Source organism: Sphingomonas sp. 28-62-20, from assembly GCF_002281505.1.
This window is the reverse complement of the sequence record NZ_NCGH01000010.1, coordinates 55428-108577: the sequence shown is the minus strand read 5'-3', so window position 1 is coordinate 108577 and position 53150 is coordinate 55428. Positions and strand designations below refer to the sequence as shown.

The 53150-nt window shown below is 61.1% G+C and carries 65 protein-coding genes (2 of these 65 cut by a window edge); 34 read left to right on the top strand and 31 right to left on the bottom strand.

Annotated features, from left to right (window positions below; all coding sequences use genetic code 11):
* Positions 1-302 carry the 3' portion of a hypothetical protein gene (locus B7Y43_RS10045; RefSeq protein ID WP_374131507.1) on the top strand. 136 nt of this gene lie to the left of the window's left edge, so 302 of the gene's 438 nt are visible here — the last part of the coding sequence; the start codon falls outside the window, past its left edge; the stop codon is at positions 300-302.
* A gap of 72 nt (positions 303-374) precedes the next feature.
* Here the strand turns inward: B7Y43_RS10045 and B7Y43_RS10040 are convergent, their stop codons facing one another.
* Positions 375-587 (bottom strand): helix-turn-helix transcriptional regulator, encoded by a 213-nt coding sequence (locus B7Y43_RS10040; RefSeq protein ID WP_374131506.1) that lies wholly within the window; start codon positions 585-587, stop codon positions 375-377.
* Positions 588-589: 2 nt separating this feature from the next.
* A complete protein-coding gene (locus tag B7Y43_RS10035; protein ID WP_374131505.1) occupies positions 590-1054 on the bottom strand; it encodes a hypothetical protein in 465 nt (154 codons plus the stop codon).
* 127 nt (positions 1055-1181) lie between these two features.
* Between B7Y43_RS10035 and panB the strand changes: the two genes are divergently transcribed.
* From panB to B7Y43_RS10005, 6 genes are all read left to right on the top strand, one after another.
* Positions 1182-2054: a 3-methyl-2-oxobutanoate hydroxymethyltransferase gene (gene panB, locus B7Y43_RS10030; protein WP_374131504.1), complete on the top strand. Its 873-nt coding sequence runs from the start codon at positions 1182-1184 to the stop codon at positions 2052-2054.
* A gap of 66 nt (positions 2055-2120) precedes the next feature.
* Positions 2121-2822 (top strand): tetratricopeptide repeat protein, encoded by a 702-nt coding sequence (locus B7Y43_RS10025; RefSeq protein WP_374131503.1) that lies wholly within the window; start codon positions 2121-2123, stop codon positions 2820-2822.
* On the top strand, positions 2819-4141 hold the full coding sequence (locus tag B7Y43_RS10020) for a PQQ-like beta-propeller repeat protein (RefSeq protein WP_374131502.1): 1323 nt from the start codon (positions 2819-2821) through the stop codon (positions 4139-4141). Before B7Y43_RS10025 ends, B7Y43_RS10020 begins: the two co-directional genes overlap by 4 nt.
* A 52-nt stretch (positions 4142-4193) precedes the next feature.
* Positions 4194-5561, top strand: a complete 1368-nt coding sequence (gene der / locus B7Y43_RS10015) for a ribosome biogenesis GTPase Der (protein ID WP_374131501.1) — start codon at positions 4194-4196, stop codon at positions 5559-5561.
* Positions 5562-5563: 2 nt separating this feature from the next.
* On the top strand, positions 5564-5803 hold the full coding sequence (locus B7Y43_RS10010; RefSeq protein WP_374131500.1) for a sulfurtransferase TusA family protein: 240 nt from the start codon (positions 5564-5566) through the stop codon (positions 5801-5803).
* Between the two features lie 67 nt (positions 5804-5870).
* Positions 5871-6269, top strand: coding sequence for an Hpt domain-containing protein (locus B7Y43_RS10005; protein ID WP_374131499.1), 399 nt, complete (start codon positions 5871-5873; stop codon positions 6267-6269).
* 18 nt (positions 6270-6287) lie between these two features.
* Here the strand turns inward: B7Y43_RS10005 and bfr are convergent, their stop codons facing one another.
* The 4 genes from bfr to B7Y43_RS09985 all read right to left on the bottom strand — a co-directional run bounded on the left by bfr (position 6288) and on the right by B7Y43_RS09985 (position 8195).
* Positions 6288-6767 carry a bacterioferritin gene (gene bfr / locus B7Y43_RS10000; RefSeq protein WP_374131498.1) on the bottom strand — a complete coding sequence of 160 codons (480 nt, stop codon included), beginning with the start codon at positions 6765-6767 and terminating at the stop codon, positions 6288-6290.
* Positions 6768-6818: 51 nt separating this feature from the next.
* Positions 6819-6992 carry a bacterioferritin-associated ferredoxin gene (locus B7Y43_RS09995; RefSeq protein ID WP_374131497.1) on the bottom strand — a complete coding sequence of 58 codons (174 nt, stop codon included), beginning with the start codon at positions 6990-6992 and terminating at the stop codon, positions 6819-6821.
* 106 nt (positions 6993-7098) lie between these two features.
* Complete coding sequence (locus B7Y43_RS09990) at positions 7099-7524, bottom strand: hypothetical protein (RefSeq protein WP_374131496.1); 426 nt, start codon at positions 7522-7524, stop codon at positions 7099-7101.
* Positions 7521-8195 carry a nitroreductase family protein gene (locus tag B7Y43_RS09985; protein ID WP_374131495.1) on the bottom strand — a complete coding sequence of 225 codons (675 nt, stop codon included), beginning with the start codon at positions 8193-8195 and terminating at the stop codon, positions 7521-7523. Before B7Y43_RS09985 ends, B7Y43_RS09990 begins: the two co-directional genes overlap by 4 nt.
* A gap of 6 nt (positions 8196-8201) precedes the next feature.
* Between B7Y43_RS09985 and B7Y43_RS09980 the strand changes: the two genes are divergently transcribed.
* The gene (locus tag B7Y43_RS09980; protein ID WP_374131494.1) at positions 8202-8348 is read left to right on the top strand and encodes a hypothetical protein; all 147 of its coding nucleotides are present in this window, start codon (positions 8202-8204) and stop codon (positions 8346-8348) included.
* On the opposite strand, the gene B7Y43_RS09975 is transcribed toward B7Y43_RS09980, so the two are convergent.
* The 5 genes from B7Y43_RS09975 to purL form a co-directional block, all read right to left on the bottom strand.
* Entirely contained in the window at positions 8345-9637 is a 1293-nt protein-coding gene (locus B7Y43_RS09975; RefSeq protein ID WP_374131570.1) for an MFS transporter, read from the bottom strand. The genes B7Y43_RS09980 and B7Y43_RS09975 overlap by 4 nt on opposite strands.
* A gap of 5 nt (positions 9638-9642) precedes the next feature.
* On the bottom strand, positions 9643-10095 hold the full coding sequence (locus B7Y43_RS09970) for a hypothetical protein (RefSeq protein ID WP_374131493.1): 453 nt from the start codon (positions 10093-10095) through the stop codon (positions 9643-9645).
* On the bottom strand, positions 10092-11060 hold the full coding sequence (locus tag B7Y43_RS09965) for a shikimate dehydrogenase (RefSeq protein ID WP_374131492.1): 969 nt from the start codon (positions 11058-11060) through the stop codon (positions 10092-10094). The genes B7Y43_RS09970 and B7Y43_RS09965 overlap by 4 nt, the downstream gene beginning before the upstream one ends.
* Before the next feature lie 346 nt (positions 11061-11406).
* Positions 11407-11922 carry a hypothetical protein gene (locus B7Y43_RS09960; protein ID WP_374131491.1) on the bottom strand — a complete coding sequence of 172 codons (516 nt, stop codon included), beginning with the start codon at positions 11920-11922 and terminating at the stop codon, positions 11407-11409.
* 307 nt (positions 11923-12229) lie between these two features.
* Positions 12230-14452 carry a phosphoribosylformylglycinamidine synthase subunit PurL gene (purL, locus tag B7Y43_RS09955; RefSeq protein ID WP_374131569.1) on the bottom strand — a complete coding sequence of 741 codons (2223 nt, stop codon included), beginning with the start codon at positions 14450-14452 and terminating at the stop codon, positions 12230-12232.
* Positions 14453-14708: 256 nt separating this feature from the next.
* On the opposite strand from purL, the gene B7Y43_RS09950 reads away from it, so the two are divergent.
* The gene (locus tag B7Y43_RS09950) at positions 14709-15260 is read left to right on the top strand and encodes a tetratricopeptide repeat protein (protein WP_374131490.1); all 552 of its coding nucleotides are present in this window, start codon (positions 14709-14711) and stop codon (positions 15258-15260) included.
* Between the two features lie 64 nt (positions 15261-15324).
* On the opposite strand, the gene B7Y43_RS09945 is transcribed toward B7Y43_RS09950, so the two are convergent.
* Positions 15325-16167: a sterol desaturase family protein gene (locus B7Y43_RS09945; RefSeq protein ID WP_374131489.1), complete on the bottom strand. Its 843-nt coding sequence runs from the start codon at positions 16165-16167 to the stop codon at positions 15325-15327.
* Positions 16168-16263: 96 nt separating this feature from the next.
* Between B7Y43_RS09945 and B7Y43_RS09940 the strand changes: the two genes are divergently transcribed.
* The gene (locus B7Y43_RS09940; RefSeq protein ID WP_374131488.1) at positions 16264-16956 is read left to right on the top strand and encodes a Crp/Fnr family transcriptional regulator; all 693 of its coding nucleotides are present in this window, start codon (positions 16264-16266) and stop codon (positions 16954-16956) included.
* Positions 16957-16981: 25 nt separating this feature from the next.
* Here the strand turns inward: B7Y43_RS09940 and B7Y43_RS09935 are convergent, their stop codons facing one another.
* From B7Y43_RS09935 to B7Y43_RS09880, 12 genes are all read right to left on the bottom strand, one after another.
* The gene (locus B7Y43_RS09935) at positions 16982-17275 is read right to left on the bottom strand and encodes a hypothetical protein (RefSeq protein ID WP_374131487.1); all 294 of its coding nucleotides are present in this window, start codon (positions 17273-17275) and stop codon (positions 16982-16984) included.
* Positions 17275-17931 (bottom strand): MIP/aquaporin family protein, encoded by a 657-nt coding sequence (locus B7Y43_RS09930; RefSeq protein ID WP_374131486.1) that lies wholly within the window; start codon positions 17929-17931, stop codon positions 17275-17277. Before B7Y43_RS09930 ends, B7Y43_RS09935 begins: the two co-directional genes overlap by 1 nt.
* Positions 17928-18284 carry an arsenate reductase family protein gene (locus tag B7Y43_RS09925; RefSeq protein WP_374131485.1) on the bottom strand — a complete coding sequence of 119 codons (357 nt, stop codon included), beginning with the start codon at positions 18282-18284 and terminating at the stop codon, positions 17928-17930. Before B7Y43_RS09925 ends, B7Y43_RS09930 begins: the two co-directional genes overlap by 4 nt.
* Complete coding sequence (locus tag B7Y43_RS09920; RefSeq protein ID WP_374131484.1) at positions 18284-18709, bottom strand: ArsI/CadI family heavy metal resistance metalloenzyme; 426 nt, start codon at positions 18707-18709, stop codon at positions 18284-18286. The genes B7Y43_RS09925 and B7Y43_RS09920 overlap by 1 nt, the downstream gene beginning before the upstream one ends.
* On the bottom strand, positions 18706-19047 hold the full coding sequence (locus B7Y43_RS09915; protein ID WP_374131483.1) for a helix-turn-helix transcriptional regulator: 342 nt from the start codon (positions 19045-19047) through the stop codon (positions 18706-18708). Before B7Y43_RS09915 ends, B7Y43_RS09920 begins: the two co-directional genes overlap by 4 nt.
* Before the next feature lie 105 nt (positions 19048-19152).
* Positions 19153-20121, bottom strand: a complete 969-nt coding sequence (locus tag B7Y43_RS09910) for an alpha/beta fold hydrolase (RefSeq protein WP_374131482.1) — start codon at positions 20119-20121, stop codon at positions 19153-19155.
* A gap of 48 nt (positions 20122-20169) precedes the next feature.
* Complete coding sequence (locus B7Y43_RS09905; RefSeq protein WP_374131481.1) at positions 20170-22113, bottom strand: S9 family peptidase; 1944 nt, start codon at positions 22111-22113, stop codon at positions 20170-20172.
* A 93-nt stretch (positions 22114-22206) separates the two neighbouring features.
* Positions 22207-23559, bottom strand: coding sequence for an acetyl-CoA carboxylase biotin carboxylase subunit (accC, locus tag B7Y43_RS09900; RefSeq protein ID WP_374131480.1), 1353 nt, complete (start codon positions 23557-23559; stop codon positions 22207-22209).
* A gap of 1 nt (position 23560) precedes the next feature.
* The gene (gene accB, locus B7Y43_RS09895; protein WP_374131479.1) at positions 23561-24049 is read right to left on the bottom strand and encodes an acetyl-CoA carboxylase biotin carboxyl carrier protein subunit; all 489 of its coding nucleotides are present in this window, start codon (positions 24047-24049) and stop codon (positions 23561-23563) included.
* A 38-nt stretch (positions 24050-24087) separates the two neighbouring features.
* The gene (gene aroQ, locus B7Y43_RS09890) at positions 24088-24522 is read right to left on the bottom strand and encodes a type II 3-dehydroquinate dehydratase (RefSeq protein ID WP_374131478.1); all 435 of its coding nucleotides are present in this window, start codon (positions 24520-24522) and stop codon (positions 24088-24090) included.
* Between the two features lie 71 nt (positions 24523-24593).
* Positions 24594-25193 carry a 2-hydroxychromene-2-carboxylate isomerase gene (locus tag B7Y43_RS09885; protein ID WP_374131477.1) on the bottom strand — a complete coding sequence of 200 codons (600 nt, stop codon included), beginning with the start codon at positions 25191-25193 and terminating at the stop codon, positions 24594-24596.
* A 1-nt stretch (position 25194) separates the two neighbouring features.
* A complete protein-coding gene (locus B7Y43_RS09880) occupies positions 25195-25923 on the bottom strand; it encodes an SDR family oxidoreductase (protein WP_374131476.1) in 729 nt (242 codons plus the stop codon).
* Between the two features lie 98 nt (positions 25924-26021).
* Between B7Y43_RS09880 and thiS the strand changes: the two genes are divergently transcribed.
* The 4 genes from thiS to B7Y43_RS09860 all read left to right on the top strand — a co-directional run bounded on the left by thiS (position 26022) and on the right by B7Y43_RS09860 (position 28469).
* On the top strand, positions 26022-27026 hold the full coding sequence (thiS, locus tag B7Y43_RS09875; protein ID WP_374131475.1) for a bifunctional sulfur carrier protein/thiazole synthase protein: 1005 nt from the start codon (positions 26022-26024) through the stop codon (positions 27024-27026).
* Between the two features lie 39 nt (positions 27027-27065).
* Positions 27066-27377: a hypothetical protein gene (locus B7Y43_RS09870; RefSeq protein WP_374131474.1), complete on the top strand. Its 312-nt coding sequence runs from the start codon at positions 27066-27068 to the stop codon at positions 27375-27377.
* 55 nt (positions 27378-27432) lie between these two features.
* Positions 27433-27588, top strand: a complete 156-nt coding sequence (locus B7Y43_RS09865) for a hypothetical protein (RefSeq protein WP_374131473.1) — start codon at positions 27433-27435, stop codon at positions 27586-27588.
* A gap of 92 nt (positions 27589-27680) precedes the next feature.
* Positions 27681-28469, top strand: a complete 789-nt coding sequence (locus tag B7Y43_RS09860; protein WP_374131472.1) for an alpha/beta hydrolase — start codon at positions 27681-27683, stop codon at positions 28467-28469.
* 7 nt (positions 28470-28476) lie between these two features.
* Here B7Y43_RS09860 and B7Y43_RS09855 read toward each other — a convergent pair whose 3' ends face one another.
* The gene (locus B7Y43_RS09855) at positions 28477-29070 is read right to left on the bottom strand and encodes a trans-aconitate 2-methyltransferase (protein ID WP_374131471.1); all 594 of its coding nucleotides are present in this window, start codon (positions 29068-29070) and stop codon (positions 28477-28479) included.
* A gap of 138 nt (positions 29071-29208) precedes the next feature.
* On the opposite strand from B7Y43_RS09855, the gene B7Y43_RS09850 reads away from it, so the two are divergent.
* Entirely contained in the window at positions 29209-29379 is a 171-nt protein-coding gene (locus B7Y43_RS09850) for a CsbD family protein (protein ID WP_374131470.1), read from the top strand.
* A 58-nt stretch (positions 29380-29437) separates the two neighbouring features.
* Here B7Y43_RS09850 and B7Y43_RS09845 read toward each other — a convergent pair whose 3' ends face one another.
* The 3 genes from B7Y43_RS09845 to B7Y43_RS09835 form a co-directional block, all read right to left on the bottom strand.
* Entirely contained in the window at positions 29438-31084 is a 1647-nt protein-coding gene (locus B7Y43_RS09845) for a thiamine pyrophosphate-binding protein (RefSeq protein WP_374131469.1), read from the bottom strand.
* Between the two features lie 22 nt (positions 31085-31106).
* Positions 31107-31988 (bottom strand): alpha/beta fold hydrolase, encoded by an 882-nt coding sequence (locus B7Y43_RS09840; RefSeq protein ID WP_374131468.1) that lies wholly within the window; start codon positions 31986-31988, stop codon positions 31107-31109.
* 205 nt (positions 31989-32193) lie between these two features.
* Positions 32194-33630 carry an NAD-dependent succinate-semialdehyde dehydrogenase gene (locus B7Y43_RS09835; protein ID WP_374131467.1) on the bottom strand — a complete coding sequence of 479 codons (1437 nt, stop codon included), beginning with the start codon at positions 33628-33630 and terminating at the stop codon, positions 32194-32196.
* Positions 33631-33706: 76 nt separating this feature from the next.
* Between B7Y43_RS09835 and B7Y43_RS09830 the strand changes: the two genes are divergently transcribed.
* From B7Y43_RS09830 to B7Y43_RS09755, 16 genes are all read left to right on the top strand, one after another.
* Positions 33707-34624, top strand: a complete 918-nt coding sequence (locus B7Y43_RS09830; RefSeq protein ID WP_374131466.1) for an SMP-30/gluconolactonase/LRE family protein — start codon at positions 33707-33709, stop codon at positions 34622-34624.
* Between the two features lie 10 nt (positions 34625-34634).
* Entirely contained in the window at positions 34635-35330 is a 696-nt protein-coding gene (locus B7Y43_RS09825; protein ID WP_374131465.1) for a VIT family protein, read from the top strand.
* A 70-nt stretch (positions 35331-35400) separates the two neighbouring features.
* Entirely contained in the window at positions 35401-36108 is a 708-nt protein-coding gene (locus B7Y43_RS09820; RefSeq protein WP_374131464.1) for a CoA transferase subunit A, read from the top strand.
* Entirely contained in the window at positions 36108-36554 is a 447-nt protein-coding gene (locus B7Y43_RS09815) for a hypothetical protein (protein WP_374131463.1), read from the top strand. The genes B7Y43_RS09820 and B7Y43_RS09815 overlap by 1 nt, the downstream gene beginning before the upstream one ends.
* Entirely contained in the window at positions 36554-37189 is a 636-nt protein-coding gene (locus tag B7Y43_RS09810; protein WP_374131462.1) for a CoA transferase subunit B, read from the top strand. The genes B7Y43_RS09815 and B7Y43_RS09810 overlap by 1 nt, the downstream gene beginning before the upstream one ends.
* 17 nt (positions 37190-37206) lie before the next feature.
* Positions 37207-38178 carry an NAD(P)-dependent oxidoreductase gene (locus B7Y43_RS09805; protein WP_374131461.1) on the top strand — a complete coding sequence of 324 codons (972 nt, stop codon included), beginning with the start codon at positions 37207-37209 and terminating at the stop codon, positions 38176-38178.
* A gap of 161 nt (positions 38179-38339) precedes the next feature.
* A complete protein-coding gene (locus B7Y43_RS09800) occupies positions 38340-39185 on the top strand; it encodes an N-acyl homoserine lactonase family protein (RefSeq protein ID WP_374131460.1) in 846 nt (281 codons plus the stop codon).
* Positions 39186-39372: 187 nt separating this feature from the next.
* Positions 39373-40317, top strand: a complete 945-nt coding sequence (locus B7Y43_RS09795; RefSeq protein WP_374131568.1) for an NADPH:quinone oxidoreductase family protein — start codon at positions 39373-39375, stop codon at positions 40315-40317.
* A gap of 71 nt (positions 40318-40388) precedes the next feature.
* Positions 40389-40712, top strand: a complete 324-nt coding sequence (locus B7Y43_RS09790; protein ID WP_374131459.1) for a DUF1476 domain-containing protein — start codon at positions 40389-40391, stop codon at positions 40710-40712.
* 2 nt (positions 40713-40714) lie between these two features.
* Positions 40715-40948, top strand: a complete 234-nt coding sequence (locus tag B7Y43_RS09785; RefSeq protein WP_374131458.1) for a BolA/IbaG family iron-sulfur metabolism protein — start codon at positions 40715-40717, stop codon at positions 40946-40948.
* Positions 40949-40962: 14 nt separating this feature from the next.
* Positions 40963-41295, top strand: coding sequence for a glutaredoxin (gene grxD / locus B7Y43_RS09780; RefSeq protein WP_374131457.1), 333 nt, complete (start codon positions 40963-40965; stop codon positions 41293-41295).
* A gap of 20 nt (positions 41296-41315) precedes the next feature.
* Complete coding sequence (locus B7Y43_RS09775) at positions 41316-42596, top strand: glycosyltransferase (protein WP_374131456.1); 1281 nt, start codon at positions 41316-41318, stop codon at positions 42594-42596.
* Between the two features lie 321 nt (positions 42597-42917).
* Positions 42918-43286 carry a BlaI/MecI/CopY family transcriptional regulator gene (locus B7Y43_RS09770; RefSeq protein ID WP_374131455.1) on the top strand — a complete coding sequence of 123 codons (369 nt, stop codon included), beginning with the start codon at positions 42918-42920 and terminating at the stop codon, positions 43284-43286.
* Positions 43283-45100, top strand: coding sequence for a M56 family metallopeptidase (locus B7Y43_RS09765; protein WP_374131454.1), 1818 nt, complete (start codon positions 43283-43285; stop codon positions 45098-45100). The genes B7Y43_RS09770 and B7Y43_RS09765 overlap by 4 nt, the downstream gene beginning before the upstream one ends.
* A 155-nt stretch (positions 45101-45255) precedes the next feature.
* Positions 45256-46110: an MBL fold metallo-hydrolase gene (locus B7Y43_RS09760; RefSeq protein ID WP_374131453.1), complete on the top strand. Its 855-nt coding sequence runs from the start codon at positions 45256-45258 to the stop codon at positions 46108-46110.
* Entirely contained in the window at positions 46095-46808 is a 714-nt protein-coding gene (locus B7Y43_RS09755) for a DUF4230 domain-containing protein (protein WP_374131452.1), read from the top strand. The genes B7Y43_RS09760 and B7Y43_RS09755 overlap by 16 nt, the downstream gene beginning before the upstream one ends.
* A 55-nt stretch (positions 46809-46863) precedes the next feature.
* Here B7Y43_RS09755 and B7Y43_RS09750 read toward each other — a convergent pair whose 3' ends face one another.
* A complete protein-coding gene (locus B7Y43_RS09750; protein WP_374131451.1) occupies positions 46864-47568 on the bottom strand; it encodes a LytTR family DNA-binding domain-containing protein in 705 nt (234 codons plus the stop codon).
* A gap of 22 nt (positions 47569-47590) precedes the next feature.
* Between B7Y43_RS09750 and B7Y43_RS09745 the strand changes: the two genes are divergently transcribed.
* The 3 genes from B7Y43_RS09745 to nadA are packed head-to-tail and all read left to right on the top strand — an operon-like array spanning position 47591 to position 50694.
* Entirely contained in the window at positions 47591-48784 is a 1194-nt protein-coding gene (locus B7Y43_RS09745; protein WP_374131450.1) for an alpha/beta hydrolase family protein, read from the top strand.
* Between the two features lie 57 nt (positions 48785-48841).
* Positions 48842-49624: a hypothetical protein gene (locus B7Y43_RS09740; protein WP_374131449.1), complete on the top strand. Its 783-nt coding sequence runs from the start codon at positions 48842-48844 to the stop codon at positions 49622-49624.
* Positions 49625-49677: 53 nt separating this feature from the next.
* A complete protein-coding gene (gene nadA, locus B7Y43_RS09735) occupies positions 49678-50694 on the top strand; it encodes a quinolinate synthase (RefSeq protein ID WP_374131448.1) in 1017 nt (338 codons plus the stop codon).
* A gap of 248 nt (positions 50695-50942) precedes the next feature.
* Here nadA and B7Y43_RS09730 read toward each other — a convergent pair whose 3' ends face one another.
* Complete coding sequence (locus B7Y43_RS09730) at positions 50943-52538, bottom strand: DHA2 family efflux MFS transporter permease subunit (protein ID WP_374131447.1); 1596 nt, start codon at positions 52536-52538, stop codon at positions 50943-50945.
* On the bottom strand, positions 52525-53150 hold the 3' portion of the coding sequence (locus tag B7Y43_RS09725) for an HlyD family secretion protein (RefSeq protein WP_374131446.1). Its footprint extends 457 nt past the window's final position; only the last 626 of its 1083 coding nucleotides appear in the window; the start codon falls outside the window, past its right edge — the gene reads right to left on this strand; it ends in the stop codon at positions 52525-52527. The genes B7Y43_RS09730 and B7Y43_RS09725 overlap by 14 nt, the downstream gene beginning before the upstream one ends.

Sequence of the window (53150 nt, the reverse complement as noted above, 5' to 3'; positions counted from 1 at the left end):
ACTATGATCGGGCGTCCTATGTGAAGCTGCCGGCATGGTTCAGCTTTGTCTATGCACTTGCAGTGCTGCCCGCCCTGGCAGGATCGGTCGCGCTGCTGCTGCGATCGAAATTCGCCTGGGTGCTTTATGGGCTATCGCTGGCTGGCGTGATCGTTCAGTTCGGTTGGGTGTTCGGCGCGACCGACCTGATCGCGGTGAAGGGCGCAGCGGCGACGGTGCCGTTTCCGCTGTTTATCTTTTTGATGGCGGTGGTGCAGCTTTGGTTTGCCGGTATCGCGATCAAGCGGCGCTGGATTTCCTGAAAGAAGCGATTCTTAGGGCGGGGTCACCGGCCATTGGAATCACGGGACGACCATCGGCGAGGGTGGCATGGATCAGCCCTGCCATTGAAACACATCGTCGAGTGACTTGCCAAAGACCGCAGCGATTCGAAATGCGGCCTCAAGCGACGGCGAATATTTGCCCGCCTCGATCGCGGCGATAGTCTGCCGAGTCATGCCGATCTTTTCGGCCAGCTCGGCCTGCGTCATTTCGCCAGCCATGAAGCGCAGGGTCCGGATGCTGTTGGTGATGGGCGGGACGGCCATGATCAGCCTTCCCGACGATAACGCCAGAGTTGCGCACCGGCATTGACGACATGCGCCGCCACCAAGGCGAGCAGCAGGGCATTGCCTATTACGACCGCAATGATCGTCTTTGGATCGCCGGTTAGCCAACGCTGCGCTGCTGTGACGATGATCGGGGTTGCCACCATGACGGCGATCACCAGCATGCTCAGCAGGGTATAGGCCGGGACCGCCGCCGTTGCCGCAAAGTCGCGGTCGCGCGCATCTTCAGGCGCATTGGCGTCGGCCGGTGCCCAGATGGCAAGGATGATCGCGGCGGCCACTTCGACCGTCACCAGCAGGACCACAGATTGGATAAAGCCACCATAGGCCTGCTCCGCATTGACTGTCCCGCGCGCCAGTAAACTGCCGACGTCAAACAGATAGGAGCCCCAGATCGCTGTCTCTGCGACGATCGAAACCCACAGCATTTTTTCGCGAAACGTCATGATCACCCCAGTTGATGTCAGCATAGATAGTCATGATGTAAAAAATATCTAACATAACGTCAACTGAATTTTACTTCGGCGGCTGTCCGCTCTGGCCTCGCTTGGTTGAATCCGTTAACGGACAGCAATGTCTACGACCTTCACAATCGATACCGCGACCAGCCGCGCGAACCCCATGCCGGCGCCGATGAAACGCCTTACGGTGCCAGCGATCCAGCGGCGCAAATTCGACGGCAAAACGGAGCAGCCGCTGGTCATGCTGACGGCCTATACCGTGCGGATGGCGCAGCTGCTCGATCCGCATTGCGATATGCTATTGGTCGGTGATTCGCTTGGTCAGGTCATTTATGGCCTGCCATCAACCCTGGCGGTGACGCTGGACATGATGTGCGCGCATGGCGCGGCAGTCGTCCGGGGCAGTTATCACAGCGTTGTTATCGTCGATATGCCCTTCGGCAGCTATGAGTCCTCACCCGAGGCCGCCTTTGCCAGCGCCTCCCGCGTGATGGCTGATACCGGCTGCGCGGCGATCAAGCTGGAAGGTGGCCAGGCGATGGCACCGACAATCCGCTTTTTGAGCGAACGCGGCATCCCAGTGATGGCGCATATTGGCCTGACGCCGCAGGCGGTGAACGTGCTGGGCGGCTATGGCGCGCGTGGCCGCAGCCAGCAGGAGCATGAGAAGATCATGGCGGATGCCAAAGCGGTCGCCGATGCCGGGGCGTTTGCGATGGTGCTGGAAGGCGTGGTCGAGCCGATCGGTGCCGCTGTCACCCAAAGTGTCGATGTGCCTGTGATTGGCATCGGCGCATCGGCGCAATGCGATGGGCAGGTGCTGGTAGCAGAAGATATGCTGGGTCTGTTCGAACGGACGCCGCGGTTCGTGAAACGTTTCGGCGATATTGCTGGCCGTATTTCCGCCGCGGTTGAGACCTATGCGAACGATGTCCGGTCCCGGGCATTTCCTGGGCCGGAACAGACCTACGCCCCCAAGGATTGATACCCTTTCGTTTACTCAGGGCTGCCGCTAAGGTCCGCGCCTTCCTGCCATCCGATGGAGCATATCTTGGCCGTTACGCCACCAACCAATGAAGCATTTCTGCGCGAAGTCGATGAAGAGCTGCGTCGCGACCAGGCCAGGGATTTCTGGACCCGCTATGGCCGCTGGCTGATTGGCGCGGTGGTGTTGGGGCTGGCTGCCTTTGCCGGTGTGCTCGTTTGGCAGAACCAACGCCAGCAACAGGCCGGCGAACAAGGTGAGCAGCTCGCCACGGTATTTGAAAAGCTGGGCGCGGGCGACGAAAAGCTGGCGACTAAACCGCTTGCCGCGCTCGCAGACGATGGCATTGGCGGGTATCGCTCGCTGGCCAAGTTTACCCAGGCAGACATTCTGTTGCAGAAAAATGATCTGAAGGGGGCCGCCGCGAAATTTGGCGAGGTGGTGAATGATACCGGCGCGGCCAAACCGTTCCGTGATCTGGCGCTGATCCGCCAAACCTATGCAGAATATGATGGCTTGAAGCCGCAGACCGTGATCGATCGGCTAAAGCCGCTTGCTGTGCCGGGCGAACCCTGGTTCGGCTCTGCTGGCGAATTGGTGGCGATCGCTCACCTGAAATTGAACCAGAAGCGGGCGGCCGGCGATTTGTTCGGCCGGATTGCCAGAGATCAGACCGTGCCTGAAAGCCTGCGCCAGCGCGCGGTGCAGATGGCCGGTGAGCTCGGCGTCGATGCCGTAGACCAGACTGAGGAAAAGAAACCGCAATGATGAAATCACTTCGATCGCCGATCGCCATTGCGGCGCTGATCGCGCTGAGCGGTTGCGGAGCCTTTAAAGGCGGGCCGAAAAAGACACCGACGCTGGGCGATCGCGTGCCGATTCTGGTGTCGGAAAACGGCGCCGAAGCCGACAAGACGATCGCCGATGTGCAAGTGCTGCTGCCGCCGGCTGGACCAATTGCCGATTGGGCGCAGCCGGGCGGCAACGCCGCCAAATCGCTTGGCCATGTCGCACTGGGCACGGAACTCTCGCGGGTATGGTCGGCGAACATCAATGGCGGATCCAATCGCCAGCGGCTTGGTGCCGCGCCGGTGGTTGCCGAAAATAAGCTGTTCGTGGTTGATGTCGATGCGGTCGTCCACGCCTTTGCGGCCGACACCGGCAAGCCATTGTGGAAGGCACCGCTGACCGAGAACAAGGAAAACCGCGATGCTCGTTTTGGCGGCGGCGTCAGCTTTGACGAAGGCCGCTTGTTTGCCAGCGATGGCCTGGGCGACATCGTTGCGTTGGATGCCACCAATGGCAAGATTTTGTGGCGGGTCCGCCCATCGGGGCCACTGCGTGGGGCGCCGACGGTCGCCAATGGCGCGGTCTATGTGCTGAGCCAGAATAACGAGCTTTACGCGCTGTCACAGACTGACGGAACGGTGCAATGGACCGCCAGCGGGTCGCTTGAATCGCAGGGCGTGTTCGGGGTCGCTGCACCGGCAGCCGCGCGCGGCACGATTGTCGCTGGATTTTCGTCCGGCGAACTCAACGCCTATCGTTATGAAAATGGACGCGTCTTGTGGCAGGAAATCCTGTCGCGGACGAGTGCGTCAACCTCGGTTTCCAGTCTTGCCGATATCGATGCGGCACCAGTGATTGATCAAAACCGCGTTTATGCCGTCGGCGAAGGCGGGCGCATGGTTGCGCTTGAGCTGACCACGGGCCAGCGATTGTGGGAACAGAATCTGGCCGGCATTTCCACCCCATGGATTGCTGGCGAATGGGTGTTCGTGGTGACCGATGATGCCAAGCTCTATTGCTTGTCGCGCGCGAACGGAAAGATTCGCTGGATCAGCGACCTTGGCGGCTTCAAAAACATGAAGAAGCGGAAAAACGCGATTAGCTGGATTGGCCCTGTGCTTGCGGGCGGCCGCCTGATCCTGCTCAATTCCGAAGGCAAAATCGTCTCTGTCTCCCCGACAACTGGCGAAAAAGGCGCGGTAATCAAGGGCGGTGCATCGTTCAGTCTCCCGCCGCTGGTGGCAGGTAATCTGCTGTACACGATTGATGCCAAGGGGCGGATCACTGCGTATCGATAATCGGTGCGTCACGGCGGGTGGCGAAAATCAGCGGTGGCGCTAAAAGGCCCCGATGGCACAGCTTCCCGTCGTCGCAATTATTGGCCGCCCCAATGTCGGCAAATCCACCTTGTTCAACCGACTTGTCGGTAAAAAACTGGCACTTGTCGATGATCGCCCTGGTGTCACGCGCGATCGGCGCGAGGGCGATGCGCATCTGATCGGCCTCGATTTTCGAATCATCGATACCGCCGGCTATGAAGACGAGGATGCCGCCTCGCTACCAGGGCGGATGCGCCAACAGACCGAAGCGGCGGTGAAAATGGCCGATGTCGCGCTGTTCCTGATCGATGCGCGCGTCGGGTTAGTCCCGCTCGACGAAGAAATCGCGCGCTGGCTGCGCGGATCGACAACGCCGATCGTGCTTGTCGCCAACAAGGCGGAAGGCCGCGCTGGCGAAGCGGGCGTGCTTGATTCGCTGTCGCTTGGGTTTGGCGATCCGGTGCAGCTCTCCGCTGAACATGGCGAGGGGCTCGGCGACCTGTTTGAGGCACTTTTCCCGCACCTTGAGGGCAAGGCGATCGAGGAAGAGGCTGAAGAGGATGAGGACAATCCCAATGCCGTGCTCAAGCTGGCGATTGTTGGTCGTCCCAATGCCGGCAAATCAACGCTGATTAATCGCATCCTGGGGGAGGATCGGCTGATTACGGGGCCCGAGGCAGGTATTACCCGTGATTCGATCGCGATCGATTGGGAATGGCCCAATCCTGCGGGCGGTACGCGCCCCGTGCGCCTGATCGACACCGCCGGCATGCGCAAGCGCGCGAATGTGCAGGATAAGCTCGAAAAACTGTCAGTCGCTGATGCGCTGCATGCGATCGATTTTGCCGAGGTCGTTGTGCTGTTGCTCGATGCGACGCGGGGGCTAGAGGTCCAGGATCTGAAGATTGCCGATCGGGCCCTGCAGGAAGGGCGTGCGCTGATCATCGCGCTCAACAAATGGGATGTCGCGGAGGATGCGAGCCGATTGTTCAATGGCGTTCGCGCCGCCCTTGACGAGGGCTTGGCCCAGGTACGTGGCGTGCCGCTGCTCACCATTTCGGGCGCAACGGGCAAGGGCATTGATCAACTGATCGCGGCGGCCTTTGAAACGCGTGACGCCTGGTCGCGCCGGGTCGGCACTGGCGAACTCAATCGCTGGTTTGAACGCGCTGTCGAAGCCAATCCGCCACCGGCACCCGGTGGCAAGCGGATCAAGCTGCGTTACCTCACTCAGGCCAAGACACGTCCACCAGGTTTCGTCTTGTTCGGTACCAGGGTCGATCAGTTGCCCGAAAGCTATCAACGCTATTTGATCAACGGGATTCGTCGCGATCTTGGCTTTGGTGCGGTGCCCGTGCGGCTGACCTTGCGCGCGCCGAAAAATCCTTTTGATTCATGATTTTGAAGATTGATGCCCGCGGGCAGCGGTGCCCGTGGCCAGCGATTCGTCTGGCGCGGGCATTGCGTGAAGCGCATCCCCAGATCGAAATCATGGCCGATGATCCTGCGGCCGAGCGTGAACTCACGGCCGTAGCGACCGCCGCCGGGGCGACGATTACGCGACAATCGTCTCAATTCTCACAGATTTTTCACGTTGCCGGGCCCGGTGTCGTCAACATCTCCTTTACTTCAAACGGCTAAACCAAGGGTGGACCTTCGCTTTAGTCGGTTCAGCAATGGAGAGTTCTGGGTGACTTTGCAGGGCAATATGTTGGTTGATTGGGATGCCTATGCGCAGGCGCGTAGCGAACTGGGCACAGCATTTGTGCGTATCCTGGGGTATTTTCAGGAAGACGGGATCAAATCGGTCGCGGCGATCGAGGCGGCAATGCGCGCCGGTAACGCTGCTGCTTTGGTGATCCCAGCCCATACCCTGAAGGGGGAGGCGCGTCAGTTTGGCGCCGAACCGTTAGCGGTTGCGGCAGAACGCATCGAAACGATCGCTCGCGCTTGTGTCGAGAAGCGCGATTCGCCCGACGAAGCACTCGCGCATATCGTCGATCTCCGTCCGCTTTTCGAAGCGACGCTGGAGTTGCTGCAACGCGAGGCCAATCCGCTGGTTGCGCGCAAGCCGGGCTTCGGACGGCGCGCAATGAGCGGCTTTTAACCTCAACGCCGATCGGCGTCAGTCCTGTTCGGCCTTGCTGTTGAGCTGGATGTAGTTTTCCAGCCCCATCCGGGCGATCATGTCGAACTGGCGTTCGAGCATGTCGACATGTTCCTCTTCACTCTCAAGGATTGAGACGAACAGTTCGCGTGACCCATAATCACGGACCGCTTCGCAATGCGCCACGGCATCGCGCAGCACGCCGATTGCTTCCTCTTCAAGCGCCAGATCGGCTTTCAGCACTTCCTCGACATTCTCGCCGATTCGCAACCGGCCCAGCATCTGGAAATTCGGCAGGCCGTCCAGAAACAGGATGCGCTCGGCGAGTTGATCGGCATGCTTCATCTCGTCGATCGATTCATGGCGCTCATGCGCCGCGAGCTTTTTGATGCCCCAATTATCGAGCAGTCGGAAATGCAGCCAATATTGATTGACCGCTGTCAGCTCATTTTTGAGAACTGCATTCAGGTACTCGATGACCTTGGCGTCACCCTTCATTGTCGATCTCCACGCTGGTTGTCCCAAGCAAACCGGTGAAAGCGGCTCAGGTCAAGCGGCGACGCGTTCCTCGGCAATGATTTGACGGGCAAAATCCAGGCACTGGCCACATTTTGGCTGACTACCAAGGGCGCGATAGGCGGCGCAGGCAGTGGCCGCACCACCGCGTGCGGCCTGGCGGAGGTCCTGTTCCTTCAACGCATTGCAAATGCAAACGACCATCATGCCCTCGCTCTCAAACGGACAATGCCGCTAATGAGAGTGATTCGCAAGGCTTATTGCATTTGGTTCGCATTAACTGACCGCGTACCGCGACGATGGGTCATCGGCGCTATTTGGGGGACCGCAATTCGCGGCGGATCATTAGTTTCAGGCCGGACCAGACGGCATCGACCGCGCATACCTTCACATCAACCAGGCCCATCGGCAGAATGATCTCTCGAATGACGTCTTCGGTGATGTCGGTGGGCTGTTTCGATGCCTTTTTGGGCCAGGAAATCCAGATAAAGCCGCCTGGCGCGATCGCTGTCCGCAAGTGCGTCGCAAGCCGGGCAAGCTCGGCACGGGTGGTGACAAACACATGCGCGGCATCAAGCCGGGCTTCCATGGTCGCGCATTCGTCAACACCGATGCCTACCGGGTCTATTTCGGTGCGGACGCTCTCGGGCATCGCGCTGAACCAGACGCGCATGCCGGGCTTGAATCCCAGCTTTTTGGCGAGCGGGGTGCCGGAATAGCCCGCCACCGGGGTCGTCATAACCAGCTCGCGATCTGGGTGAGTGGCTTTTTGCGCAGCGCGTGGAGCGGGACGGTGGCGTCGGGCGCGGCATGGCCAGCGACGATGATCATCACCGGCTTCTCGCTCGCCGGCCGTTTGCACACGCGGTTAAGGAAGCGCATCGGATTGGGGGTATGGGTCAGCGTCGTAATATTGGCAGCGGTTAGCGCGGCGAGCAGAAAGCCGCAGGCGATGCCGACGCTTTCGTTGACGTAATAATTTTGCTTGTCGTCGCTGGGCTCAATCCCGCCGCGCCGCTGCGCGAAAGCGACGATCAGCCAGGGTGCGCTTTCGAGAAAGGGCTTATCTGGATCAGTGCCGAGTGGCCCCAATGCATCGAGCCATTCGGGGCCCGCTTTGCCGTTATAAAAGGCGCGTTCTTCTTCTTCGGCGGCGACGCGGATCTGGGCCTTCAGATCGGGGCTTTCGATCACCGCAAAATGCCATGGTTGGTGATTGGCACCACTTGGTGCGGTGCCCGCCGCCTCAATCGCGGCTTCGATGATTGCGCGCGGTACTGGCGCGTCGCTGAAATAGCGACAGCTGCGCCGGGTAAGGAGGTGATCGCGAAAGGCCTGTGTGCGGGCGAGTCGCTCGTCATCGGCAATCGCGGGCAGGCCGGGCCAGGGCTGGGCAGGGTGATCTAGCATGAAGAAATGTCCGACGAGTCTGGTGGCCGCGACGACCTGTGCGTGCCTGTGGTTACCCTGCCGACTTTTGGCACAGTGCGGCAGCGCTGGGCAGCCCCTTTGCGTGCGGCGTTGTCGTCATTGCTGGCGCTATGCGTCTCGCTGCGGGCCTAGTCGAGCAGACTGTCTTCCTCGACGGGCGCCAACGCTGGCGACAGCAGCTGAATGATGCCCAAAGCGACCAGATAGGCACAGCCGGCAACCGCAAAGATTGGCGTATAGGAGCCCAATGTCGCCAGCATCGCGCCAGCATATTGCGACATCGCCATGCCGCCAATTGCCCCCATTGCCCCGCCCATGCCGATCACCCGGCCGACCGCGCGTTTTGGAAACAGATCGGATGGCAGGGTGAACAAATTGACCGAAAAGCCCTGGTGCGCCGCCCCTGCTAGGCCAATGATCGCAACCGCCAGCCACAGATTAGAGATATTGACCGCGATGATGACCGGCAAGGCGAGCAGCGCGCAGACCAGCATCGTCAGCTTGCGTGCCCGGTTGACCGATACCCCGCGCTTGATCAGCGCCGATGAGGCCCAACCGCCAAGAATGCTGCCCGCGTCCGACATGATATAGATCGCCGCGAGCGGCAGCCCAAAGGTCTTCAACTCCAGCCCGTGCCGTTTGTGGAGAAAATCGGGCAGCCAGAACAAAAACATCCAGAATACCGGATCGATCAGCATTTTCCCGATCGCAAAAGCCCAGGCTTCGCGCATCCGCAAAATGCGGCTCCACGCGATCGGTGCGGACAGTTCAGGCGTCTCCTCCACCGGCATCTTGTCGACGATGCCGCCACCGACATTTGGCCGGCGGTAGAAGATCAGCCAAAAGGCAAGCCAGACCATGCTCGCCAGGCCCGTCGCGACAAAGGCCGCGCGCCAACCATAGGCACCGACAACGACCGGCACGATCAGCGGGGTAACGATCGCGCCGACATTGACGCCGGCATTGAACAGGCCGGTGGCAAAGGCGCGCTCCTGCTTGTCAAACCATGCCGCGATCGCGGCCAATCCGGCGGGATAGCCGCCGCCTTCGCCGATGCCGAGCAGCGCCCGCGCCATCATGAATTCACCGGCGCTGCGGGCGAAGCCATGCGCCATCTGCGCGACCGACCAAATGACGAAAGCGACTGCCAGGCCGATGCGCGCGCCGAGCCGATCAACCACCGCACCGAACATTAGATAGCTGGTTGCGTAAGCGGCCTGGAACCAGAAAACCATATTGGCATAGTCCATCTCGCTCCATTTGAGCTCAGCGGACAGGCTGGGCTTGAGGACGGCGAGCATCTGCCGATCGAAATAATTGAACGCCATCGCACTGAAGAGCAGCGCGGCCACCCACCAGCGCCCGCGGTGGCGCGCCGGTGGATTGATCGTTTCAGCGCTTGGCGTAGCGACCGCCCCCATGACAGTCACTGGTCGTCCACATAGCGGAACCGGATCCGCGAAATGATATCGCCCACAGCCTCCAGCGGTTGGCCATAGATATCGAAGAGATGCGCCCGCAGCGACGCTTCGTCATAAACGTCGGGCGATGAACCAGCGAAATCCTCGGGCCGCAGGTCCATTGGCGCCAGAACATCAATCGCTTCGATCTGGATACGCATCCGCAAGGCGTTGAAGACAGGGGGAATGCCGAGCGCGTCTGAGCCGGATTGCACAATCACGCGGGCGGTAACGGTTTCCCCTGGCCGATATCCCCGCCATTTAGGCCAGCGGCGATCACCGGGACGAAAGACGGTCGTTAGCGATCGATTGAGCAATAGCGGCTCGTACGTCAGCCGAAACGCCATCTCATCGCGTGGCAAATCCAGGGGTTTAACCGGTAATGGTGCCTGCGTGGTTGCGGGCTTGGATGTCGTCATCCCAACGCTTTGCGCATAATGTCGAGCAAGGTCGCATCCGGCTTGTCGAGGCCGGTCAGGATCTTGAACGCTGGCGCTGCCTGGAACAGGTTCATGTGCTGGCCCGAATGCGTGCGATGGCCAGCGTTGCGCGCCAGCTTCAGGGTCAGCGGCAAGTCTTCGAGCAGAATGTCTGCGACGATGGCGGCTTGGGGCAGGCGCGACAGATTGGCCATTGATTGGGCCAGATCCATTTCGACATTGCCCGTCATGGCGGCAAAGGCGCTGAACTTTTCGTTCGGCTGCGCGCCTTTGTTCGATGTGTTGACGACCAGACCAGCATCGGCGATCTCTTCGCCAAGCGCGCTTTCGGCAACGGCGCGCGCGGTTGTCAGCGGCGCAATAAGATCGGCGATCGTCTGCGCCTTGGCGACGGTGCGGTTGACGATCACCACTTCGCGCGGCTTTTCCTTGGCCAGTTCATAGGAGATGGGCAGCGCCGTGCCCCCGGCACCAAGAATGACGATCTTCTGGCCAGCAACGCAGCCGGGATATTCGTTGAGCAACCCGGCCACAAAGCCGATGCCATCGGTATTATGGCCGACAAAGCGATCGCCGTCCCGGGCGATCACATTGACGCTGCCAATGACCTCGGCAGAGGGCGCCAGACCATCAAGCGATGGCGCGATCTTGTCCTTAAAGCCCGATCCCGCACCGCCGCCGCTATAGATTGAGCAAGACCTTAACCCCGCAACAATCTCGCCAACCCGCGCCGGATCGCCGATCATGAAGCAACTGCGATAGGGCAGGCCATAATGGGCGAACACTGCATTATGCATCGCCGCCGATCCGCCCGGATAATCGTGATCGATCAGGAAAACATAAAGGCGTTCCAGCTTTTCGTCGGCGAGATCGAGCGCGTTATTGCGGGGTTGGGCCGCAACACTGACCAGCCCCGACTCAATCATCGCTTTGATAGGTGCCAAGGGCGCAGCTTTGCTACCGCCCCCAAAAAGGGTGCTGAAAATGCCCATGATATCCCCTTGCCCCGAGTTTGACTGCGTGTGGTAAACGGATACGCCCTCCTAACAGGGCGCGCAACTGCTCGGCTATCGGCTTACCGGGGCTGTACGCCGCCAATATCGGGCCTTTTTGCCATCAGCAATCGGCTATCTAGCGACAATGAAGCGACATTTTTTGCGTCAATCAACGCATGAGAATTTTATCGGATCAACGGCAAAAAAGCGTCACCAAAGAGCTCAGGCACCAGTATCTGCCCAAGGACGACAGGGGACCCGGCGTTCTTGCTGGTTGCTGCCGATAAATGAGCGCTTAATCGCGCCGGGCGGCGAGCTTGGCAGTGATGGCGATTGGGGTCGCGACCAGCGCGATATGGCGGACCAACGGCACAATGATGTCCAGCGGCGCCGTCCCTGGAACCTGATCCGGCCACCGCAGCGGCAATACGATCCAGGTCATGATGAAGGCCAGGATCATCCCATAGCCAAAGGCGCTGATTTCCGGCGTGCTATTGACCAGCGGTAAACGGGCAGCCGCGATAAGATAAACCAGCACCATTGCCAGGATAATGCCGAAATGGACGGCGGCGCCAATTGCCAGCACTGTCGTTGCATCGGCGATGGCCGCTGGATCAACGACAGCGCCTGCGATCAGGCGCAAGACGGATTCAGGCGTGCCACCACTGAGCTTCGCGAGGCCAACTTGTCCGAGCAGATCCGCTGCGCCGGCAAACATCGTGCCGCCCAGCAGCGCCAGGATAAAGCCGACGACGCTGTAGGATGTCGGCTTTGCAGCGATATACCATGATCCGCCCGTCACCGTTGTCATGATCGTGTTTCGTGCTGAGCGAAGTCGAAGCACAGGGCGCACCGCTTGGCCTTCGACTTCGCTCAGGCCGAACGGAGGTGGTGCAGATTTAACGCACGTTGCTGTAGTGCAGTCACTCCCGCCGATTCGCATGGCGTGACAATGCGAACAATTTCCAAGCGACGGCGACGACCATCGATAGGTGGACGCCGTTGGCATATCGGTGGCAGGAATCGTCATTGTTATTCCCCCTTTCGCGCGCGATCGCCGTGATCGCGCTATTGGGGAAAGAGGTTCGGCAGGCCGCCTTCTCGACAGCGCTGCGTTTCTATTTTTCGGGGGCAGGGCTGCCCATTAACGTGGCGAAAAATCCCTGATGCGCCGCCCGCAAGTCAGTCAGGCTGACGACGTGGTCGGTGACCGGGCATTCGACGATGATGCGGTTTGCAATGGTGCGGCCAATGCGCTCGACTGAGACCTCGGCATCGATCGAGGCATGCAGAAAGTCGTTGAGATGCTCGTCGCGGATGGTCGCGACATAGAGACCCTGATCCTCGGCAAAATAGGTCCGAGCGAGGCCATAAGGCAGCGGTGCGCTGATCATGGCGCCGATATCGCCTGCCAGGGCCATTTCCGCGATGGCGACGATCAGGCCACCGTCGGACACGTCATGAACCGCGCTGAGCGCCCCTTTTTCGATCTGCGCGCGGACGAATTCGCCATTTCTGCGCTCGGCGGCCAGGTCGACGCGGGGGGGCGGGCCGTCCTCGCGCCCGTGGAGCTCCCGCAGCCACAGCGACTGGCCAAGATCGTGGCGCGGCGTGCCGATCAACATGATGACATCGCCGGTGCCTTTGAAGGCAATCGTGGCTGATTTGGTCCAGTCGGCAAGCAAGCCAACGCCGCCGATTGCGGGGGTGGGCAGGATGGCCGATCCCGTGCCGTCCTCATTCTTGGTTTCGTTATACAGGCTGACATTGCCCGACACGATCGGGAAATCGAGTGCAGCGCACGCCTCAGCCATGCCCTCGATACAGCCAACGAATTGCCCCATAATCTCAGGGCGCTGCGGGTTGCCGAAATTCATGCAATCGGTGGTGGCAAGCGGCTTCGCGCCGACAGCGGACAGGTTGCGATAAGCCTCGGCAATCGCCTGTTTCCCGCCCTCGACCGGATCGGCAAAGCAATAGCGCGGGGTGCAATCGGTCGTGATTGCCAGCGCCTTGCCGGTGCCATGGATGCGGACCACCGCTGCATCGCCGCCGGGCGGCTGAAGCGTGTCGCCGCCAACCTTCTGGTCATATTGCTCCCAGATCCAGCGCCGTGAGGCAAGATCGGGCGACGCCATCAGCTTGAGCAAATCGCCAGCAACGTCCTTGCAGTCGGGGATATCGACCAGCGCCTTGGCGGGCGGGGTGGCGACCCAGGGGCGGTCATAGGCGGGCGCATCGTCGGCGAGCGGGCCGAGCGGGATGTCGGCAACGGTTTCGCCGTGGTGGACGAGCACCATGCGGCCCGTATCGGTCACTTCGCCGATCACCGCGAAATCGAGTTCCCATTTGCGGAAGATGGCCTCGGCGAAATCCTCCTGGCCAGGCTTGAGGACCATCAGCATGCGCTCCTGGCTTTCGCTCAGCATCATCTCATACGCCGTCATGCCAGTTTCGCGCTGCGGCACCTTGTCCATGTCGAGCCGGATACCGACGCCGCCCTTCGATGCCATTTCCACGCTGGAGGACGTCAGACCCGCCGCGCCCATATCCTGGATCGCGACGATCGCATCGCTGGCCATCAGTTCAAGACAGGCTTCGATCAGCAGTTTTTCGGTGAAAGGATCGCCGACTTGGACAGTGGGGCGCTTTTCCTCCGAATCCTCGGAAAAATCGGCCGATGCCATGGTCGCGCCATGGATGCCGTCGCGGCCAGTCTTGGAGCCGACATAGACGATCGAATTGCCAACGCCCGATGCGGCGGAATAGAATATCTTGTCCTGCTCGGCGATGCCCACGGTCATCGCGTTGACCAGGATATTGCCGTCATAGGCGCGGTGGAAATTGACCTCACCGCCGACCGTCGGCACGCCGACGCAATTGCCGTAACCGCCAATGCCATGGACGACGCCCGCGATCAGGTGGCGCATCTTGGGGTGATCGGGGCGCCCGAAACGCAGCGCATTCATATTGGCGACGGGGCGTGCGCCCATCGTGAACACATCGCGCAATATGCCACCAACCCCTGTCGCCGCGCCCTGATAGGGCTCGATATAGCTGGGGTGGTTGTGGCTCTCCATCTTGAAGATCGCGGCCTGACCATCGCCGATATCGATAACGCCGGCATTCTCGCCGGGGCCACAAATGACTTGTGGGCCAGTGGTTGGCAGCTTTTTCAAGTGGATACGGCTGGATTTATAGCTGCAATGTTCAGACCACATGACCGAGAAGATGCCAAGTTCGGTCAGGTTGGGCTCGCGGCCAAGCGCGTTCAGGACGCGGGCATATTCGTCTTCGGACAGCCCATGCTGGGCGACGATTTCAGGCGTGATGGCGCTCATGTCCTCGCGCATAGCGGTGTCGAGGCGACGCGTCACCCCCGGTTCGATCCTCGCTTAGCCGTTGAATACAGATCGAAACGTTAGTTAACATAAAAGCAACCATCACTTGTGGTAATGCGCTTGGCTGATAATATCATCATAACAATCTATAGTTAATTTGCGTTTTAGTAATGCTAAATCATCATAAATGGCACTAAGACAATTTAGTGACATTTATTAGATATCACGCTCTCAATAGATTTTGGGAGGTGGTTACATGAAACAGCACGTCACCATGGAAGATGTTTGGGTTCCAAAGGGCGCGGATGCCGCGCCACGCCGATTCATCAAGCCATTGTCTTTCGTGCCGATGTTTGCGCGGGGCGGCGACACACTCCAGCGTTTGGCAGCAGAAGCGAAGCGTCGCCCCGATGATGCCGGGGCATTTGAGCGGCTCGGCATCGCCTATGCCAATTCCGGCGATCATGCCCAAGCCGCTCAGGCGCTTGGCGAATCGGTTGCGATCGACCCGAACCGGAGCCGTGCCTGGTCAGCATTGGGCGAAGCGCAGACCCGCGCTGCTGGCGCGGATCAGGGCCCGATCCCCCATGCCGCCCGCCGCTCATTTGATCGTGCCCTGGCACTCGATCCGGAGGATGTGCGGGCGCAATTCTATCTCGCGCTCGACAAGGACGCGCAAGGCGCGCCTGAGCTGGCCATCGACGCCTGGCTCGGTCTGCTTCGCGTCGTCTCGCTCGGTTCCGGGCCGGAAGAGAAGATCCGCGCAGCCATCCTCGCGTCGCTCAATCGAAAGATGCATATCGATTGAGCCGGGCGCGGCAATGCCTACCCCATCGCGGCGGCGGCGTATGTATTGCCACGCCTTGGGGTAGTTATCGGCTATTCGCTGGCGCGACCGCGATTGCCGAGGCTTGCGCTGCGGGCAGGCGGATCAACGGCCAGAGCAATTGTTCGCCGGCGCTGGTCGGCGGCAGATTTTCGACGCCGTAAAGCTCAGGATAGCGGCGCGTGATCTTGGCGGTGCCAAACAGCATGTCCCATACGAAAAGCAGATTGCCGAAATTGCCCTTATAGTTGGTCACCCCATCATGCGCGTGGCGGCCATGGTGCGCGAAATGCGTCGCAGGGGTGGAGATGACGCGTTCAACGAGCCACATCACCGGTGCGGTAAAGCGGTTGCGATAAAGCGGTTCGTCCCAGCGAACATCCGAATGGGCGCCGATGATCACCGCCATCTTGACGACCGTATAGCCCGCATAAAGCCAACCCAGACCCAGATAGATGAGTACGCCTGCGAACCACAATGAGGGCATTAGGGCATAGTAAAAGATGTTGTTTCGATAGACGACGCGGACCGACATATATTCGGCATTATGATGCGGCCGGTGGAGCTTGTAGAGCCACGACACCGTGTGGCTCGCCCGGTGCCACCAATATTGCATCATATCTTCGCAGACGAGCAGCAGCGCGAGTTGGGCCAGGACCGGCCAGCCGATCAGCGCGTCACGCGTGCCGGGGGCGATCATCTGGGTGAGGGCAAACCCGCCAGCGACGACCAGCGGCTGGGTCACGGCGATCAACATCACCGTCCCGACAATCTCGACGATTGCATCCTGGCGTGTCGCCCCGGGTTTACGAAAAAAGCCCACGCTGATCGCTTCTAGAAGGGCAAAACCGACATAGACGCCGGCAATCGCGATTAGTTCCATTCTCATCTGCGCTCTCCCTGGCGCGCCCGCGCCGGGGCTACCCGATTGCGATAGGCGAGTTGACGGCGTAAGAATGACAAGAGGTTGGCATTTGGACGTGCGATGACACGACTGCTCGATTTCGACACGCCCAGTCTGGTGTCTTTGCTGCCGAGGGAAGCGGCGACCGCGCTGCGTCAGGCGGCGACAATGGTCGTCCATGGCGATGGGGCGTTAATCTTTTCGCGCGGCGATGCGCGCCCGGGGCTTAGTCTTGTCCGGACTGGCGCGGTGCAAATCGGTAACCCTGGGATCGACGGTTCGTTTGTTGTCACGTCAGTGCTCGGTCCAGGCCAATGTTTCGGCGAAATGACTCTGTTCGGTAACTTGCCACGCACGCATGATTCGGTCGCGGTCGGCCAGACAGTGATCGATCACCTGACCCCGACAGCCTATGCCGCGGCCAGCGCCGCGCATCCGGCGATCAACCAGGCGATATTGGGGATGATGGCGCGACGCATCTACGCGCTGCTTGAGTTCAGCGACGATCTGCGCCGCCTACCATTGATCGTCCAGTTGGCCAAGACTTTGCTGCGGATGGCATCGGCGGGTTCGCGCGGCACCGCCGTACAGGCTAATCAGGAGGCGATTGCCGCGACATTGGGTGTATCCAGGGTCGCCATTGGCACCGCGCTGGCGACGCTTGAAGGCCAGGGGTTGATCAAGCGCGGCTATGGCCGGGTGGCGATTCCCGACCGCGCCGCGCTGCAGCAATGGGTGGCCGACCGGACGATGTTGGCGCCGATTGACGGGTAGGGTTGACGTTGGCGATCTGCGGGCTTCAGTCTTTGGGCAGTTCACGGATTTCAATCGTGCCGCCGGCTTCAAAGACAGGATTGCCGATTACCAGCGCCTTGGCGGCAGCCAGATCGGGCGCGGCGATCCGGATGAACCCGCCCAGCTGCGCGCTGATCGGTGGCGGGGCGCCGGCCTTGTTAATGCAGATGCCGTCGCCAATGCTGCTGCCGCCTTGAAAGGCGCCGGAAGCATGGAGCATGCCGAAATACGCATCCCATCCCGTGTCGTCGACATTGGGATCAGCATCGCGGTGCATCAGCAGGATATAGTCGGTCATCAGGCGTCCTCGCGCGGGCCGTTGAGCCAGCGCCCAATGATAACACCGGCCGCCGCACCCGCAAATTGCGCGAGGATAAATCCCGGCGCGTCGATCGGGCGGATTCCGGCAAAGCTGTTGGTTATGGCGCGTGCGATGGTGATGGCCGGGTTGGCAAAACTGGTCGATGAGGTGAACCAATAGCCAGCGACGATCCAAAGCGCGACCAGGGCGGGCACGGCATCTGGCCGCTGGCGGCTGCCCACCACGATCGTGAACAACAGGCCAAAGGTCGCGACAAACTCGCCGATCCATTGGCCGGTGCCCGTGCGCGACTTGATGCCCAACTGCAGCAAGGGCAGGTCGAACATCGCATGGACGATCAACACGCCGATGATGCCGCCGATCAATTGCGCGGCAATGAAGGGCAGCCAGTCGCGGCGCGCGCCGAGCATCAGCGTTACCGCCGGGTTGAAATGCGCGCCCGAAATCGGCCCGAGCAAGGTGATGAGCACATAAAGCACCGCCCCGGTCGCGCCCGTATTGCCCAGCAAGGCAATGGCGTCATTGCCACCCGACAGCCGCTCGGCCATCACGCCGGATCCCACGACGGTGGCGAACAGGATGAGCGCGCCGATGAACTCAGCGGCGATCGCGCGGACGCCGCTGGTCGTCACAGAATGTCGCGGACGAGATCCTGCGGACGGCAGAGCCGAACGCCCTTGTCGGTCTCGACCAATGGACGGTTGATCAGCACCGGGTGCGCCATCATAGCATCAAGGATCGCATCACCGTCCTTGTCGAGCAGGTCGAGCTCAGCGCAAAGCTCTGCGGCGGGGGTGTTGTGCGTCCGCAACCCGGCGCGCGGCGTGATGCCGGCGCGGGCATAGAGCCCCGCCAGCGTATCGCGGCTGGGCGGAGTCTTGAGATAGTCGATAACCTCGACGTCGATGCCGGGCGTCTCCTGAAGGATCGCCAGCGTCTTGCGCGAGGTACCGCAGGCGGGGTTGTGCCAGATGGTAGCTTTCATCAGTTGCACCCGCACGCTGTCTTCGAGGTCAGCGCGTCAATCGTGGCGGAGGTGCCATAGGTCGTGGCCTCGCCTTCGGTCAGGAAGGTCTCCCAGACGACGCCTTGCGGATCGGTGATCCAGCTTTTTTCCGACTTGGCGTAGCAACAGGTGGTCTTGCCCTCCTCAACCACGGGCGCATCGGCTTTTTTGAGGCGGGCATAGACATCGGCCAGCTCGCCGGCATCTTCGACCTGAATGCCGAGATGCTCGACGCCTGCGGCGGTCCCGCGCATCGAAATCGCAAAATTGACGCGCGGATCATCGAGCATCCATTTGGCGTAATCGGGCTTGGTCACGCTCGGTTCAGAGGCGAATAGTGCCGAATAGAAACCGATGGAGCGATCAAGATCATCGACCGCGACATGGACATGGAGGCGCTTCATGCGACTTTCCTTTGTGTTTCGGAGGCAGCAACAGCGTCGGGCGCACAGGCGGCGCCCCCGCAGCAATTCTCAGTCAGATAATCGACCAGCCCCGTCATCGCGGCAAAGTCTGCCGAATAGATGAGGGAACGGCCCGCGCGACGGCGGATCACCAGCTTTGATCGCTCAAGCTGCGTGAGGTGAAACGACAGCGATGACGCCGGGATGCCAAGCCGCGTCGCCATGTCGCCCGCTGCCAGGCCATCCGGTCCCGCTGCCACCAGCGCCCGGAATGCAGCGAGCCGGTGATGCTGGGCAAGCGCGCTCAATGCGGCGATAATGTCGTCGGGGCTTTTCATTTCGATATTTCCACTAATATCGAAATGAAAAGCTGTCAATACGCCGTGGACGGACTCGATCTTCCGAGCAGGTCTGCCATTGGCTCAAGTTTCAACGGCATCGCCCTATTTGGTAGCGGCTGGCGCGAGTGCCCTGGTTTCGATGAAGCGATAGGCATCGGCGGCGCTTTGATCGGCGCGTTCTTCCATCGGGATATGGCCGGTCTTGGGATAGACGATCAGCTGGCTGCCGGCGATCCGCTGGGCGAGCCATTTGCCCGACGAGGCCGGGATCAGCGCGTCATTCTCACCCCACAGGATCAGGGTCGGGGTCTTGATCCGCGCCAGCTTTGCGTCGGTCGCATAATCGGGGGCGGTGGAAAAGCGATCGATCGTCGCGATGCGATTGCCGGGGTACCGCAGCATTTCCCAGTAGCGATCGATCTGCTGATCGGTGGCGAGGCGCTTGTCATAAAAGGCACCAGGCAGCGATTCCGCGATCAAACTGCGCGGCGTGATCATCGCCGCCAAATTGCGGATAATGGGGGTTCGGGCGATCCGGAAGGCGAGTGGCGGCGACGGGTTACCGGGCTCGGGCTGGCCCGACGCATCCACCAGGATCAGGCCAGTCAGATGCTCAGGATAAGACAGCGCATAATGCCAGGCGACGCCGCCGCCCATCGAATTGCCGGCCAGGATCATGTGATCGACGCCAATTTTGGCACGGACCTTTTCGACCACATCGACAAAGGCGGCTGAACTATAATTGCTGGTGGGGCTCGGGCCCGTCAGACCATGACCGGGCAGGTCAAAGCGGATGACGCGATAGCGCTTGCCGAGCCGCTCGGCCCAGGCATCCCAGGTGTGGAGATCGGCGTTGGAACCGTGGATCAGCATCAGCACGGGCGCGCTCCGCCCGCCGGTATCCCGCAGATGCACGGTCAGTCCGCCGCCGAGATCGACAAATTGTGATGGTGGCGCGCCATATTTTGCGCGCATCGCTGCAGGATCGGTATCGGGGGTGCGGAAATACAGCATCGCGCCGCCAACGGTGATCATCAGGACAATCAGCAGCCAGCCCAGAAACTTACGCATTGATTTTGGTTTCCCCATTCATTGTGACCCATAAAAAGGGTCGACGCGTCACTTTGCCGGTGTTGCTTTCAGATATGTATCGAACCAGGCGACGGTGCGCTGGAGTGAATCGAGCTGGTTCTCACGCTTGCGAAACCCATGCCCTTCGGCTGGGTAGAAGATCGTCTCGACGACATTGCCCTTGGCTTTCAATATGTCATTGACCTCCTGCGCCTGGCCGCGCGGGACACGGATATCGTTTTCGCCCTGAATCGTAAGGAGCGGCGCCTTGGTCGCGCGGATATAGGTCAGCGGTGATGCAGCGTCATAGACCTTGGGATCAGCGTCGGGCGTGCCAATCAAGGTCCGCTGATAGGCCTTTAGCACTTCATCCTGGTCGCGGTACATCGTCCGCCAGTTGATGATGCCGAACCACTGGACAGCGGCAGCGAATTCATCGGGCGCGCGGCCGATCGCCATCAGGGTCATGAACCCCCCATAAGAGCCGCCGAAAATGCCGACGCGCTTTGCATCGACATAGCCGCTGGCGACCAAAAACTGCTTGGCGGCGATCGTATCCTTCAAGTCGCCGCCGCCCAAATCCTTGAAATTGGCGGCCTGAAACGCCTTGCCATAGCCGGTAGAGCCGCGGAAATTTGGTTGAATGGTTATGTAGCCGCGGCTCGCGAAGGCAGCGGCATAGCGGCTAAAGCCATCAATCGCCTGACTGGTCGGTCCGCCATGCGGCAGGACGATGGCGGGGTTGGTGCCGTCACGCTTCAGATTATAGGGCATTGTTACAACGGCACTGATCAACGTGCCGTCAAAGCTCTTATAAACGACTTCGGTCGATCGCGGCAGGCTCGACGGGCTGAGGCTCGCCATGGCCAATTGTGTCGCCGGCCGCACCTGCGCGCTGGCCATGTCGTAAAGATGCAGGTCGTTCGGCGAATCGGCACCGGAATGGCTAACCATCATCAGTTGGCCATTTGGTGCAAGCGGTTCACCACCGACGAGGCCGTTGACGCCGGGTGGCAACCCAAGCGGGGCTTCCGCCATCGTCGTAACATCGACCTTTGACAGCGATGTGCGGGTATCGGCAGCGGTGCGAACGATCATCGCTTTCCCGTCGCGCGTAAAAATGCCGCTGGTCTGTTCCCAAGGCGTGGGCTTTAGCCACCGCCGGCCTTTGGTGGCGACAGTGTAGAGCCCGGCATGCAGCTGACCGGTGGTGTCATTGCTGGTTACGGCGATCGTTGCGCCGTCTGCAGTCGCGTCGCTCGCGGAGAACACGGTATCGGGCTTGCCAAGCAGCCGCGTGGCCTTGCCGTCCGCAAGGTCAATTCGCCAGACTTCGCCGACGACACCATCAACCCGGTCGCGATTGGCGATCAGCGCACGGCTTCCATCGATCCAGGCAACCGGACTCCAGCCGAATTGCGGGTCCTTCTCGGCGGTCAGCGCGCGAATGTTTCCGTCGCTGTCCATGACGGCGAGGTTCGACTGGCCTTCGGATTTCAGCTTAGTGACGAGCGCAATCGTTCCGCCGGACGGCGCGACAAGCATCGTTCCTTCCCGCCGATCGGGCGTGTTGGTCAGGTTGACAACCGTGCCGCCGCTGGTGGGGACGCGGAAAATGTCAGTATATTCGTTGCCGCCCTTGTCCTGTTCGAAATACACCCATTTGCCATCACGCGACGTGACGAGACCGTCTTGTGAGTCTTCTGACTGGGTCAGCTGGATCGGCCAACTGCCCGCCGTGTCGGTGCGCCAGATATTGCTCCGCCCGGTCAGGTTAGTGGCGATGAAGATCGTATTGCCATCCGCGCTCCAGGCAGCGCCGCCCAGCGAACGGGTGGTGCCAATATCCTCGACCGGCACTGATGCGGCGGATGGGTTTTCGCCGGATGACAGCGCTTTCGGATCGGACACGGGCCGGTCGGGAGTCTTGACTTGCGCGGCTAGGGGAGTGGCCGCAGTGGCGGCAAGCAGCAGGGCGGTTGCGATACGCATCAAGTCTCTCCCCAGGTTCTTCTAGGCCGGACTTGTCTCACGCCGGGGCGCGAAGGGCAATGTCGCGAGGTGCGTATCGCTTGGGCCGCTCGATCAATCCTCCTGCCGGGCCAGCCACTCTTCCAACCACTTGATCGTGTACTCGCCCTTTTGGAAATCAGGCTCGTCGAGCAATGCCTGATGGAGCGGGATCGTCGTCTTCATCCCGTCGATCACGAATTCCTTCAGCGCGCGACGCAAGCGGCGCAGGGCACCGTTGCGGGTGGTGCCATAGACAATCAGTTTGGCGATCATCGAATCATAATAAGGTGGCACCCGGTAACCGGCATAAAGACCGCTATCGACCCGAACGTTCATGCCACCAGGTGCATGAAACTGCTTCACTGTACCCGGTGATGGCGCAAAGGTGCGCGGGTCTTCGGCATTGATGCGGCATTCGATCGCATGTCCGCGGAAGTGCACGTCCTCCTGCCGAAGCGTCAGCGGATGCCCCTCGGCAATGCGGATCTGTTCGCGGACAAGATCGAGCCCGGTGATCGCTTCGGTTACCGGATGTTCGACCTGCAGGCGGGTATTCATTTCGATGAAATAGAATTCGCCATCTTCCCACAGGAATTCGATCGTGCCAGCGCCGCGATAGCCCATATCGGCCATCGCCTTCGAGACGATCCCGCCCATCCGCTCACGGTCTTCCGCGCCGAGTACGGGGGAGGGCGCCTCCTCAAGCACTTTCTGGTGGCGGCGCTGGAGCGAGCAATCACGTTCGCCCAAATGAATGGCATTGCCATTGCCGTCGCCGAAAACCTGAAATTCGATATGGCGCGGATTGCCGAGATATTTTTCGAGATAGACGGTCGCGTCGCCAAATGCCGCTTTCGCCTCAGTGCCGGCCTGCTGCATTTGGGTTTCGAGATCGGTCGCGCTGGTGACGACCTTCATGCCGCGCCCACCGCCGCCTGACGCCGCCTTGATGATAACGGGATAGCCGACGCGCTCGGCAATCGCCTTTGCTTCGCCAATGTCACTGATCGCGCCGTCAGAGCCAGGCACAAGCGGCAGACCGAGCGCGCCCGCCGTCCGCTTTGCTTCGACCTTGTCGCCCATCGTGCGGATATGTTCGGGCTTGGGGCCGACAAAGATGATGTTATGGGCTTCGACGATCTCGGCGAACTTGGCGTTTTCGCTTAAGAAACCATAGCCGGGATGGATCGCATCCGCGCCCGAAATTTCAGCGGCCGAGATGATGTTCGGGATGTTCAGATAGCTTTCGGTCGCCGACGGCGGCCCGATGCAAATGGCTTGATCGGCCAGGCGGACATGCATGGCATCGCTGTCCGCTGTCGAATGGACCGCAACCGTTTCAATGCCCATTTCATGGCACGCCCGGTGAATACGCAGCGCAATCTCGCCCCGATTGGCAATCAGCAGCTTCTTGATCTGGGCCATATTACTCGACGACGACGAGAGGTTGATCAAATTCGACCGGCTGACCGTTTTCGACCAGAATCGCGGTAACGGTGCCACCTGATGGCGCGATAATCGGGTTCATGACCTTCATCGCTTCGACGATGACCAACGTCGCGCCAGCCGCGACCTTGTCACCCACCTGAACGAACGACTTCGCGCCAGGCTCTGCCGAGAGATAGACGGTGCCAACCATTGGCGATTTAACGGCGTTGGCGGTTGATGGCGCAGGGGCCGCTTCAATCATTGTCGGCGCTGCGGCAGGAGCGGCAGGGGCTGGCGCTGGCGCATAATGCGGCATCGGCGCTGCGGCAGCAGCAACGGTGACCGTCCGGGCGACGCGCACGCGCCGATTGCCGTCTTCGACCTCGATCTCGGTCAGCTGCGTTTCATCAAGCAGCTCGGCGAGCTGGCGCACTAGCGACACATCAATCCGCATCGGCCCTTCGTCTGCACCCGTCACATCTGCCATACTGGTCCCCTTTTTCCCCGTCTTGACCCGACGTCCTGTCAGAACCGCGCCGCCGCTTCAAGCGCCAGCAGATAGGATAGTGCGCCAAAGCCCGCGATTGTGCCCCGTGCGGCCCGTCCGACCAGGCTGATATGACGAAATTCCTCGCGGGCATGGGGGTTCGATAAATGCACCTCGATCACTGGCGTGGCGACGGCTTTGATCGCATCATGCAGCGCCACCGAAGTGTGGGTAAAGCCAGCCGCATTTAGCAAGATGGCCTTGGCCCCCATCGCTTGCGCTTCGTGCATCCAGTCGATCAAATGGCCTTCATGGTTCGACTGGCGCATATCGATCGTTAGGTCGAGCGCCTGGGCGCGATCTTCGAGCATCCCGGCAATGTCGTCGAGCGTGTCGTGACCATAGATTTCCGGTTCCCGAGCGCCGAGAAGATTGAGGTTTGGCCCGTTGAGGACAAAGATCGTGTCGGCCATGCTGCCCCTTTGGGTGTGGTCTATTGCGACCTGGTATAGGCTTGGGTGGGCTGCTCGCCAAGTTGGTGCATTCAGGCCAATGCCGCTTCGACTTGCGCCAGCCGGTCCTTGCCAAAATACAGCGCGTCGCCAACGAAGAAGCTGGGGATGCCGAACACACCGCGCGCAACGGCGGCTTCGGTGTTTGCCCCAAGAAGGTCCTTGATTGCTTGTTCCTGGGTGCGGGCGATCATTGCTGTGCCATCAAAACCGTGCGTGTCGAGCACACGGACAATCACCGCTGGATCAGCCATATTCTCGCCCGCCTCCCACATCGCCTCTAGGCCGATGTCGATGAAACGGCCCAGCGTTCCCGCTTCGCTGGCGACGATCGCCGCGCGCATCAAGGTCAGCGTGTTGACCGGAAAATGCGGATTCATGGTGAAGCGGGTTAGGCCATGGGCGGCGATGAAGCGCTGCATTTCCAGCCGTTCATACGCCATCCGGGCGGGGACATCAGCAAACTGCACCATCGGCGCGCGGTTGTTGGTCGCGCGAAAAATGCCGCCGAGCAGGCACGGCGTATAGGTGACGTTGGCGCCGGTTCGCGCGAGCACGGGTGGCAGGGCCTTGTGCGCCAGATACGCATTTGGACTGGCGAAATCGAAGATGAATTCAACGGTCTTGCTCATGTCAAAAACGCTCCGTCCAGGGCCTTAGGTCGAGTTCATGCGTCCAGGCGGTCCGCGCTTGATGGTGCAGCATGACATAGTTTTTGGCAATTTCGTCTGGCGACAAGATCGCGTCAGCGTCGCGCGCCGCCTGAATGTCGTCGATGCGCTGGGCAATGAAATCTGTGTCGATCGCACCATCGATAATGGTGTGGGCGACATGGATGTTCTTTGGCCCCAGCTCGCGTGCCATGCTCTGCGCCAGCATGCGCAACGCAGCCTTCGCGCCCGAAAAGGCGGAAAAGCCGCTGCCGCCGCGCAAGGATGCCGTCGCGCCAGTGAAGATGATGGTGCCACGGCCGCGCGGCACCATGTACCGGGCCACCTCGCGACCCATCAGAAATCCGCCAAAGCACGCCATTTCCCAAACCTTGCGATAGACGCGCGACGTCATTTCGGTGATCGGGAAGTTCACATTGGCGCCGATATTGAACACCGCCACCTCAATCGGGCCGATATCGCGCTCGATCGCATCGACCATGGTGACCATCTGCTCTTCGTCGCGCGCATCGGCGGGGAACGCTTGTGCCAACAGTCCATCGTCGCGGATTGATTGGGCGAGTAATTCAAGCTTGTCAGCATTGGCCGGGCGGCGGTTGACGCAAGCGGTGAGCCCCTCGCGGGCAAAGGCTCGGGCGATGGCGCCGCCGGTTGCATCGCCTGCGCCGATGATCAGGGCCGCTCCGTTCATTTGCTCCGCACCTTTCTCGCCCGGGCAATCACTGTTTCGGTTGCCGCTTGGGCCGCCCGCTACCTATATGCGCCCGATAAGCAATGCAAAGGCGCACAATGGCTGTTGATGGCACAATTGGTATCCAGGTGAATGGCGAGCACCGGCGGGTTCATGACGGGCGATCAATCGCTGATCTGGCCAATGAACTTGGTCTGGCGCCTGAGAAAATAGCGGTCGAGCGCAATCTGGAGATCGTGCCGCGATCGACACTGGCGCAAGTGATGCTTGAAGATGGCGATGCGCTGGAGATTGTGCATTTCGTTGGTGGCGGCGATCATGCCCCCGTGGATGCGGATGACAGCTGGACAGTGGCGGGGCGCCGCTTTCGGTCGCGGCTGATTGTCGGCACCGGCAAATATAAGGATTTCGCCCAGAATGCCGCTGCGCTTGAGGCATCAGGTGCAGAGATTGTGACGGTCGCGGTGCGGCGGGTGAACGTGTCCGATCCTAAGGCACCGATGCTGACTGACTATATCGACCCCAAGAAATTCACCTATCTGCCCAACACCGCTGGCTGTTTTACCGGGGACGACGCGGTGCGGACGCTACGGCTGGCGCGTGAGGCGGGCGGCTGGGATCTGGTGAAGCTTGAGGTGCTGGGTGAGGCGAAGACGCTATATCCAGATATGGTCGAAACGCTGCGGGCCACTGAAATCCTGGCCAAAGAGGGTTTCCTGCCGATGGTGTACTGTGTCGATGATCCGATTGCCGCCAAAAGGCTTGAGGATGCCGGCGCGGTGGCGATCATGCCGCTGGGCGCGCCGATTGGCTCCGGGCTCGGTATCCAGAACCGAGTGACGATCCGCTTGATTGTCGAGGGCGCCAGCGTGCCGGTGTTGGTCGATGCGGGGGTGGGCACCGCTTCCGACGCGGCCGTCGCGATGGAATTGGGGTGTGACGGCGTGCTGATGAACACGGCAATCGCCGAAGCCAAAGACCCGATCATGATGGCCGCTGCCATGAAGCTGGCAGTCGAATCGGGTCGCTTGGCGTATCGATCGGGGCGCATGGGGATCAGGCGCTATGCCGACCCCTCAAGTCCGCTTGCTGGATTGATCTAAGCGTGTAACCATCCGGCGCTGGGAGTCGAATAGACCAATATGCATCGCCTTGCCGCCCTGTTCATGATCGCTGCTCTGGTCGCCATGAGCCTGGGCATGGCCCTTGGCGCGCCCGCCTCAGCAGCAGGTCACGCATCATTGATGCATCACTCGTCCAGCCCTGATAAAAACTGTGGTGGCCAGATGGCGATGTCCTGCGATGCCTGTTGCCTGGCGGTGCCGGCGATCCCGGTCGGATCGACCGTTCAGGCGCGCCCGGACATCGATTTTACAACAGCCGCGATCACCCCGCAGATCGGCCTTGCTATTGCACCGGCCTTGCCCCCGCCGCGGCAAACGGCCCTTTCATAGCTACCCCTAATTCAGCGCGGTGCGCTTTATCGCGCCAATATATTGGAGAAATTTCATGGTTCGTTTCATCAAGTTCGCTGTCGTCGGCCTCGCCGTATCCGGTTCCGCCGCTTATGCCGCTGCGCCTGCTGCCGTCGCGGCTGCCTGCAGCGCTGCCTGCATGACGGTTTGCGCGACGTTCGGTGTCGATTGCGGCATGCCCAATTGCTGAAGCCGATGATTGGATGATTTGTCCGATCACCTGAATGATTGAGTGCCGGAGCGGAGCCGTTCCGGCACTCTTTTTTTGATAAGGGAAGCACGATGCGCCTATCCTTGGTCCTAGTCGCTGCCTCGCTGGCGGCCTGTAGCCCAGCCGACCCTGCGGCCGGCGGTGCATCCCCCGCCGGGATTGCCAATGCCGATGGAGCAAAGCCGGCAGCAGGCACGCCGACAGTGATCAAGGCTGCGGATGGTGTAACCGTTTACGGCACGCTCTATGCCGCTGCGGACCCCAAAGCGATCGTCCTGCTGTTCCACCAGGCCGGGTCGGGCAAGGGCGAATATGCGACGATTGCGCCGCGATTGGTGGCGATGGGCTATAGCGCGCTAGCGATCGATCAGCGATCGGGCGGTGACCTGTTCGGGCAGAACCAGACGGCGGACGCTGTCTCCGGCCAGCCAAGCTATCTCGATGCCAAGGCCGATCTTCAAGCTGCGCTTAACTGGGCGAAACCGCAGGGCAAGCCGGTTTTGCTATGGGGGAGCAGCTATTCGTCGGCGCTGGTCTTTCTGGTCGCAGCCGAAAATCCCGGGGCGGTCGCGGGGCTATTGTCCTTCTCTCCGGGCGAATATCTTGGCCAGCCTGATCTGGTCATGCGCAACGCGGCGAAGCTGGCGATTCCTGTTTTTGTAACATCGGCCAAGGACGCAGGGGAAATCGCCGCCGCCAAAGCGATCGTCAACGCTGTCCCCGGCAAAAGCAATGTTCAGGCAGTGCCCGCTATCGCTGGCGTTCATGGATCATCGACGCTGATTGCCGCCCGCAATCCGCGCGGGGCCGACGATAATTGGCGAGCGGTAACTGAATTTCTAAGTCGCGTCGCGCCTTGAACCAGCATCAGGCCTTGCGCAGATACCAGATCGACCGACCGCCACAGGCCGGGTCTTCGGGCCGGTAATCGATTTCGGCCAACTCCGCGCGGACAAAGGCCTCCCGATATTGGTGCGGCTCAAGGCTGGGCCGATAGAGCGGTTCGCCCTGAAAGCTCTCCATTTCCGTGCCCTTGACTGGCGTGGTGTTGAATAGCACACGGCCGCCCGGCGCCAGCCATGCCCCGATCCGCACAATCACTGCCGCCTGCTCGTCGCCGTGCAAATGGAACAGGCTGTCCCATGCGAGCACGCCATCATAAAATCCATCCATCGCAACGCGGCGCATATCGGCATTAATCCAGCGATGGCGCGGAAAACGCGTGCGACATAGGCCGACCATCTTGGGCGAGATATCGACGCCGGAAACCATGAATCCGCGATCAATCAGGTGCCGCGAAACCGGCTCGCCCGCGCCACAGCCGAGGTCAAGGACGCGGCCACCTTTTGGCAATGGCTGCAGAAAACGATCTAGCCAGGCGCGTTCGGAAAAGGATTTGCGCCGACTGGAATCGAACTTCGCGCTGTTGCGTTCATAAAAAGCGGCAATCAGATCAGACACATCGATTCGCCTCCTTTTACTCGTATTGCGGCAAGGTTGAGGGATTTTTCAGGAACCCAAAACCCGATCACCCGTTGTTTCCTACAGTCGTCCCCACGCCGAATGTCTCGGCCGAACGGCGCGTAAAGGAGTTGTAACATGGGCGAGTTGACCGACAAAATCAAAGGCAACATCAATGAGACGATTGGCAAGATCAAGCAGAGCAGCAACGATGCAGAAACCCAGGCCGAAGGCAAGGCGCAGGAACTGAAGGGCAAGGCCCAACAGGCGATGGGCAAAGCCAAAGGCGCACTGGGCGACGATATCTGACTTCAGCCCTGGTTGATTGATGGGGACGCCCTGGGAAAACGGGGCGGCCCTTTTTCAATCACCGGTTGCGGATTGCGCTGATGGTCGTGCCGTTGGTGATCACTTCGATATCGGTTTTCAAATGGAGCAGCTTCACGCCCGGTTGCGCGAGCGCGCGGTCGAGCACGGGGGCGAATTGATCGGTTGTCTCGACGGTTTCGGACCAGGCGCCATAGGCTTTGGCGAGCAGCGCGAAATCGGGGTTGTGGAGCGCAGTGCCGCTGAGGCGCTTAGGGTATTCGCGCTCCTGGTGCATGCGGATCGTGCCGTAACCGCTATTATCGACGACGATGACGAGCATTTGCGCGCCGTGCTGGATGGCGGTGGCGAGTTCCTGCCCGTTCATCAGGAAATCGCCGTCGCCCGCGACTGCGACGACGGTCTTGTCGGGACACCGCAAAGCCCCCGCAACAGCGGCAGGGAGGCCATAGCCCATCGCACCGGCGGTGGGGGCAAGCTGGGTGCCGGGGTTGCCATAATGCCAATAGCGATGCCACCAGCCGGAGAAATTCCCTGCCCCGTTGCAGATGATCGTGGCCTCCGGCGTGAGGCGCTCGCGCATCGCGGCGACGCAGGGCCCCAGATCCAGGGCAATGCCATCGCGCGGGCGCGGCGTCGACCAGTCGAGCCAATCGCTATGGGCTTCGGCGCCGTCCGACCGCGGCCAGGCGGGGGCCTCAGCGCGCGCCAGCATATCGGCGAAAAAGAAGACCGGCGCGCAGATCGCCGTATCGGCGCGGTACACCCGGTTGAGTTCTGCCGGATCGGGATGAATGTGGACCAATCTCTGGCCCGGATGGTCGGGCGTTACCAGCGTATAGCCATCGGTGGTTGCCTCCCCCAGCCGCGCACCGATCACCAGCAGCAGATCCGCCGCTTTGATCCGCGCGACCAGTTTGGGGTTGGGACCATAGCCCAGATTGCCCGCCCAAATCGGCGACGCATTGGCAATTGCATCTTGCCGCCGAAAGGCACCGGCGACCGGGATGCCCCAATGCTGGGCAAAATGATCAAAGGCAGCCGCGGTTCGCGCGTCCCATCCTGCCCCCCCCACGATCGCGACAGGCCGTTTGGCGGCAGCAAGTTGATCGAGCAGATCGCCGAAGTCATATGGATCGAGTGCGCTCGGATGACGTGTGAGAGCAGGCCGATCCACCGCCTCCACGACATCGCACAGCATATCCTCGGGCAGCGCGATCACGACCGGGCCGGGCCGCCCGCTGGTCGCGACGGTGAAGGCGCGGGCGATATATTCGGGGATGCGGCGGGCGTCCTCGATGCGGGTCGCCCATTTGCATAGCGGCGCGAACATTGCGGGGAGATCGACTTCCTGAAACCCCTCGCGGTCGCGCATGCCGCGATCGACGTCGCCGATGAACAGGATCATCGGCTGCGAATCCTGCATCGCGACATGCACGCCGATGCTGGCATTGGTCGCGCCGGGCCCTCGCGTCACGAAGCAGATGCCGGGGCGGTGCGTCAGCGTGCCGTCTGCGCAGGCCATGAACGCAGCGCCACCCTCCTGCCGACAGGTGACGACATCGATTTCCGGCGTGTCATGGAGGGCGTCGAGCACCGCGAGGAAACTCTCGCCCGGCACCTGGAAGATCCGGTCGCAGCCCTGCGCGATGAGGTTATCGACAAGAATCCGACCGCCGGTTCGCATTGTGCCTATCCCATTTTTTAGCTCAGCCGGTCTTGGCCAACGCAACGGTTGCGAAGTTTCGCAACGCCGAATCGACCAACTCCCGATTTTCGATCAAGCCATGGCCGCTATTTGGGATCGTCACAATCGTTCCGCCAAAGAACCTACGGTAGCGCTCAGCGTTGTCGGCTGGCAGGAAGTCGCAAGAACCACGGACGATTAACGTTGGCACCAACGCCGCCGATTTTTCAGGCAGCGAGGCGCGCTTCACATCTTTTGAAACCAGCCTTTGTACATAGAGGTTGCCACCACCGGGCAATGCGGGCGGCTTCACACTGGCCCCTTTGCAGACGATGCCATCGATAAGTTCGCTGGCAACGAGTTCGTCAAACAACGTTGCGGAATCGCTCTGCGACAAGGTCGATTCAGCGCGAGCGCCTTCGCTGTCGATTTTGCTGATCGCCGCGATCAAAGGCTTGCTATAGACGACCTTGTCACGATTGGTGCGGCTATAGTCTCGTTTGCCGTCAAACCCCGGGAACATCCCTGGCGAGGTCAGAATTGAGCCAGCAACCCGTTCGGGAAAGCGCGCGGCATAGGCGGCGGCCAGGCTTGCGCCGAACGAATTTCCCCACAGAATGACCTGGGGTGCGTTGAGCGCGATACGAAGCGCTTCGAGATCGGCCACTGTGCGATCAAGTGAATAGTCAGTCGCCTTTAGCCGCGCCGATTTGCCGCCGCCCGCCTGGTCAAAATAGACGGTCGTAAAGCCCGCCGCCCGCAAGACCCGTCCTTCCTCCAGGCGCCGAGTTTCGGTGTAGAGCCCCGGCCCGCCGTGCAGGAAAATGATCGGGGTTGCGTGGCGCGTGGCCCCTTCACCGGCAAGGGTCCATGTCGCGATTTCTGATCCGGTCGAGAGCTTCATGATCGCGGGAGCGGGTTGCGCAGGCGCGGGAGCCGCCAAACTGAGAACCGTTATATAGCCGACGAGCCCAAGCCATCGGCGCCTAGGCCGGAATTTCGAGATACCAGGCAAAGAGATCCTCCGATTCGCGATTATGCTTAGTGTATTATATATATGCATCACCAGTCGCGAAAGTGAAACGGATTTCTGCAGTCAGATAGTCGTCTCAAGCCTGATGGATCGCCTTGGTCACGCAGTAGCTGTCGAACCCCTCAGTCCCACCCTCGCTGCCGAAGCCCGACAGCTTCACCCCGCCAAACGGCGTATCCGCGCCGCTGATCGCAAAGCTGTTGATGCCGACCATCCCTGCCTCGATCGCGTCGCCAAGCAGGTTGGCGCGGCGGCCATTTTCGGTGAAGGCGAAGGCGGCGAGGCCATAGGGCAAGCGGTTGGCTTGTTCGATCGCATCGTCGAAATCCTTGAACGATCGGCTGACAGCGACCGGGCCAAAGGGTTCGTTCGACATGATGTCAGCCTCATTGGGCACATCGGCGAGCAGGGTGGGGCGGAAGAAAAATCCGCCTCCTCCGAAACGCTCGCCGCCGGCCATGGTGCGGGCGCCCTTGGCCTTGGCGTCATCAACCAGGCGCTCGATCGCGTCGGGGCGCCGGATATTGGCGAGCGGGCCCATGCGGGTAGCGGGATCAAAACCGTCGCCGACGGGCACCTGTGCCGTCCGCGCGGCGAACCCGGCCAGGAAATCCTCATAAATCGCTTCCTCGACATAGAAGCGGGTGGGGGACACGCAGACCTGTCCTGCGTTCCGGAATTTCTGCGGCACGACCATGTCGAGCGTCTTGTCCAGGTCGCAATCGGCGAAGATCAGCACAGGGGCATGGCCGCCCAGTTCCATCGTCGTGCGCTTCACCCCATCGGCGGCGAGGCGCAGGAGGTGCTGGCCGACGGGAACCGACCCGGTGAAGCTGATCTTCGCGACGATTGGGCTGCCGATCAGATGGCGGCTGACGGTGTCAGGCACGCCGAATACCAGCTGGGCTACCCCCTTGGGCAGCCCGGCATCCTCCAGGCAGTGCATGATCGCGCTGGTGCAGCCGGGGGTTTCCTCAGGCGGCTTGCAGATGACGGCGCAACCGGCGGCGAGCGCTGGGGCGAGTTTCTTGGCCATGAGATAAACCGGGAAATTCCAGGGGGAGAGAGCGGCGACGACGCCGACCGGCTGCTGGATCACGATCGATCGCTGCCCGGTCGGGCGCACCAGCACGCGGCCATAATGGCGCAGCGCTTCTTCCGCGAACCAGTCGAACATTTGCGCCGAACTGATCACCTCACCGCGTGCCTCACCGATCGGCTTGCCCTGTTCGCGCGTCATCAGCGCGGCGATGGCGTCGGCGCGCGCGCGGATCAGGTCGGCGGCCTTGTGGAGGATCACGGCGCGGGCATTGACGTCAGTCGCGCGCCAAAGCTTGAAGCCACGCTCGGCAGCGGCCAGCGCGGCATCGAGATCGGCTGTTGAGGCGAGCGGTACCTCGGCAATCGCATCGCCGGTGGCGGGGTTGATGACAGGGCGAGTGTCGCGGCCTTCGCCCGCACTCCAGGCGCCATCGACGAACAGGGCCAGCGCTGCGTCATAGCTGTCGGTCATGAGCGGAATTCTCCTTGGCGATCCTGAAATCGAAGCGCAGATAGGCCCTCAAACAAAGCAAGGCGAGAGGGATGCAATGACCGATTTCACCGTGGTTGCGCAGGGGCTGCGCTTTCCTGAAGGCCCGGTGGCGATGCCCGATGGCAGTGTGATACTGGTCGAAATTGCCGATGGGCGGATCACGCGCTGTTTCCCCGATGGCACCCGGACGACGATGGCGAGCCCCGGCGGCGGGCCGAACGGGCTGGCGATGGGGCCAGATGGCAAGCTCTATTGCTGCAATAATGGCGGCTTCAATTACCACGAACATCCCAGCGGCCTGCTGATCCCCAATGGCCAAGCCGATGATTATTCGGGCGGTCGGATCGAGCGGATCGACGTCGAAACCGGCGCGGTCGAGATACTCTATAAGGACGGCGATTTTGGCTGCGTGCTGCGCGGGCCGAACGACATCGTGTTCGACCAGCATGGCGGCTTTTGGTTCACCGACCATGGCAAAAACCGCCCACGCGAGCGGGATGTTACCGGCATTTTCTATGTCAAGGCCGATGGATCGCACCTGGAGGAAGTCATCTTTCCGAGTGAGAACCCCAATGGAATCGGCCTCTCGCCCGATGGCAACACGCTCTATGCAGCGGAAACCTATACCTGTCGGCTGATGGCGTTTCGGATCACGGCGCCGGGCAAGGTCGATCAGACGGGCGGCCTCGGCGGCGCGGGCATCCCGCTTTACCGACCGGCGGGGTACAAATTCTTCGATTCGCTGGGCGTGGAAGAGTGCGGCAACATCTGCGTCGCCACGATTGGTGAGAGCGGGATTTCGGTGATCTCGCCCGCCGGAGAGCTGGTGGAGTTCGTATCCACCCCCGACCCGTTCACCACCAACATCTGTTGGGGCGGGGCGGATCGGAAAACCGCGTTCGTTACGCTGTCAGGCACCGGTCAGTTGATCGCGATACCTTGGGCCCGACCCGGCCTGAAACTGGCCTATTGAAGGATAGCTTATGCCCCGATCCCATAGAGAATCGCATCTCGTCGCGCGGATCGGTTGGTTGCGGGCGTCGGTGCTGGGGGCAAATGACGGGATCGTCTCAACCGCCAGCCTGATCATCGGCGTGGCGGCGGCGGCGCAGAGTCCGTCGGCGATTGTGGTGACCGGTGTCGCGGCTTTGGTCGCGGGGGCGATGTCGATGGCGGCGGGGGAATATGTCTCGGTCAGTTCGCAGGCCGATACCGAAAAGGCGGACCGCTCAAAGGAAGCGCGCGAACTGGTCGAGGACCCGGAATCGGAACTGGAGGAGCTGACGCGCATCTATATGGCGCGCGGTCTTGACCGCAAATTGGCGTCGGACGTTGCCGCGCAATTCACTGCCAAGGACCCGCTAAAGGCGCATCTCCGCGACGAACTCGGCCTGAGCGCCCATCTGGAGGCGAAACCCATCCAAGCGGCACTGGCGTCGGCGGCGAGTTTTGTCGTCGGCGCGGCGTTTCCGCTGCTGCTGGTGCTGATATTGCCGCGATCGTGGCTGGTCTGGGGAATCGCGGTGGGGTCGATTCTGTTCCTCGCCTTGTTGGGCGTCGTCGGGGCTCGCGCCGGGGGCGCGCCGGTGCTGCGCGCGACCATTCGGGTGACATTCTGGGGCGCATTGGCGATGGCAATCACGGCAGGGGTGGGATTGCTGTTCGGGGCGGTCGGCTAGCCGTTGACCCGCGCGGTAGCAGGGGACTAAGCGACAGCTGTGCCAACCCGAAACCTTGCGGAGTGCTCCCATGAAAAAGCTTTACCCCAATGCTGCCGCCGCGCTTGAAGGGGTGCTGTTCGACGGGATGACGATCTGCGCGGGAGGATTTGGCCTGTGCGGAATCCCGGAACGGCTGATCGACGCGATCCGCGACGCGGGCACCAAGGATCTGACGATCGCCAGCAACAATGCCGGCATCGATGGCGAAGGGCTCGGCAAGCTGCTGCGCACGCGCCAGGTGAAGAAGATGATCTCCAGCTATGTCGGCGAGAATAAGGAGTTCGAGCGGCAATATCTAAGCGGCGAGCTGGAAGTCGAGTTCTGCCCGCAGGGAACGCTGGCCGAACGCTGCCGGGCAGGCGGTGCGGGCATTCCGGGCTTTTACACCAAGACCGGTGTCGGCACGTTGGTCGCCGAGGGCAAGCCGGTAATGGCATTCGACGGGCAGGACTATATTCTTGAACGCGGCATCCGCGCCGATCTCTCGATCATCAAGGGCTGGAAGGCCGACGAGGCGGGTAACCTGATTTTCCGCAAGACCGCGCGCAATTTCAATCAGCCTATGGCGACCGCGGGCAAGGTCTGCGTGGCCGAAGTCGAGGAAATCGTGCCGGTCGGGAGCCTTGATCCCGATCAGGTGCATTTGGCGGGCATCTATGTGAACCGGCTGATCCTGGGCGCGCCCTATGACAAGAAGATCGAATTTGTGACGACGCGCGAGCGGGCGACTGTCTAATGGGTTCGGCGCGCGATTGGATGATGGCAGCGGGCGTGCTGAGCGTCATCGCATCGCTGCTGCACCTTGGCTGCATTGTCGGTGGACCGGATTGGTATCGCGCGCTTGGCGCCGGAGAAAGAATGGCGCGGATGGCCGCGCTCGACCGACCGGGACCAGCGATTATCACTGCGTTGATTGCGGGCGTGATCGCTGTGTGGGCGGTTTATGCCTTCGCCGCTGCGGGCCTGATTCGGCAGTTGCCGCTGATGCGCTTGGCGCTGGTGCTAATCAGCGCTGTGCTGTTGGTGCGCGGCTTGGCGGGGCCGTTGATGCAGCGCTGGCGACCTGATCTTTCGACCAGCTTTATCTATGGATCGTCGGCGATCGTGCTGGCGTATGGAATGACTTTTGCAGTCGGCACCTGGCTCGTTTGGCCAACGCTTTCGATGAAGGATGAATTTTGATGCCGTGGACACGTGACGACATGGCCGCACGCGCGGCAAAGGAATTGCAGGACGGGTTTTACGTGAACCTGGGCATCGGCATCCCGACCCTGGTCGCGAACCACATTCCCGATGGCATGGACGTGACGCTGCAAAGCGAGAACGGCATGCTGGGCATCGGCCCGTTTCCCTATCCGGACCAAGTCGATCCCGACCTGATCAATGCCGGCAAGCAAACGATTAGCGAGTTGCCGTCGTCAGTCTATTTTAGCAGCGCGGACAGTTTCGCGATGATCCGGGGCGGGCATATCGACCTGACGGTGCTGGGTGCGATGGAAGTCAGCGAAGGTGGCGACATCGCCAATTGGATGATCCCGGGCAAGCTCATCAAAGGGATGGGCGGCGCGATGGATTTGGTCGCGGGGGTCAAGCGCATCGTGGTGGTGATGGAGCATACGTCGAAGAACGGCGACCCGAAATTCATCCCCGCCTGCACCTTGCCGCTGACCGGCAAGAATGTGATCGACATGATCATTACCGATCTGGCGGTATTCCACCGGCCCGATCATGCCAGCCCGTTTGAGCTGGTCGAGATTGCGCCTGGCGTGACGGCAGACGAGGTGCGGGCCAAGACGACGGCGCATTATATCGCGTAAACATATCGGGGAAGCGCATGCGGGTTTTGCTGACAGGATCATCGGGCTGGCTGGGCCGGTTTCTGGCGCCCCGGCTGCGATTGGCCGGGCATGAGGTTGTCGGCCTGGACGTAGCCCCTGGGATCGGTACCGATGTGATCGGCAGCGTGGCTGATCGGGCGGTGATCGACCGGGTTTTTGCGGAACGCGAGATCGAGGCGGTTATCCATTCGGGCGCACTGCATAAACCGGATATAGTTCGCTATCCGACGCAAGCCTTTGTCGATGTCAACGTCTCTGGGACGCTCAACCTGCTCGAAGCGGCGGTGGCCGCCGGGCATGACCGGTTCGTCTTCACCTCAACCACCTCGCTGATGATTTCTGACGCGATCCGCCGCGCAGAGGGGGACCGCGCGGTTTGGATCGACGAGGCAATGGCGCCGTTGGAACCGCGCAACATCTATGGCGTCACCAAACTCGCCGCCGAGCATCTCTGTCGCCTGTTTCATCAGGAACGCGGGCTTGCGTGCATGGTCTTGCGGACTGGGCGGTTCTTCCCCGAAGATGATGATACAAATACCGAACCGGCCGGTGAAAATCTCAAGGCGAATGAGCTGCTTAATCGCCGGTTGACAGTGGAGGATGCTGCGGCGGCGCACCTTGCGGCGCTCGATCGGGCACCCGAGATTGGCTTTGGCACGTTCATCTTGTCAGCGCCGACGCCGTTTGTGCCGGCGGATGCGCAGGCGCTGAAGGCTGATGCTGTCGCGGTCATCTCGCGCTATTTCCCCGATGCGCCCGCCTTATATGCGAAGCGGGGCTGGGTGCTGCCCACCAGCATCGATCGCGTCTATGATTCGCGCCTGGCCGAACACCAGCTTGGGTTTCGGTGCGCGCAAGACTTTGGCACGGTGCTCCAGTCGATCCGCGATGGCGCAGCGCCCCCCGTCATCCACGAAGCAAGCTATTTAAGCCCAAAAGAAAGGCGCGGGCAGACCGAATATTGCTGATCCTGCCCGCATGACGAAAAATTGTGCCACGATGATCCCGAATTCGTCAAAGCGGCGTCACGCGGGACTTTCATGACATCGCGGAAATGCCTAAGGCGCCCTAGAGGCCAGCAGATAAAGCGATAGCGGAACACTGGCCGGGTTTCGTCGGGGGACTTTGCATGAAAAGAGCGCTGTATTTATTGATCGCGGGCACCGTGCTCAGTGGCGTTTTTGCTTATGCCGCCAGCGGCCAGACACCCCGGGGGATCAAGCTGTGGCGACTTGACTGCGGATCGACCTATATTCCCGATCTCAACCTTTTTTCCGATACACGCGCCTATCCCGGCCAAGGCAAGGCGCTGACCGCAAGCTGCTATCTGATCAAGCACGGCGATCGCTACATGATCTGGGATACCGGCCTGCCGGCTTCAATGAAGGGCGCGAAGATCGATCCGGTCAAGGGCGGCGCGTCGGTGACCAAGACCATCGTCGAACAGCTTGGCGAGCTGGGCGTGAAGCCCGAACAGATCGAGATGATCGGCATCAGCCATTATCATTACGACCATGTCGGCCAGGCCGAATCCTTTCCGGGCGCGACGCTGATGATTGGTAAGGGCGATCTGGACGCGCTCAATGCCACCCCGCCGGCCTTCGGCGCCAATCCAGCGGCGCTGAAGACCTGGATCGGCGGCACCGGCAAATCAATGCCAATTAGCGGTGACAAGGACGTGTTCGGCGATGGCAGCGTGACGATGATCGACACGCCCGGCCACACCCCCGGCCATCACGCGCTGCTGGTCAAGCTCATCAGCGGCAAGACTTTCCTGCTGACCGGCGATCTCGCGCATTTCCAGGAAAATTACGCAACCGACGGCGTGCCAACCTTCAACACCAACCGCGCCGATACGCTGGCCTCGCTCAGCCGGTTCAAGGCATTGGCGCGCAACACCAAGGCGACCGTCATCATCCAGCACGATCCGCGCGACATCGCCAAGCTGCCTGCGTTCCCGGTAGCTGCCGAATAAAGCGCGCCCAAAGCGGGCGACGGGCAAATAGCCACTGGACGCAGCCGCCCGCTGGCTGGCAAGGCAACCGCATAATCGAACAGGAGTGACGGCGACACAGTGCCGTCGTCCGACCAGCGGGAGAAGATAGATGCGGGCTTTGCTGTCGACGGCACCGGGCGGACCGGAAACGCTAACCCTTGAAACCATGCCGGACCCAGTCGCCGGTAAGGGGCAAGTGATTGTCGCCGTCAAAGCCTGCTCGATCAACTATCCCGACGTGCTGATCATCGAGGACAAATACCAGTTTAAGCCGCAACGCCCGTTCGCCCCCGGCGGGGAGATTGCAGGTGTCGTTGAGAGCGTCGGCGAGGGCGTTGCCGATTGGGGGCCGGGCGACCGGGTTGTCGCCACTGTTGGCAATGGCGGACTCGTCGAAAAGATCGCGGTTGATGCCGCCCGCCTGTTTCGCCTGCCCGAAGGGCGTAGTTTTGAGGAAGGGTCGGCATTGTTGCTGACCTATGCAACGACCATCCACGCCCTGCTTGATCGTGGGCACCTGGCAGAGGGGCAAACGCTGCTGGTGCTGGGGGCAGCGGGTGGTGTCGGCCTGGCGGCTGTTGAGCTCGGCAAGGCATTTGGCGCGCGCGTGATCGCCGCAGTATCCAGCGAGGAAAAGGCCGAGGCGTGCCGAAAGGCTGGCGCAGACGGCACGATTGTTTACGGCCGCGCGCCGTTCGACAAGGACCAGTCAAAAGCGCTGGCGGAAATGTTCAAGGCCGCTTTGGGGCCGAACGGTGCCGATGTGATCTACGATCCGGTCGGCGGCGATTATGCCGAGCCCGCGCTGCGATCGATTGCCTGGGAAGGTCGGTATCTGGTGGTTGGTTTTCCCGCCGGCATTCCCCGGCTGCCGCTTAATCTGACGCTCCTGAAAAGCTGCGACGTGTGCGGCGTATTTTGGGGTGCCTTTGCTGCGCGCGATCCCAAGGCCAATCAGGATCATGTCGAACGGCTGTTTCGATTGTGGAAAGAGGGGGCGATCAATCCGCTTGTCACCGAAGTTTTCGCGTTCGAAGATGGTGGCAAGGCGATTGCAAAAATGGCGGCACGCGGGGCTATCGGCAAGCTGGTCGTGCGCATTGGCGACTAGCCAAACGTTGCGTTAGCTCGGTTGCTTCCCTATTTGGTGGCGACAATGATTTTTACAGGGAAGACCCCCTCATGACGACTTTCAACGATCGGGAGCGCGCGGCCGAAGCCAACTTCGCGCTGGGTGAAGAAATGGCGTTCCGGGTAATCGCCCGCCGCAACAAGCTGGTCGGCCATTGGGCGGCCGAGCTGATGAAGCTCACCCCCGAAGAGGCCGATGCTTATGGCAAGTCGGTCGTACAGGCCGATTTCGAGGAAGCCGGCGATGAGGACGTCGTCCGCAAAATTGTTGGCGATTTGATTGCGGCTGGCGTTGAGACCAGCGAGGATGCCGTGCGCGCACAGCTGAGCCTGCAGAGCTTCGTCGCGCGCCAGCAATTGAGCGACGCAGTATAATCATGGCGATGCCCGCGGCTGAAATTGAGCGCCTGATCCGCAGCGCGATCCCCGATGCGCAGGTGGAGATAACCGATCTGGCCGGTGACGGCGATCATTATGCGGCCAAGGTCACGGCCGAAAGTTTTCGGGGCTTGCCTCGAATTAAACAACATCAGGCGGTTTATGCAGCGCTTGGCGGGCGCATGGGGGGTGTTCTCCATGCCTTGCAGCTGACGACCGCTACCCCAGCGTAACGAAGGATTGATCAATGACCGATGATTCCCAGGCCCGCATTGCCGAGATGGTGACGAGCAACGATGTGCTGTTGTTCATGAAGGGCAGCCCGCTGTTTCCGCAATGCGGCTTTTCCAGCAAGGCGGTTGCGATTCTCAACCATATGAACGTTGAATTCGGCAGCGTCGATGTGCTGCAGGATCAGGGCGTGCGCCAGGGCATTAAGGCATTCTCTGATTGGCCGACCATTCCGCAGCTTTATGTCAAGGGCGAGTTTGTCGGCGGCTCCGACATCATGATGGAAATGTATGAGAGCGGCGAATTGAGCCAGCTGTTCGCCGACAAAGGCCTCGTCAGCGCGAGCTGATCGACCAAGGGGGGCTTTATATGCGACTGGACAAGGGCGATTCCCCCGAAGGGCCAAGTGGGCCTGCCCCGATGTTAATCTGTGATCTGACGCAGAGCTATTCACCAGCAGGTGGCGGCGGCGTAAGCACCTATTTGCGTGAAAAGCGGGATTATATCCTGGCCAAAACACCTCATAGTCTGTTGCAGATCGTCCCTGGGCCAGAGGACAAGATTGTCGTCAATGGGCGGCATATCTGGGCAGAAGTCGGTGCCGATCCGGTGCGGGGTAGCCCCAATTATCGCTTCATTCTGCGGACCAAGATCGTCCGGGAGTTGCTTGCTCGTTTCAAGCCCGATGTGGTTGAATCGCTTTGTCCCTGGGTGCTGCCCTGGACGGCGATCCATCATCGTCGCGCGCATCCGGAAACGGCGCTCGTCGCGGCCTACAGCACCGATTTTCCCAATGCCCATGTCTACCGCGTGGCGAGCGCAAAGTTCGGGTCATTTCTTGGCAAGGGGTTTCGCTGGCTTTCTTATGGCTATGCCGAGATCACCTACCGCGAATTCGACTGGGTCTACACGTTGAGTGACGATGTTTGCGAGGTGCTCGCCGCGCATAATGTGCCGCGCACCAGCGTGCTGCAGCTTGGCGTCGATATCGATATGTTCCACCCGTTGAAGCGCGATCCCGCGTTTCGGCGCGACTTGGGCCTTCCTGGCGATGGGCCATTGCTGGTCTATGCGGGGCGGATCGATAATGAAAAACGCGCTGATCGCTTGATCGATATGTTCCGTCGTTTGCCGCCCGACCTGGGCGCGGCGATGGTGCTCATTGGTGATGGCAAATTGCGGTCAAGGTTGATGGATGAAAGCGCCGGTTTGCCGATTGCTTTTATGGGCTTTGTTCATGATCGGGCGGTGTTGGCTCGGGCACTGGCGTCGTCGGACATCTATGTATCCGGTATGGCGGATGAGACGTTTGGTATTTCGATTGTTGAGGCGCAGGCGGCTGGGCTGCCTGTGGTCGGCGTCGCCAGCGGGGCGATGATCGATCGCGTCCCGCCGGGGCTGGGGCTGCTCGGCCCCGTCGACGATACCCAGCAAATGGCTGATAATGTGGTGGCGCTATGGCACGGCGATCATCAGGCGATCGGCAAGGCGGCTCGGGCTCATGTCGAAGCGCGATTCAGCTGGGATCGCACCTTTGAACGCTTGCTCAGCGATATTTACCCCAAGGCGCTGCAGAGCGCCGCAGCGCGCCGGATAACGGGCGGCCGGCCACAGATGGTAGCGCGCCCAGCAATCGCGCCTGCAATCTGAACCATTTCCTTAGGGGATGCCGGGGCGGGCGGATTGACGCGAAACCGGAAGAAGCTGTCAATCCGCCCTGCTGAAGCGCTACCGCTCGGCATATCCGTTATATAGCAGCCTTTGTGCCAGATTGGCCAAGCGCTGCATTTTCGGCCCGTTACAATGGTTAACGCCGACTCTGGATGGCGTTCGACTGTAAGAATTTCCGACACGCACCGTTCAGCCTGTGGTCATTTACGAACGGCGAATATTGCCTGGTTCCCTAAAGCGCTGGCCTCTTGACTACGGATGTAATCGATGGGATTACATCCGTAGTCGAAGGAGCGAGCGATGGCCGAACGAATCAGCGATGCTGAACATGCCGTGATGGAAGTATTGTGGGATTGTGCCCCGCTTTCGGCGCAAGACGTCGCCGAACGGATCGAACCGGGCCGCGATTGGAGCGTCAATACCGTCAAGACGTTGCTCGGCCGGTTGCTTGCCAAGAATGTGATCGGCCATCAGGAAGATGGCCGCCGCTATTTGTACCGGCCGTTGGTCGCGCGCGAAGATTATGTCGCGGGGGAATCGCGCCGGCTGATGGATCGGCTGTTCGGCGGCAAGCTGACCCCGCTTGTCGCCCACCTCGCTGAACGCGATCAACTGACCGACCAGGACATCGCTGAGATAGAGGCGCTGCTGAAAGGGCTCAAATCATGATCAGCTGGGGGGTGGAAACGCTGCTGGCGACCAGCCTGCTGATGCTTGCCATTTTGCTGTTGCGGAACCCGGTGCGGCGGGCCTTTGGCCCTTCGGTGGCCTATGCACTTTGGGCATTGCCGGTCCTCCGGCTCATTCTGCCACCGCTGCCGGGCGACTGGCGATTGAGCGGATTGGTATCCCCCGCCGTTGAAAAGGCGATGGGCCAAGGGGTAGCGTTCGGGGTGCTCAATCCTGAACGATTGCCCGCTAACGTCGCCGACCAGGCGATTGCGACGGTTGATCTCACCTTAGCCGCTGAACCGATACGGATGATGCTGGTACCGCCCGTTGCCGCGGCAGGCGGGCCAAGCTGGCTGTTGCTTGCGCTGATCCTCTGGGCGATCGGTGCGGCAATCTTTCTTGCCTATCATCTTGTCACCTATCGGCGCTTTTGCCGCCGCCTGGAAAGCCAGACGCGGCGGCGCCATCGCATCGCAGGCGATCGGGTAGAGGTGATCGAAACCGACGCAACGGGTGGTCCGCTAGCGTTTGGCATCTGGCGCAAGGTCGTGGCCTTTCCAAGCGACTTTACCGATCGCTATGATGAGGATGAACGCACGCTCGCGCTGGCCCATGAATTGGCCCATCACGCACGCGGCGATCTGGTTGCGAACTGGGTGGCGCTTGGTGTGCTTGCCCTGCACTGGTTCAACCCGATTGCCTGGCGTGCCTTTCGTGCTTTCCGGGCGGATCAGGAAATGGCGTGCGATGCGCGCGTGCTGGCCGGGCGCACCGCTGCCTTCACCCATGCTTATGGTCGCGCGATCGTCAAATCGGCGCATGGCGGGGCGATATCTGCAGCCTGCCATTTGCACACAATCAATGATTTGAAAGGGAGATTGAGGATGCTTTCATCAACGAAGAAGTCGCGTGGGCGGCTGGTCGCTGGGTCGATGGCAGTGATCGCGGTCGGCATTGCTGGCCTTGGCCTTACGGCATCGGGTACTCAGGCCGCCGAAAATGTGCGGACCAAAGTGAACGAGGCGATCGGGGGTGATCTGGCTGAGCTTGACCGGTTGGCTGCGTCCAATGTGCGGCATGCGCTGGCCCCATTGCCATCGCCTGCTGCCCAGGCGACGGGGGCGGCACCGGTACCGCCAGCTGCGCCCTTGGCGCCGTTGCAGCCACAGTCAGTGCCCGTGCCGCCTTCCGATGTCGCACCCGCTGCGCCTCCAGCGCCCGTGGCACCGGTCGCACCGGTAGCGCCCGCCGCCGGCGACACGGATAGCGAACGGCAGGAATGGACCGATGCCGATGGCAAGCGCCACATCATCGTGTTCAAAGAGCGTCGGTCAAAAAAATCTGAGGCGGACCTGCTGGCCGATGGCTTCACCGCTGAAGAATTGGCGCAATCGAAGCGCGATGGCGCGCCGATTATCCACCGGATGTTCAAATTTGGCGGCCCAGGCGTTAAAGTCCGGACCGATGATGGCAACCGCATGACCATCGAAATCAGGCAATTTCCAGAAGTTACCCGAATGAATTGCGGACGCGGGCAGGGCGACGACCGCAAGATGGTTCTGCATGACGAAAAGAACGGCAAACGCCGCATTATTATATGTCAAAACCGGATCGATAAAGTGACGGTAGAAAGTGCTGCGGCGGCGGCCAATAGCAGGAATATTGAGCGCAAGGCCTATCAATCCGCGCTGGAGGGGCTTCGCAGCACCCGCGCCAGCATCGCGGCAAAAGGCAAACCGAGCAGCGAAGCGTTGCAGGCGATCGACGAGGCCATTGCTGAAGTCGAAGCTGATCTCGCCAAGGTCAACTGATCCGCACCAATGATGCCGGTTATACCGACATCATGCGGAGTCCCGGCAGGCGCGCCCCTGTGTCTGCCGGGACACTCGATTTCAGGCCATTAATCGCTCGCCGGTTCCACGCACGCCCCTTGTCTTTGCCGAACCAAACCGCCATTTGCAGGGGTATGGAGGCGATACCGACAGGCGATTGCATCGCGCTCGAGCCGCTCGTGTCACGCGTGCTGGCGCCCAATCCCTCGGCCTTCACCTTTACCGGTACGCAAACCCATCTGGTCGGCACCACGGATCTGGCGGTGATCGATCCCGGCCCCGATGATCCCGCGCATATCGACGCCATTGTCCGCGCGATTGCGGGGCGGCCGGTGCGGGCCATCGTCATCACCCACACCCATAATGACCATAGCCCAGGCAGCCGCCCGCTAAAGGCTGTGACCGGTGCGCCGATCATGGGCTGTGCGCCACTGGTGCTCGATGCGCTCGGGCCCCGCGCCGATGCCGCGTTCGACCGCGATTATGCGCCGGATCGGGTGATGGCCGAGGACGACAGCATCACGGGCGATGGCTGGACGCTGATCGCTGTCGAAACACCCGGCCACACCTCCAACCATCTCTGCTTTGCGCTGCCTGAGGCGGGCGCATTGTTTACCGGCGATCATGTCATGGGCTGGTCGACCACCGTCGTTTCACCGCCCGATGGCGACATGGCGGCCTATATGGCCAGTTTGCAAAAGCTCCAGACGCGCGATGATCGCCGTTATTACCCCGCGCATGGCGAGCCGATCGACAATCCAGCGCAAAAGGTGCGCGGCTTTTTGGGCCATCGTCGCCAGCGTGAAGCGCAGATCCTGCGACTTTTGGAGGAGGGGGTGGGCACCATCCCCGAGCTGGTCGAACGCATGTATGTCGGTATCGACCGGCGACTGTTTGGCGCGGCGGGCGGATCGGTGTCGGCGCATCTCATCGACCTGCGCGCACGCGGGCTGATTGTTGAGGATGGCGCGCAATGGCGGATGATCTGAAACCCGCTGGATCGCGCTGGCTGATCAATCTGTTGATCATTATCGGGGTCGGGTTGCTCGGTTTCCTAGCTTATGATCGATTTCGCGAGCGTTATACCCCGAGCGTTGACGATGGCGGCAACGCCGTGACCCAACTCGTGTCGGCGCGGCTGTCGGGGGCGAGCAGCTTGAAGGTCGCCTCGCTGACCGGCATCATCCAGAGCCGCGCAACCGATGTGCGCGGCTTTGGCTGGCTGCGGTCGGATCAGGTGATCAAAATGCCCTATTCGGTCGATTATTTCGTCGATGTTTCGGGCATCGGCCCCGATCAGATCGAATGGGATGCGAAGACCGAAACGCTGATCGTCAACGCCCCCGATGTTACTGTTGCGGCCCCAAATATCGACGAGGCACACCGGACGATGGTGGAGACCACCGGCGTGATTGTAACGCGCGAAGCGAGCGAGGCGCTGAGCCAGCAGGCATCACAGAATGCGACCAACAAGGCGCAGAAAGAGGCTGGTTCCCCAGCGCGGATCGCTCAGGCGCGCGAACAGGCGCGGGCGGCCTTGTCCAATCTCCTCACCGCGCCACTCAGCACGCTGGGCCACGCCAATGCCCGCGTCATCGTCACCTTCCCCCCGGAACGCCGCCGCGTGAATGGCGAGCAATGGGATGTTTCGCGATCAGTTGAAGAGGTAGTTGGAGGCAGACAGTAGGGTAGGTGGCCGATTGGCGGTAGCGGCGATTTACTTGGCTCTGACGACGTTCCCGTTATCGGCGACCCGCGCCGCTTTGCCCATCGGCGATCCATCCGGCAGCCTTGAGGTGGATGACTGCAGATCGCGCGACAGGCGCGACCAGGCCATTCGACAGGAGCAGGCGCATTGAGCGGGCGTTCCCCTCGACGCCGGCAACCGCATGACTTGCAACCCACCATGACCGGTGCGTCCGCAACCCTTCCACCCCGACGCAGTCAATCGCACGGCTCATCGGCATCAGAATTAGTTCGGATCCGGTTGGCCGATGAACGCGGACGTAATGGTCCTCCATTTGCAACGCCAGAATGTTTCCATCCAGCGCAACATCACCCGGCACCGCCGTCGCTGGTGGCGCAACATTATTGTGTTGCGTGAATGCGCGGCGGGAGCGGATGAAATCGATCGCCGCAATCGCGACCATCCCGAGCGTTGCAGTCTGGGCGAACCACAGCAGTAAGGGAAGGTGAAGCTGAGCCAGTCCAGGCCAAAGCCAGAAAGCGCCCGTCCGCGTCGCCAGTGCGTGCGGCACGCTGGCGAGCAGCGTGCCGCCGATCAAGGCTGGCCACCATCTGGGAGACCCCGGAGCGATCGACGCGATGATGATCCTGTACATTAGTCCATATAGCGCCAAGCCCAGCAGCATGGCGCTGATCCAATACACGGCAAGCCGGACGGGATCGCCGTTCATGTAACTGCCGAATGGCCCCAAAACCGCCATTAAAACGCCGACGGCAACAGCAATGCCGATCCACCGCAGTAAGGCCCTTGTCGTCATGCTGACAGCAGGGACGTGGGCAGCGGGGCGGGACATACCGACTTCTACCCCGGTCAGCACGGCGGGGGAAGCCCGTTCGCCGAACCGCGAACCCATTTGCCCATTCGCGAAAACCCATCTTCCGGCCAGGGCCGAGATTCAACAATCAGGCATCGCATTCATTTTGGAGGCGATTATGTCGTTACGTATTACTCTTGCAGCCATATTCCTGACGCCGGTTGTTCCAGTGGCTCAGGCCCAACCGGTACAGGCCCAACCGGTACAGGCGGGCTTCGAGCGGCTAACCACCCCGGATGGCACCGAGCTTGGCATTTGGTACCCGGCGTCAGGGACACCCACTCGCCAACAACTAGGGCTCTATGCGCACGAGGTAATAGCGGGCGCGCCAAGCGACCGACATCCCCTTATCGTCTTCTCACACGGCACGGGCGGTGATTTCGCTGGCCATGTCGATACCGCCGTAGCGCTCGCCCGTGCCGGCTTCATCGTTGCGGCCCTGACCCACCCCGGCGACAACTGGCGCGACACTAGCCGTGCGACGCGCATTGAGGAACGCCCGGCGGCTCTCTCCGCCACGATCACTTACATGGTGCAGACTTGGTCAGGGCGGGGTGCAATCGACGCGGATCGCATTGGCGCGTTCGGCTTTTCCGCCGGAGGGTTCACGGTTCTGGCTGCAGCGGGAGGACGCCCCGACCTCACCCGCCTTCAGGACCATTGCGCGCAGCATCCGACATTCTTCGACTGTGCATTGATCAAGGCTCAGAAACGGACGACAGCCCCGGCTTGGCCCAACCTGCGGGATGCGCGGATCAAGGCTATTGTCGTTGCCGCGCCTGCGTTGGGTTTCACCTTCGATCGCGCGGGACTTGCCGATGTACGTGTGCCAGTTCAGCTCTGGCGCGCCGATAATGACCAAATTCTGCCGACGCCATTCTATGCGGATGCCGTCCGCGGGGCGCTGCCTGGAAAGCCGGAGTTCCACAGCGTGGCAGGTGCCGGGCACTTCGATTTTCTGGCTCCCTGCGCCAATCCAGCTATCATGCCACAGCTTTGCAAAAGCGCACCGGGGTTCGATCGTGCAGCGTTCCACGCAAGCTTCGACGCTGCGATTGTGGCGTTCTTTTCGACCAAGTTGGCTAGGCGGCGTCGGCATTGAGCCCCATTTTCCAGGCCGGACTTAGCTGATATGGCGTTGCTCGGGGAAATGGGGGAAATGACGATGGCGACTCTGGCAATGCCGCGGCCGCAACAGCACCAGCGCAGCGACGACCGTTTTTTCCTAACGATGGCGTTCGTGATGGCGGGGCTGCTGATCGCGGGGTTCGGGCTGACGCTAGCCGTCGGTCGGTCGAGCTTCAACCGGCCGCCGATCGTTCATGCTCATGCGATCGTCTTCATGGGCTGGATGGTCATTTACGTCCTGCAAAACTGGTTTGCGACGCAGGGTCCGATTGCGCTGCACCGGCGGCTTGGCTGGTTGGCGATGGGGTGGCTGGCGCTGATGCTTTATCTGGGCACCGCCGTGACATTGATGAACGTGCGCGCTGGCACAACGCCCTTCATATTCCAGCCACTGCACTTTCTGGTATTCGATCCCTTGTCGCTGATCGGCTGCATTTGTCTGATTGTCGCTGGCGTGAGTTTGCGGATGCACACCGGCTGGCATCGGCGGCTCAACTATTGCGGGATGGCGCTGCTCGTCGGGCCGGGGTTCGGGCGGCTGCTGCCGATGCCACTGCTTATCCCATGGGCGTTTCATGCCACCTTTGTCTGCGTGATGCTGCTGCCGGTAATCGGCATCATCGCGGATTTGCGGCGCGACGGGCGGGTCCACCCGGGATGGTGGTGGGGCCTGGGCGGTATCGTTGCGACTGAGATTGCCACGGACATTATCGCCTTTGGACCCTTAGGACTGACGCTTTATCAGGCCGTTACGGCGGGGACGCCGGGTGCCGCAATTGCCCCGCTGGCTTTTCCGCCGTCACCACTGGGTTGATCCGGCGCGCTGGCGGGGCCATGTGGGCGGCGGGCGACGCGGAGAGTTGAGAAATGGACGCACGGAACGGTATTGGCGGCAACCCGACAGGGACCGATCTGCGCGATGAGATCGATCGGCTGCGCAGAGAGCGCAACGCCATCATCCTCGCGCATTATTACCAGCGGCCCGAGATTCAGGACATTGCCGATTTCGTCGGCGACAGCCTGGACCTGAGCCGCAAAGCGGCGGCGACCGATGCCGATGTGATTGCGTTCTGCGGCGTGAAGTTCATGGCCGACACGGCCAAAATCCTGTCCCCCGACAAGATCGTGGTGCTGCCCGATCTGCGCGCCGGGTGCAGCCTGGAAGATAGCTGCCCGCCGGACAAGTTCGCCGCCTTCCGCGCCGCGCACCCCGACCATATTGCGCTGACCTATATCAATTGCTCGACCGAGGTGAAGGCGCTCAGCGACGTGATCGTCACCTCGTCATCGGCGGAAAAAATCCTCAGCCAGATCCCGCTTGATCAGAAGATCATCTTTGGCCCCGACAAGCATCTTGGTGGCTATCTGGCGCGCAAGACCGGGCGCGACATGCTGCTCTGGCCCGGCGTATGCATCGTCCATGAGGCGTTCAGCGAAACCGAGCTGTTGAAGCTCAAGGCGAAGCACCCCGGCGCGCCGGTGGCGGCGCACCCGGAATGCCCGCCTTATATTCTCGATCATGCCGATTATGTCGGATCGACCAGCGGTATCCTCGATTTCGCGGCGAAGATGCCCGGCGATATCCTGATCGTCGCGACCGAACCGCACATCATCCACCAGATGGAAAAGGCTGATCCGACGAAGAATTTCATCGGCGCGCCGGGCGCGGACGGCAACTGCAACTGCAACATCTGCCCCTATATGGCGATGAACACGATGGAAAAGCTCTACATCGCGCTGCGCGATCTGGAGCCGCGGATTGAAATCGAAGAAGGGCTGCGGTTGCGGGCGAAGAAATCGCTCGATGCGATGCTGGCGATGGCGGGCGGTACGGTCGGGCAGGGTGATCTGGGTTTTGTGACGTTCACCGCGGACCAGAGCTGAACGCTGTTCGCGGCGGGTCCGGGTTTGACGGGATTGGTTCGCGCAGCGGCGCGGAGGGCACAGAGAAGAAGAGAGATTTGTTCGCGCAGAGACGCAGAGACGCCGAGAGGGGGATGTCAAGGATCGGTCGCCATGCGGCGACGCAGTCTTTTCCTTCCCAGTGATTGAAAGCGCTTCGCGCATCCGGTTTGCAACCGCTCAGCGTCTCCGCGTCTCTGCGCGACCTAAAACCTCGTCAGACGCTCCGCTCAGTCAAACGCCGCATGCTGCGCCTCGGCCTTTGGCGGTCGGCCAGGGCGCTTGAGCACGAACACTAACGGCACCGCCAGCGCGGTCAGGAACATCATCAGGCGGAAATCGTCGAGATAGGCGATCATTGCGGCTTGCCGGGTGACTTCGGCATTCATGATCGCCATCAGCGACTGACCGCTCTGGCCAAGGATAGAGGCCTGGCTGGGGTCAATCGCGCTCATCGAATAGGCTGTGATATGGCCGCCCAGCTCCTGATGGCTCGCCTGGACGTTATAACCAAGCAAAGCGGTCACCATCGAAATGCCAACCGACGCGCCGATATTTCGGAATAGATTGAGCAAGCTCGCTGCTTCGGTCCGGTATTGCGGGGGTAATGTCGCAAAGGCGGTGATGTTCAGCGGAATGAAGACCAGGCCAAGGCCAATCCCCTGGATGAACCCCGTGACGATGAACGGCGTCTGCCCCATCACTAGCGTCCATTGCGTCATATCCCAGAGCGACCAGGCGGCAATGGCGAGGCCGGTGCCGATCAACATGCGCGTGTCATAGCCGCGCTGAACCAATTGTCCGGCAACTCCCATGCTGATGACAATGCCAATGCCACGCGGCATCAGCAGCATGCCGGTGTCGAGCACTGGATAGCCGAACAGCCTTTGGAGCATCGGTGGCAGCAGCGCCATTGTCGCCATCATGATGATGCCAACCACGATCATGAAGCCAAGGCCCGTCACCAGATTGCGGTTGCGCAGCAAGTCCCGGTCAAACATCGGCTGATCGGCGGTGGCGATGTGGATTCCGAACATCACGGCTGCGCCCAGCGAAACCAGCCCTTCGATCGTTACTTCCCATGACTGGAACCAGTCGTTAGACTGTCCACGATCGCACATCACCTGAAACGCGGCGATAGCGATGGCGAGCAGCGAAAAGCCGAACAGGTCGAATTTGCGCGCGTTGAGGGGACGGCTCGGGAGCAGCGCCCAGAGGATTGCAAAACAGGCGATGCCGACGGGCACATTGACGTAAAATACCCAGCGCCAATCGAAATTGTCGGTCAGATAACCGCCAATCACTGGCCCTAGCACTGGCCCAACCATGATCCCCATGCCCCAAACCGCCATCGCGCCGGCCTGCCGAGAGGGTTTGTTGATGTCGAGCATCACCGTCTGGCTGAGCGGGTTCATAAAGGCGGCGGCGATGCCTTGCAGAATACGGAAGCCGACCATTTCGGTCAGGTTCTGGGCAAGGCCACACAGCATCGACGCCGCGACGAACCCCACCACGGCAAACAGGAACAGGTTGCGCGATCCAATCCGGTCTGACAGCCAGCCGGTGATCGGGATGGCGACAGCAGAAGCGACGATGTAGCTGGTCAGCACCCAAGTAATGGTATCGGCCGTCGCGCCAAGCGATGCCTGCATATGCGGCAACGCAACGTTGGCGATCGTGGAGTCGAGGATCTGCATGATCGTCGCGGCCATCACGCCCAGCGTCAGCAGTGCGCGGTTGCTGGTTTTTAGCGCGGGAACATCGAGTGGCATGACCGGGGCAGCAGCGCTTGGCTGCGCCCCGCGCGCCGGACTAGCGCTTGCCATGATTGCGGACGTCGACCGTCACCTTGGCGCTAAGCCCCGCGATCAGCTGGCGGGGACTAGCCTCGTCAATGGCGATCCGCACCGGCACGCGCTGGGTGACCTTCACCCAGTTTCCCGTCGCGTTCTGCGCAGGCAGTACCGAAAATTCAGAGCCGGTGCCTGCGCCGATTGATTGGACATGGCCTTTCAATGTCAGGTTGCCATAGGCATCGAAGCTGACGGTTGCGGGTTGGCCGACGCGCATCTTGTCAAGATCGGTTTCCTTGAAGTTCGCCTCGATCCAGGTGCGCTGGCTGGCGACGATGCTGACGGCGGGCAGACCAGAGATCATCATCTGGCCGATCTGCAGCCGGTCCGCCTGGCTGATCGTGCCGCTGGTCGGCGCGAACACGGCCGTTCGGGTCAAATCGAGCTGCGCTTTTTCGCGCTGTACCTGCGCCGCGGCGATAGCGGGACTTTGGCCTGGAACAGCGGCACCCGTCGCTAATTTGGCGCGGGCTTCGTCAGCGCTGGCGCTGGCGTTGGCCAGCGCTGCCCGAGCCTGTTCCAGGCCATGTTCGGCCTGTTCCAGCCGGGCGCGGGTGGTGAAGCCCTGCTTCATCAGCGCGGTCT

What these genes read in the sequence shown, in the direction of transcription:
- B7Y43_RS09995 (WP_374131497.1), bottom strand. Translation starts at nt 6,992, where the DNA reads ATGATGGTCGTTTGCATTTGCAATGCGTTGAAGGAACAGGACCTCCGC.
- B7Y43_RS09760 (WP_374131453.1), top strand. Translation starts at nt 45,256, where the DNA reads ATGGAGGCGATACCGACAGGCGATTGCATCGCGCTCGAGCCGCTCGTG.
- B7Y43_RS09945 (WP_374131489.1), bottom strand. Translation starts at nt 16,167, where the DNA reads ATGAGAATGGAACTAATCGCGATTGCCGGCGTCTATGTCGGTTTTGCC.
- B7Y43_RS09925 (WP_374131485.1), bottom strand. Translation starts at nt 18,284, where the DNA reads ATGAAAGCTACCATCTGGCACAACCCCGCCTGCGGTACCTCGCGCAAG.
- nadA (WP_374131448.1), top strand. Translation starts at nt 49,678, where the DNA reads ATGGACGCACGGAACGGTATTGGCGGCAACCCGACAGGGACCGATCTG.
- der (WP_374131501.1), top strand. Translation starts at nt 4,194, where the DNA reads ATGGCACAGCTTCCCGTCGTCGCAATTATTGGCCGCCCCAATGTCGGC.
- B7Y43_RS09885 (WP_374131477.1), bottom strand. Translation starts at nt 25,193, where the DNA reads ATGAGCAAGACCGTTGAATTCATCTTCGATTTCGCCAGTCCAAATGCG.
- B7Y43_RS09765 (WP_374131454.1), top strand. Translation starts at nt 43,283, where the DNA reads ATGATCAGCTGGGGGGTGGAAACGCTGCTGGCGACCAGCCTGCTGATG.
- B7Y43_RS09805 (WP_374131461.1), top strand. Translation starts at nt 37,207, where the DNA reads ATGCGGGTTTTGCTGACAGGATCATCGGGCTGGCTGGGCCGGTTTCTG.
- B7Y43_RS09920 (WP_374131484.1), bottom strand. Translation starts at nt 18,709, where the DNA reads ATGAAGCGCCTCCATGTCCATGTCGCGGTCGATGATCTTGATCGCTCC.
- B7Y43_RS10020 (WP_374131502.1), top strand. Translation starts at nt 2,819, where the DNA reads ATGATGAAATCACTTCGATCGCCGATCGCCATTGCGGCGCTGATCGCG.
- grxD (WP_374131457.1), top strand. Translation starts at nt 40,963, where the DNA reads ATGACCGATGATTCCCAGGCCCGCATTGCCGAGATGGTGACGAGCAAC.
- B7Y43_RS09810 (WP_374131462.1), top strand. Translation starts at nt 36,554, where the DNA reads ATGCCGTGGACACGTGACGACATGGCCGCACGCGCGGCAAAGGAATTG.
- B7Y43_RS10040 (WP_374131506.1), bottom strand. Translation starts at nt 587, where the DNA reads ATGGCCGTCCCGCCCATCACCAACAGCATCCGGACCCTGCGCTTCATG.
- B7Y43_RS09835 (WP_374131467.1), bottom strand. Translation starts at nt 33,630, where the DNA reads ATGACCGACAGCTATGACGCAGCGCTGGCCCTGTTCGTCGATGGCGCC.
- B7Y43_RS09770 (WP_374131455.1), top strand. Translation starts at nt 42,918, where the DNA reads ATGGCCGAACGAATCAGCGATGCTGAACATGCCGTGATGGAAGTATTG.
- B7Y43_RS09745 (WP_374131450.1), top strand. Translation starts at nt 47,591, where the DNA reads ATGCCGATCCACCGCAGTAAGGCCCTTGTCGTCATGCTGACAGCAGGG.
- B7Y43_RS10005 (WP_374131499.1), top strand. Translation starts at nt 5,871, where the DNA reads ATGTTGGTTGATTGGGATGCCTATGCGCAGGCGCGTAGCGAACTGGGC.
- B7Y43_RS09730 (WP_374131447.1), bottom strand. Translation starts at nt 52,538, where the DNA reads ATGGCAAGCGCTAGTCCGGCGCGCGGGGCGCAGCCAAGCGCTGCTGCC.
- accB (WP_374131479.1), bottom strand. Translation starts at nt 24,049, where the DNA reads ATGGCAGATGTGACGGGTGCAGACGAAGGGCCGATGCGGATTGATGTG.
- panB (WP_374131504.1), top strand. Translation starts at nt 1,182, where the DNA reads ATGTCTACGACCTTCACAATCGATACCGCGACCAGCCGCGCGAACCCC.
- B7Y43_RS09870 (WP_374131474.1), top strand. Translation starts at nt 27,066, where the DNA reads ATGCATCGCCTTGCCGCCCTGTTCATGATCGCTGCTCTGGTCGCCATG.
- B7Y43_RS09790 (WP_374131459.1), top strand. Translation starts at nt 40,389, where the DNA reads ATGACGACTTTCAACGATCGGGAGCGCGCGGCCGAAGCCAACTTCGCG.
- B7Y43_RS10035 (WP_374131505.1), bottom strand. Translation starts at nt 1,054, where the DNA reads ATGACGTTTCGCGAAAAAATGCTGTGGGTTTCGATCGTCGCAGAGACA.
- B7Y43_RS09740 (WP_374131449.1), top strand. Translation starts at nt 48,842, where the DNA reads ATGACGATGGCGACTCTGGCAATGCCGCGGCCGCAACAGCACCAGCGC.
- B7Y43_RS09990 (WP_374131496.1), bottom strand. Translation starts at nt 7,524, where the DNA reads ATGACGACCCCGGTGGCGGGCTATTCCGGCACCCCGCTCGCCAAAAAG.
- B7Y43_RS09975 (WP_374131570.1), bottom strand. Translation starts at nt 9,637, where the DNA reads ATGGGGGCGGTCGCTACGCCAAGCGCTGAAACGATCAATCCACCGGCG.
- B7Y43_RS09800 (WP_374131460.1), top strand. Translation starts at nt 38,340, where the DNA reads ATGAAAAGAGCGCTGTATTTATTGATCGCGGGCACCGTGCTCAGTGGC.
- B7Y43_RS09830 (WP_374131466.1), top strand. Translation starts at nt 33,707, where the DNA reads ATGACCGATTTCACCGTGGTTGCGCAGGGGCTGCGCTTTCCTGAAGGC.
- B7Y43_RS09880 (WP_374131476.1), bottom strand. Translation starts at nt 25,923, where the DNA reads ATGAACGGAGCGGCCCTGATCATCGGCGCAGGCGATGCAACCGGCGGC.
- B7Y43_RS09825 (WP_374131465.1), top strand. Translation starts at nt 34,635, where the DNA reads ATGCCCCGATCCCATAGAGAATCGCATCTCGTCGCGCGGATCGGTTGG.
- B7Y43_RS09915 (WP_374131483.1), bottom strand. Translation starts at nt 19,047, where the DNA reads ATGAAAAGCCCCGACGACATTATCGCCGCATTGAGCGCGCTTGCCCAG.
- B7Y43_RS09860 (WP_374131472.1), top strand. Translation starts at nt 27,681, where the DNA reads ATGCGCCTATCCTTGGTCCTAGTCGCTGCCTCGCTGGCGGCCTGTAGC.
- B7Y43_RS09985 (WP_374131495.1), bottom strand. Translation starts at nt 8,195, where the DNA reads ATGCTAGATCACCCTGCCCAGCCCTGGCCCGGCCTGCCCGCGATTGCC.
- aroQ (WP_374131478.1), bottom strand. Translation starts at nt 24,522, where the DNA reads ATGGCCGACACGATCTTTGTCCTCAACGGGCCAAACCTCAATCTTCTC.
- B7Y43_RS09795 (WP_374131568.1), top strand. Translation starts at nt 39,373, where the DNA reads ATGCCGGACCCAGTCGCCGGTAAGGGGCAAGTGATTGTCGCCGTCAAA.
- B7Y43_RS09950 (WP_374131490.1), top strand. Translation starts at nt 14,709, where the DNA reads ATGAAACAGCACGTCACCATGGAAGATGTTTGGGTTCCAAAGGGCGCG.
- B7Y43_RS09910 (WP_374131482.1), bottom strand. Translation starts at nt 20,121, where the DNA reads ATGCGTAAGTTTCTGGGCTGGCTGCTGATTGTCCTGATGATCACCGTT.
- B7Y43_RS09775 (WP_374131456.1), top strand. Translation starts at nt 41,316, where the DNA reads ATGCGACTGGACAAGGGCGATTCCCCCGAAGGGCCAAGTGGGCCTGCC.
- purL (WP_374131569.1), bottom strand. Translation starts at nt 14,452, where the DNA reads ATGAGCGCCATCACGCCTGAAATCGTCGCCCAGCATGGGCTGTCCGAA.
- B7Y43_RS09865 (WP_374131473.1), top strand. Translation starts at nt 27,433, where the DNA reads ATGGTTCGTTTCATCAAGTTCGCTGTCGTCGGCCTCGCCGTATCCGGT.
- B7Y43_RS09970 (WP_374131493.1), bottom strand. Translation starts at nt 10,095, where the DNA reads ATGACGACATCCAAGCCCGCAACCACGCAGGCACCATTACCGGTTAAA.
- thiS (WP_374131475.1), top strand. Translation starts at nt 26,022, where the DNA reads ATGGCTGTTGATGGCACAATTGGTATCCAGGTGAATGGCGAGCACCGG.
- bfr (WP_374131498.1), bottom strand. Translation starts at nt 6,767, where the DNA reads ATGAAGGGTGACGCCAAGGTCATCGAGTACCTGAATGCAGTTCTCAAA.
- B7Y43_RS09785 (WP_374131458.1), top strand. Translation starts at nt 40,715, where the DNA reads ATGGCGATGCCCGCGGCTGAAATTGAGCGCCTGATCCGCAGCGCGATC.
- B7Y43_RS09905 (WP_374131481.1), bottom strand. Translation starts at nt 22,113, where the DNA reads ATGCGTATCGCAACCGCCCTGCTGCTTGCCGCCACTGCGGCCACTCCC.
- B7Y43_RS09935 (WP_374131487.1), bottom strand. Translation starts at nt 17,275, where the DNA reads ATGACCGACTATATCCTGCTGATGCACCGCGATGCTGATCCCAATGTC.
- B7Y43_RS09980 (WP_374131494.1), top strand. Translation starts at nt 8,202, where the DNA reads ATGTCCGACGAGTCTGGTGGCCGCGACGACCTGTGCGTGCCTGTGGTT.
- B7Y43_RS09850 (WP_374131470.1), top strand. Translation starts at nt 29,209, where the DNA reads ATGGGCGAGTTGACCGACAAAATCAAAGGCAACATCAATGAGACGATT.
- accC (WP_374131480.1), bottom strand. Translation starts at nt 23,559, where the DNA reads ATGGCCCAGATCAAGAAGCTGCTGATTGCCAATCGGGGCGAGATTGCG.
- B7Y43_RS09755 (WP_374131452.1), top strand. Translation starts at nt 46,095, where the DNA reads ATGGCGGATGATCTGAAACCCGCTGGATCGCGCTGGCTGATCAATCTG.
- B7Y43_RS09960 (WP_374131491.1), bottom strand. Translation starts at nt 11,922, where the DNA reads ATGACAACGGTGACGGGCGGATCATGGTATATCGCTGCAAAGCCGACA.
- B7Y43_RS09940 (WP_374131488.1), top strand. Translation starts at nt 16,264, where the DNA reads ATGACACGACTGCTCGATTTCGACACGCCCAGTCTGGTGTCTTTGCTG.
- B7Y43_RS09815 (WP_374131463.1), top strand. Translation starts at nt 36,108, where the DNA reads ATGGGTTCGGCGCGCGATTGGATGATGGCAGCGGGCGTGCTGAGCGTC.
- B7Y43_RS09840 (WP_374131468.1), bottom strand. Translation starts at nt 31,988, where the DNA reads ATGAAGCTCTCGACCGGATCAGAAATCGCGACATGGACCCTTGCCGGT.
- B7Y43_RS09845 (WP_374131469.1), bottom strand. Translation starts at nt 31,084, where the DNA reads ATGCGAACCGGCGGTCGGATTCTTGTCGATAACCTCATCGCGCAGGGC.
- B7Y43_RS09750 (WP_374131451.1), bottom strand. Translation starts at nt 47,568, where the DNA reads ATGGCGGTTTTGGGGCCATTCGGCAGTTACATGAACGGCGATCCCGTC.
- B7Y43_RS09820 (WP_374131464.1), top strand. Translation starts at nt 35,401, where the DNA reads ATGAAAAAGCTTTACCCCAATGCTGCCGCCGCGCTTGAAGGGGTGCTG.